This window comes from Streptomyces sp. CB02414 (assembly GCF_001905385.1).
GTDB lineage: Bacteria > Actinomycetota > Actinomycetes > Streptomycetales > Streptomycetaceae > Streptomyces.
On the sequence record NZ_LIPF01000002.1, the window covers coordinates 901,581 to 956,423 of the forward strand.

Annotated in this window: 61 protein-coding genes and 1 pseudogene (2 of these 62 running past the window's edge); 25 read left to right on the forward strand and 37 right to left on the reverse strand. The window is 70.1% G+C overall.

What is annotated here, in order from left to right; translation table 11 throughout:
• On the reverse strand, positions 1–413 hold the beginning of the coding sequence (locus AMK11_RS10315) for an acetyl-CoA C-acetyltransferase (RefSeq protein WP_073725408.1). The gene continues 880 nt to the left of window position 1, outside the view; only the first 413 of its 1,293 coding nucleotides appear in the window; it begins with the start codon at positions 411–413; the stop codon falls past the left edge of the window.
• 105 nt (positions 414–518) lie between these two features.
• Here AMK11_RS10315 and AMK11_RS10320 point away from each other — a divergent pair, with 105 nt between their 5' ends.
• The gene (locus AMK11_RS10320; RefSeq protein ID WP_073725410.1) at positions 519–1,817 is read left to right on the forward strand and encodes a 3-oxoacyl-ACP reductase; all 1,299 of its coding nucleotides are present in this window, start codon (positions 519–521) and stop codon (positions 1,815–1,817) included.
• Positions 1,817–2,707 carry a MaoC/PaaZ C-terminal domain-containing protein gene (locus tag AMK11_RS10325; protein WP_073725745.1) on the forward strand — a complete coding sequence of 297 codons (891 nt, stop codon included), beginning with the start codon at positions 1,817–1,819 and terminating at the stop codon, positions 2,705–2,707. Before AMK11_RS10320 ends, AMK11_RS10325 begins: the two co-directional genes overlap by 1 nt.
• Here the strand turns inward: AMK11_RS10325 and AMK11_RS10330 are convergent.
• Positions 2,695–3,396, reverse strand: coding sequence for a TetR/AcrR family transcriptional regulator (locus tag AMK11_RS10330; RefSeq protein ID WP_073725412.1), 702 nt, complete (start codon positions 3,394–3,396; stop codon positions 2,695–2,697). The genes AMK11_RS10325 and AMK11_RS10330 overlap by 13 nt on opposite strands.
• Before the next feature lie 31 nt (positions 3,397–3,427).
• Complete coding sequence (locus tag AMK11_RS10335; RefSeq protein WP_073725414.1) at positions 3,428–4,012, reverse strand: TetR/AcrR family transcriptional regulator; 585 nt, start codon at positions 4,010–4,012, stop codon at positions 3,428–3,430.
• A 70-nt stretch (positions 4,013–4,082) separates the two neighbouring features.
• Here AMK11_RS10335 and AMK11_RS10340 point away from each other — a divergent pair, with 70 nt between their 5' ends.
• Positions 4,083–4,976: an NADP-dependent oxidoreductase gene (locus AMK11_RS10340; protein WP_073725416.1), complete on the forward strand. Its 894-nt coding sequence runs from the start codon at positions 4,083–4,085 to the stop codon at positions 4,974–4,976.
• A 121-nt stretch (positions 4,977–5,097) separates the two neighbouring features.
• Here AMK11_RS10340 and AMK11_RS10345 read toward each other — a convergent pair whose 3' ends face one another.
• The 8 genes from AMK11_RS10345 to AMK11_RS10375 all read right to left on the reverse strand — a co-directional run bounded on the left by AMK11_RS10345 (position 5,098) and on the right by AMK11_RS10375 (position 10,848).
• Positions 5,098–6,384: a dicarboxylate/amino acid:cation symporter gene (locus AMK11_RS10345; protein ID WP_107429670.1), complete on the reverse strand. Its 1,287-nt coding sequence runs from the start codon at positions 6,382–6,384 to the stop codon at positions 5,098–5,100.
• A gap of 154 nt (positions 6,385–6,538) precedes the next feature.
• The gene (locus AMK11_RS39105; RefSeq protein ID WP_328287003.1) at positions 6,539–6,640 is read right to left on the reverse strand and encodes a putative leader peptide; all 102 of its coding nucleotides are present in this window, start codon (positions 6,638–6,640) and stop codon (positions 6,539–6,541) included.
• Positions 6,641–6,783: 143 nt separating this feature from the next.
• Positions 6,784–7,083 carry a DUF4229 domain-containing protein gene (locus AMK11_RS10350; protein ID WP_073725420.1) on the reverse strand — a complete coding sequence of 100 codons (300 nt, stop codon included), beginning with the start codon at positions 7,081–7,083 and terminating at the stop codon, positions 6,784–6,786.
• Positions 7,084–7,166: 83 nt separating this feature from the next.
• Positions 7,167–7,691 carry a GNAT family N-acetyltransferase gene (locus AMK11_RS10355; RefSeq protein WP_073725422.1) on the reverse strand — a complete coding sequence of 175 codons (525 nt, stop codon included), beginning with the start codon at positions 7,689–7,691 and terminating at the stop codon, positions 7,167–7,169.
• Positions 7,692–7,707: 16 nt separating this feature from the next.
• Positions 7,708–8,352, reverse strand: coding sequence for a UdgX family uracil-DNA binding protein (locus AMK11_RS10360; RefSeq protein ID WP_073725424.1), 645 nt, complete (start codon positions 8,350–8,352; stop codon positions 7,708–7,710).
• Positions 8,353–8,432: 80 nt separating this feature from the next.
• Positions 8,433–9,596 (reverse strand): aminofutalosine synthase MqnE, encoded by a 1,164-nt coding sequence (gene mqnE / locus AMK11_RS10365; RefSeq protein ID WP_073725426.1) that lies wholly within the window; start codon positions 9,594–9,596, stop codon positions 8,433–8,435.
• A gap of 48 nt (positions 9,597–9,644) precedes the next feature.
• Positions 9,645–10,100 (reverse strand): Lrp/AsnC family transcriptional regulator, encoded by a 456-nt coding sequence (locus AMK11_RS10370; RefSeq protein ID WP_073725428.1) that lies wholly within the window; start codon positions 10,098–10,100, stop codon positions 9,645–9,647.
• Positions 10,101–10,167: 67 nt separating this feature from the next.
• Positions 10,168–10,848, reverse strand: coding sequence for a UbiX family flavin prenyltransferase (locus AMK11_RS10375; RefSeq protein ID WP_073725430.1), 681 nt, complete (start codon positions 10,846–10,848; stop codon positions 10,168–10,170).
• Between the two features lie 272 nt (positions 10,849–11,120).
• Between AMK11_RS10375 and AMK11_RS10380 the strand changes: the two genes are divergently transcribed.
• Positions 11,121–11,975, forward strand: a complete 855-nt coding sequence (locus AMK11_RS10380; RefSeq protein WP_073725432.1) for a helix-turn-helix domain-containing protein — start codon at positions 11,121–11,123, stop codon at positions 11,973–11,975.
• Positions 11,976–12,016: 41 nt separating this feature from the next.
• On the forward strand, positions 12,017–12,475 hold the full coding sequence (locus tag AMK11_RS37775) for a hypothetical protein (protein WP_143194569.1): 459 nt from the start codon (positions 12,017–12,019) through the stop codon (positions 12,473–12,475).
• Positions 12,476–12,702: 227 nt separating this feature from the next.
• On the opposite strand, the gene AMK11_RS38435 is transcribed toward AMK11_RS37775, so the two are convergent.
• The 3 genes from AMK11_RS38435 to AMK11_RS10400 form a co-directional block, all read right to left on the reverse strand.
• Complete coding sequence (locus AMK11_RS38435) at positions 12,703–13,041, reverse strand: DUF397 domain-containing protein (RefSeq protein WP_241846931.1); 339 nt, start codon at positions 13,039–13,041, stop codon at positions 12,703–12,705.
• Between the two features lie 85 nt (positions 13,042–13,126).
• Positions 13,127–14,032 carry a menaquinone biosynthesis prenyltransferase MqnP gene (gene mqnP, locus AMK11_RS10395; protein ID WP_073725438.1) on the reverse strand — a complete coding sequence of 302 codons (906 nt, stop codon included), beginning with the start codon at positions 14,030–14,032 and terminating at the stop codon, positions 13,127–13,129.
• Positions 14,029–15,486: a menaquinone biosynthesis decarboxylase gene (locus AMK11_RS10400; protein ID WP_073725440.1), complete on the reverse strand. Its 1,458-nt coding sequence runs from the start codon at positions 15,484–15,486 to the stop codon at positions 14,029–14,031. Before AMK11_RS10400 ends, mqnP begins: the two co-directional genes overlap by 4 nt.
• Before the next feature lie 76 nt (positions 15,487–15,562).
• Here AMK11_RS10400 and AMK11_RS10405 point away from each other — a divergent pair, with 76 nt between their 5' ends.
• Positions 15,563–15,868 carry a PLD nuclease N-terminal domain-containing protein gene (locus tag AMK11_RS10405; RefSeq protein WP_073725442.1) on the forward strand — a complete coding sequence of 102 codons (306 nt, stop codon included), beginning with the start codon at positions 15,563–15,565 and terminating at the stop codon, positions 15,866–15,868.
• Positions 15,869–15,893: 25 nt separating this feature from the next.
• On the opposite strand, the gene AMK11_RS10410 is transcribed toward AMK11_RS10405, so the two are convergent.
• The 5 genes from AMK11_RS10410 to AMK11_RS10430 form a co-directional block, all read right to left on the reverse strand.
• The gene (locus AMK11_RS10410) at positions 15,894–16,220 is read right to left on the reverse strand and encodes a hypothetical protein (RefSeq protein WP_073725444.1); all 327 of its coding nucleotides are present in this window, start codon (positions 16,218–16,220) and stop codon (positions 15,894–15,896) included.
• Positions 16,217–16,708: a DUF6232 family protein gene (locus AMK11_RS10415; protein WP_143194570.1), complete on the reverse strand. Its 492-nt coding sequence runs from the start codon at positions 16,706–16,708 to the stop codon at positions 16,217–16,219. Before AMK11_RS10415 ends, AMK11_RS10410 begins: the two co-directional genes overlap by 4 nt.
• A 149-nt stretch (positions 16,709–16,857) precedes the next feature.
• Positions 16,858–18,666, reverse strand: a complete 1,809-nt coding sequence (locus AMK11_RS10420) for a serine/threonine-protein kinase (protein ID WP_073725448.1) — start codon at positions 18,664–18,666, stop codon at positions 16,858–16,860.
• Positions 18,667–18,879: 213 nt separating this feature from the next.
• Positions 18,880–19,242, reverse strand: a complete 363-nt coding sequence (locus AMK11_RS10425) for a DoxX family protein (RefSeq protein WP_073725450.1) — start codon at positions 19,240–19,242, stop codon at positions 18,880–18,882.
• The gene (locus AMK11_RS10430) at positions 19,239–19,775 is read right to left on the reverse strand and encodes a cupin domain-containing protein (RefSeq protein WP_079187338.1); all 537 of its coding nucleotides are present in this window, start codon (positions 19,773–19,775) and stop codon (positions 19,239–19,241) included. The genes AMK11_RS10425 and AMK11_RS10430 overlap by 4 nt, the downstream gene beginning before the upstream one ends.
• Before the next feature lie 80 nt (positions 19,776–19,855).
• On the opposite strand from AMK11_RS10430, the gene AMK11_RS10435 reads away from it, so the two are divergent.
• Positions 19,856–20,719: a LysR family transcriptional regulator gene (locus tag AMK11_RS10435; protein ID WP_073725454.1), complete on the forward strand. Its 864-nt coding sequence runs from the start codon at positions 19,856–19,858 to the stop codon at positions 20,717–20,719.
• Here the strand turns inward: AMK11_RS10435 and AMK11_RS10440 are convergent.
• Entirely contained in the window at positions 20,716–20,913 is a 198-nt protein-coding gene (locus AMK11_RS10440; RefSeq protein WP_073725456.1) for a hypothetical protein, read from the reverse strand. The two genes, AMK11_RS10435 and AMK11_RS10440, sit on opposite strands and share 4 nt — an antisense overlap.
• Positions 20,914–21,017: 104 nt before the next feature.
• On the opposite strand from AMK11_RS10440, the gene AMK11_RS10445 reads away from it, so the two are divergent.
• From AMK11_RS10445 to AMK11_RS10460, 4 genes are all read left to right on the forward strand, one after another.
• Complete coding sequence (locus tag AMK11_RS10445) at positions 21,018–21,752, forward strand: MerR family transcriptional regulator (RefSeq protein WP_073725458.1); 735 nt, start codon at positions 21,018–21,020, stop codon at positions 21,750–21,752.
• A gap of 177 nt (positions 21,753–21,929) precedes the next feature.
• Positions 21,930–22,484, forward strand: a complete 555-nt coding sequence (locus AMK11_RS10450; RefSeq protein ID WP_241846932.1) for a DUF6232 family protein — start codon at positions 21,930–21,932, stop codon at positions 22,482–22,484.
• The gene (locus AMK11_RS10455; protein WP_073725460.1) at positions 22,481–22,834 is read left to right on the forward strand and encodes a hypothetical protein; all 354 of its coding nucleotides are present in this window, start codon (positions 22,481–22,483) and stop codon (positions 22,832–22,834) included. The genes AMK11_RS10450 and AMK11_RS10455 overlap by 4 nt, the downstream gene beginning before the upstream one ends.
• Before the next feature lie 130 nt (positions 22,835–22,964).
• On the forward strand, positions 22,965–24,365 hold the full coding sequence (locus tag AMK11_RS10460; protein ID WP_073725462.1) for a condensation domain-containing protein: 1,401 nt from the start codon (positions 22,965–22,967) through the stop codon (positions 24,363–24,365).
• A 30-nt stretch (positions 24,366–24,395) separates the two neighbouring features.
• Here AMK11_RS10460 and ccsB read toward each other — a convergent pair whose 3' ends face one another.
• From ccsB to hemL, 7 genes are all read right to left on the reverse strand, one after another.
• The gene (ccsB, locus tag AMK11_RS10465) at positions 24,396–25,523 is read right to left on the reverse strand and encodes a c-type cytochrome biogenesis protein CcsB (protein WP_073725464.1); all 1,128 of its coding nucleotides are present in this window, start codon (positions 25,521–25,523) and stop codon (positions 24,396–24,398) included.
• Positions 25,520–27,235: a cytochrome c biogenesis protein ResB gene (gene resB, locus AMK11_RS10470; RefSeq protein ID WP_073725466.1), complete on the reverse strand. Its 1,716-nt coding sequence runs from the start codon at positions 27,233–27,235 to the stop codon at positions 25,520–25,522. The genes ccsB and resB overlap by 4 nt, the downstream gene beginning before the upstream one ends.
• A 4-nt stretch (positions 27,236–27,239) precedes the next feature.
• On the reverse strand, positions 27,240–28,010 hold the full coding sequence (locus AMK11_RS10475; protein ID WP_073725468.1) for a cytochrome c biogenesis CcdA family protein: 771 nt from the start codon (positions 28,008–28,010) through the stop codon (positions 27,240–27,242).
• Between the two features lies 1 nt (position 28,011).
• Entirely contained in the window at positions 28,012–28,671 is a 660-nt protein-coding gene (locus AMK11_RS10480; protein WP_073725470.1) for a TlpA family protein disulfide reductase, read from the reverse strand.
• Positions 28,672–28,737: 66 nt separating this feature from the next.
• On the reverse strand, positions 28,738–30,039 hold the full coding sequence (locus AMK11_RS10485) for a hypothetical protein (protein WP_079187339.1): 1,302 nt from the start codon (positions 30,037–30,039) through the stop codon (positions 28,738–28,740).
• Positions 30,040–30,159: 120 nt separating this feature from the next.
• Positions 30,160–30,810, reverse strand: coding sequence for a histidine phosphatase family protein (locus tag AMK11_RS10490; protein WP_073725751.1), 651 nt, complete (start codon positions 30,808–30,810; stop codon positions 30,160–30,162).
• Between the two features lie 41 nt (positions 30,811–30,851).
• Positions 30,852–32,168: a glutamate-1-semialdehyde 2,1-aminomutase gene (hemL, locus tag AMK11_RS10495; protein ID WP_073725472.1), complete on the reverse strand. Its 1,317-nt coding sequence runs from the start codon at positions 32,166–32,168 to the stop codon at positions 30,852–30,854.
• A 342-nt stretch (positions 32,169–32,510) separates the two neighbouring features.
• Here hemL and AMK11_RS10505 point away from each other — a divergent pair, with 342 nt between their 5' ends.
• Entirely contained in the window at positions 32,511–33,137 is a 627-nt protein-coding gene (locus AMK11_RS10505) for a hypothetical protein (protein ID WP_198941328.1), read from the forward strand.
• Positions 33,138–33,204: 67 nt separating this feature from the next.
• Here AMK11_RS10505 and AMK11_RS10510 read toward each other — a convergent pair whose 3' ends face one another.
• Entirely contained in the window at positions 33,205–34,527 is a 1,323-nt protein-coding gene (locus tag AMK11_RS10510; RefSeq protein WP_073725474.1) for a tyrosine-type recombinase/integrase, read from the reverse strand.
• 1 nt (position 34,528) lies between these two features.
• The gene (locus AMK11_RS10515; protein ID WP_073725476.1) at positions 34,529–34,783 is read right to left on the reverse strand and encodes a helix-turn-helix domain-containing protein; all 255 of its coding nucleotides are present in this window, start codon (positions 34,781–34,783) and stop codon (positions 34,529–34,531) included.
• Positions 34,784–35,232: 449 nt separating this feature from the next.
• Between AMK11_RS10515 and AMK11_RS10520 the strand changes: the two genes are divergently transcribed.
• From AMK11_RS10520 to AMK11_RS10540, 5 genes are all read left to right on the forward strand, one after another.
• Entirely contained in the window at positions 35,233–35,469 is a 237-nt protein-coding gene (locus AMK11_RS10520) for a helix-turn-helix transcriptional regulator (RefSeq protein ID WP_073725478.1), read from the forward strand.
• Positions 35,470–35,614: 145 nt separating this feature from the next.
• Positions 35,615–36,871 (forward strand): DUF3631 domain-containing protein, encoded by a 1,257-nt coding sequence (locus tag AMK11_RS10525; RefSeq protein WP_073725480.1) that lies wholly within the window; start codon positions 35,615–35,617, stop codon positions 36,869–36,871.
• A gap of 207 nt (positions 36,872–37,078) precedes the next feature.
• Positions 37,079–37,888, forward strand: a complete 810-nt coding sequence (locus tag AMK11_RS10530; protein ID WP_079187377.1) for a DUF2637 domain-containing protein — start codon at positions 37,079–37,081, stop codon at positions 37,886–37,888.
• A 170-nt stretch (positions 37,889–38,058) separates the two neighbouring features.
• Positions 38,059–38,577, forward strand: a complete 519-nt coding sequence (mobC, locus tag AMK11_RS10535) for a plasmid mobilization relaxosome protein MobC (RefSeq protein ID WP_043381443.1) — start codon at positions 38,059–38,061, stop codon at positions 38,575–38,577.
• Complete coding sequence (locus AMK11_RS10540; protein WP_073725484.1) at positions 38,574–40,289, forward strand: relaxase/mobilization nuclease domain-containing protein; 1,716 nt, start codon at positions 38,574–38,576, stop codon at positions 40,287–40,289. Before mobC ends, AMK11_RS10540 begins: the two co-directional genes overlap by 4 nt.
• On the opposite strand, the gene AMK11_RS10545 is transcribed toward AMK11_RS10540, so the two are convergent.
• The gene (locus AMK11_RS10545) at positions 40,290–40,835 is read right to left on the reverse strand and encodes a flavoprotein (RefSeq protein WP_073725486.1); all 546 of its coding nucleotides are present in this window, start codon (positions 40,833–40,835) and stop codon (positions 40,290–40,292) included.
• A complete protein-coding gene (locus AMK11_RS10550; protein ID WP_198941329.1) occupies positions 40,832–42,103 on the reverse strand; it encodes a helix-turn-helix domain-containing protein in 1,272 nt (423 codons plus the stop codon). The genes AMK11_RS10545 and AMK11_RS10550 overlap by 4 nt, the downstream gene beginning before the upstream one ends.
• A 176-nt stretch (positions 42,104–42,279) precedes the next feature.
• Between AMK11_RS10550 and AMK11_RS10555 the strand changes: the two genes are divergently transcribed.
• The 7 genes from AMK11_RS10555 to AMK11_RS10585 all read left to right on the forward strand — a co-directional run bounded on the left by AMK11_RS10555 (position 42,280) and on the right by AMK11_RS10585 (position 48,590).
• Positions 42,280–42,720, forward strand: coding sequence for an ATP-binding protein (locus AMK11_RS10555; RefSeq protein ID WP_073725488.1), 441 nt, complete (start codon positions 42,280–42,282; stop codon positions 42,718–42,720).
• Positions 42,720–44,036, forward strand: coding sequence for a UDP-N-acetylglucosamine 1-carboxyvinyltransferase (locus tag AMK11_RS10560; protein ID WP_198941330.1), 1,317 nt, complete (start codon positions 42,720–42,722; stop codon positions 44,034–44,036). The genes AMK11_RS10555 and AMK11_RS10560 overlap by 1 nt, the downstream gene beginning before the upstream one ends.
• The gene (locus AMK11_RS10565; protein ID WP_073725490.1) at positions 44,033–45,271 is read left to right on the forward strand and encodes a metallophosphoesterase; all 1,239 of its coding nucleotides are present in this window, start codon (positions 44,033–44,035) and stop codon (positions 45,269–45,271) included. Before AMK11_RS10560 ends, AMK11_RS10565 begins: the two co-directional genes overlap by 4 nt.
• Positions 45,268–45,807, forward strand: a complete 540-nt coding sequence (dcd, locus tag AMK11_RS10570; protein ID WP_073725492.1) for a dCTP deaminase — start codon at positions 45,268–45,270, stop codon at positions 45,805–45,807. Before AMK11_RS10565 ends, dcd begins: the two co-directional genes overlap by 4 nt.
• The gene (locus AMK11_RS10575) at positions 45,804–46,340 is read left to right on the forward strand and encodes a dCTP deaminase (protein WP_043381459.1); all 537 of its coding nucleotides are present in this window, start codon (positions 45,804–45,806) and stop codon (positions 46,338–46,340) included. Before dcd ends, AMK11_RS10575 begins: the two co-directional genes overlap by 4 nt.
• A gap of 23 nt (positions 46,341–46,363) precedes the next feature.
• Positions 46,364–47,452: a glycosyltransferase family 4 protein gene (locus AMK11_RS10580; protein WP_073725761.1), complete on the forward strand. Its 1,089-nt coding sequence runs from the start codon at positions 46,364–46,366 to the stop codon at positions 47,450–47,452.
• A gap of 94 nt (positions 47,453–47,546) precedes the next feature.
• Positions 47,547–48,590, forward strand: a complete 1,044-nt coding sequence (locus AMK11_RS10585; protein WP_073725494.1) for a serine hydrolase domain-containing protein — start codon at positions 47,547–47,549, stop codon at positions 48,588–48,590.
• 33 nt (positions 48,591–48,623) lie between these two features.
• Here AMK11_RS10585 and AMK11_RS10590 read toward each other — a convergent pair whose 3' ends face one another.
• The 4 genes and pseudogenes from AMK11_RS10590 to AMK11_RS10610 all read right to left on the reverse strand — a co-directional run.
• Positions 48,624–50,348: an ADP-ribosylglycohydrolase family protein gene (locus AMK11_RS10590; RefSeq protein ID WP_073725496.1), complete on the reverse strand. Its 1,725-nt coding sequence runs from the start codon at positions 50,346–50,348 to the stop codon at positions 48,624–48,626.
• A gap of 46 nt (positions 50,349–50,394) precedes the next feature.
• Positions 50,395–51,093, reverse strand: coding sequence for a DarT ssDNA thymidine ADP-ribosyltransferase family protein (locus AMK11_RS10595; RefSeq protein WP_073725498.1), 699 nt, complete (start codon positions 51,091–51,093; stop codon positions 50,395–50,397).
• Positions 51,090–52,490: a UvrD-helicase domain-containing protein gene (locus AMK11_RS10600; protein WP_073725500.1), complete on the reverse strand. Its 1,401-nt coding sequence runs from the start codon at positions 52,488–52,490 to the stop codon at positions 51,090–51,092. Before AMK11_RS10600 ends, AMK11_RS10595 begins: the two co-directional genes overlap by 4 nt.
• Positions 52,491–52,971: 481 nt before the next feature.
• Positions 52,972–53,109, reverse strand: a pseudogene (locus AMK11_RS10610) (flavoprotein); the annotation flags it as partial.
• A 38-nt stretch (positions 53,110–53,147) separates the two neighbouring features.
• Here AMK11_RS10610 and AMK11_RS10615 point away from each other — a divergent pair.
• A complete protein-coding gene (locus tag AMK11_RS10615; protein ID WP_073725504.1) occupies positions 53,148–54,041 on the forward strand; it encodes a phosphorothioated DNA-binding restriction endonuclease in 894 nt (297 codons plus the stop codon).
• Between the two features lie 39 nt (positions 54,042–54,080).
• Here the strand turns inward: AMK11_RS10615 and AMK11_RS10620 are convergent, their stop codons facing one another.
• Both AMK11_RS10620 and kdpB read right to left on the reverse strand, forming a co-directional pair.
• Complete coding sequence (locus AMK11_RS10620) at positions 54,081–54,749, reverse strand: potassium-transporting ATPase subunit C (RefSeq protein WP_073725506.1); 669 nt, start codon at positions 54,747–54,749, stop codon at positions 54,081–54,083.
• A 5-nt stretch (positions 54,750–54,754) separates the two neighbouring features.
• On the reverse strand, positions 54,755–54,843 hold the end of the coding sequence (kdpB, locus tag AMK11_RS10625; protein WP_073725508.1) for a potassium-transporting ATPase subunit KdpB. The gene runs 2,104 nt beyond the window's last position; only the last 89 of its 2,193 coding nucleotides appear in the window; its start codon lies off the right edge, out of view; it ends in the stop codon at positions 54,755–54,757.

Consider the following 54,843-nt stretch of genomic DNA (forward strand, 5'->3'; position numbering starts at 1 on the left):
TCGTTGACGCCGAGCGGCGCGTCGCTGGCGGTGTCGGCGCCGCCCGCGACCGCCGACTCGGTCTGGCCGAGGGCGATCTTGTTGGCGGCGGCGATGACGGCCTGGAGTCCGGTGCCGCAGGCCTGCTGGACGTCGTAGGCGGGGGTGCGGGGGTCGAGGGCCGAGCCGAGGACCGTCTCGCGGGCGAGGTTGTAGTCGCGGCTGTGCTTGAGGACCGCGCCGGCCACGAACTCGCCGACCGCGCCCGGCTCCGTCAGGCCGTGGCGCTCGGCCAGTCCGTCGAGGGCCGCGGTGAGCATCTCCTGGTTGGAGGCGGTGGCGTACGGCCCGTCGGAGCGGGCGAAGGGGACGCGTGCGCCGCCGACGACCGCGACGCGGCGCGCCTGTGGCGGCTGCGGCTTCAGGGGGCTCATCTCGACCTTCTCCTCACCCGTGACATAGGCTTACCTCCGGTAACCTTACTCCAGAGTAAGGACAATGCACCTACTCAGCCGTTGGACTCGTTGGGGAGACAGGACATGGCCGACCGCTATCTCAGCTTCACCGGCACCGCACCCGGCCGCTTCCTCACCCGGCGCCTCGGCCTGCCGCAGCCAGCGGAGCTGCGGCGCGACGCGCTCACCGGCGGCCTGCTGCACCTCACGGCCGGCAAGACGGACCTCGACCTCGCGTCCGTACTGGACCGCACGGGCCTCGCCCCGGACACGGACGGGCACCCGGCCGCCGTCGTCCTCGACGCCACCGGCGTCCGCGACGTCGACGCGCTCGCCGAGGTGCACGCCGCCCTGCACCCCGTCGTACGGTCCGTCGCCACCAGCGGCCGGGTCGTGGTGCTCGGCGCCCCGCTCAACCCCGCCGACCACCACCAGGCCTCCGTGCAGCAGGCGTTGGAGGGCTTCACCCGCTCGCTCGGCAAGGAGATCGGACGCGGCAGGACGGTCAACCTGGTCCGCCTCACCGACGCGCCCGCCGCCGAGTCCACCCTGCGCTTCCTCCTCTCCCCCGCCTCCGCCTACGTCAGCGGCCAGGTGATCGAGGTCGGCCCCGCGGCCGGCTCCCCCACCGCCGTACCCGACGACGCCGAACTGCCCCTCGCCGGGCGCACGGCGCTGGTCACCGGCGCCGCGCGCGGCATCGGCGCCGCCGTCGCCGGGACCCTGGCCGGGCGGGGCGCCCGGGTCGTCGTCCTCGACGTGCCGCAGGCCGGGCAGGAGGCGCGCCGGCTCGCCGAACGCCTCGGCGGCACCGCCCTCGCCCTCGACATCACGGCCGCCGACGCGGGCGAGCGCATCGCCGCCGCCGTGCCCGGCGGGCTGGACGTCCTGATCCACAACGCGGGCATCACCCGCGACCGGCGCCTGGCCAACATGCCCGCCGAACGCTGGAGTTCCGTCCTCGACGTCAACCTCGCGAGCGTCCTGCGCACCACGGACGCGCTGCTCGCGGCGGGGGCGGTCAACCGGGGCGGCCGGATCGTGGCGACGGCCTCGATCGCGGGACTCGCGGGCAACGCGGGGCAGACCAACTACGGCGCGAGCAAGGCGGGGATCGCCGGCCTGGTCCGCTCCCTCGCGCCGCGCGCGCTCGCCGGGCACGGGGTGACGGTGAACGCGGTGGCGCCGGGCTTCATCGAGACGAAGATGACGGCGGCGGTCCCGCTGTTCATCCGCGAGGCCGGCCGCCGCATGAACTCCCTGGGCCAGGGCGGCCTGCCGGTCGACGTCGCCGAGACCACCGCCTGGCTCGCGCACCCCGCCTCGGGCGCGGTCAACGGCCAGGTCGTACGGGTCTGCGGCCAGAGCCTGCTGGGGGCGTGATGACACACACGGCAGGCCCGCCCGCCCTCGCGCCGCTCCTCCTGCGCGGCGCCCTGCTCTCGCCCCTCAAACGCCCCCGCCCGGACGCGGACTTCCCCCGCACCCGGCTGGTACTGCCCGGCCTGCGGGTGGACCTCGCGCGGCTGGCGGCGTACGAGAGGGTGTGCGGCTTCCCGACCGGCGCGGACGCGCTGCCCGTGACGTACCCGCACGTACTGGGCTTTCCGTTGGCCATGCGCCTGATGAGCGGGCGGGACTTCCCGCTGCCGCTGCTCGGGCTCGTCCACACGTCGATCGGCATCACCCGGCGGGCCGCCATGCCCGCGACCGCCGAGTACGGACTCACCGTCCACGTCGAGGGCCTGGCCCCGCACCGGCGCGGCACCGAGGCCGCGGTGGTGACGGAGCTGCGGACCGACGGCGGGAGCGAGCCGGTGTGGGAGTCGCGCAGTACGTACCTGGCGCGGCACCGGGTGGACGGGAGCGCGGCGCCGCAGGACCTCGAACCGGCCACCACGAACCCGCAGGACCACGACCCGGCCACCCCGGGCACCGAGCCGCTGCCCGTCCGCGCCGAGTGGCGCCTCGCCGGTGACCTCGGGCGGCGTTACGGTGCCGCCTCCGGCGACCGCAACCCGATCCACCTGCACCCGCTCACCGCCCGCCTGTTCGGCTTCCCTCGGGCCATCGCGCACGGCATGTGGACCGTGGCCCGCTGCCTCGCCGAGCACGGCACGCCGGACGCGACCGTGGTGCGGGCCCGGTTCCGGGCGCCGGTGCTGCTGCCGGGGACGGTGGCGTACGGGGCCGGGGGCGGGCGGTTCGAGCTGCGCGGCGGGGACGGGCGGCGGCTGCACCTGTCCGGGGAGGCCAGGCCCTACCCGGCCTGAACCGGGACCGCCGGGGCTCCCGACTCGGGACCGGTCTCCGGATCGGTCTCCTCGGGCGGTACCCAGGGCCGGCCCGCCATCAGGTCGCCCAGCCCCGCCCAGGCGAAGTTCATCAGGGTCGCCGCCGCCTGCTTGGCGGTGACGCCCTCGGTGGCGCCGGCCCAGTCGGCGAGCGACTCGGCCGCGCCGACCAGCGCCTCGGCCAGTCCCGCGACCTCCCCCTCGGGCAGGTGCGGGCGGCCGTGCGCCTCCCGTGCGGCGGCCGCGATCAGCTGGGTCACGAAGGCGACGATGTCCTCGCGCATCGCCGCGACCTCGGCGGCGAACCGCTCGCCGTGGGTGCGGGCGTGGAGGTGCAGCACCCGCCAGGCGTCCGGGTTGCGCGCGGTGTGGGTGAAGAACGCCCGCAGCCCCGACCAGAGTTGTCCGTCGGCGGGCAGTCCCGGCCGTACACCGGCGCGCACGGCCTCGGTGAGGGCCCGGGCCTCGCGGCGGACGCAGGCGCTGAAGAGGTCGTCCTTCGAGTTCAGGTACAGGTACACCAGCGGCTTGGAGACACCGGCCAGTTCGGCGATCTCGTCCATCGACGCCGCCATGTACCCGCGTTGCCCGAAGATCCGCACGGCGGCGTCCAGCATCTGCTGCTCACGGACCGCCCGGGGCATCCGCTTGGTCTTCCCTGCACCCATACGCATCAGCGTACGGTCCGCGCGGCGGTGATCAGGCCGTCCGCGCTCCGGCGGCCTCCCAGGCCGCCTCGATCATCCGGAATATCTCGTCCACCGCCGCCCGGGGATCGTCCGCCTCACGGGCCAGCGCGTGGGCGTCGACGACGAACCTCGCGATCGCCCGGCAGGCCGTCGTGGTCCCCTGGAGGCCGAGATCGGCGGCGACGGCCGCCGCCAGGGACTCCGCGTGGCGCAGCCTCATCGACTCCTCGTACTGCCGCAGCGCGGGCGACGCGTCGATCATGCGCCAGACCGGGGCGGCCTCGGGCGCCGCGCAGTGCGCCACGAGAGCGTGCACCTCGCGGCGGAGCGCGGGCATGAGCGGCTCGTCCGGTGCCCGGCCGGTGACGGCCTCGGTGAGGCGCCGCTCGAAGTCCGGGTCCCGCTCGAACACCAGGGCCTCTTTGGCGGCGAAGTGGGAGAAGAGCGTGGTGACGGCCACGTCGGCCTCGGCGGCCACCTCCCGGATGCCCACCGCGTCGTAACCGCGCTCCAGGAAGAGCCGCAGGGCGGTGTCGGCGATCTTCTGCCGGGTCGCGGCCTTCTTGCGCTCACGGCGTCCGGTCGGCACGGTCATGCGCCAAAGCTACCAGGTGCGAAATCGCAACAGTTCCGAAACACTAACCGTTAGTGTTACGGTCGGCCGCATGAGGAAAGTGAGCTTCGCCGAGTTCGGCGGTCCGGAAGTCCTCGAACTCCTGGATGCCGAGGAGCCCCACGCGGGCCCCGGTCAGATACGCGTCGCCGTGCGGGCGGCGGGCGTGAATCCCGTCGACTGGAGGCTCCGCGAGGGCCAGGTCCTGGGGGCCCATCCGATCGAGCTGCCCGCCGGTGTCGGGCTGGACGCCGCCGGGGTGGTGGACGAGGTCGGCGAGGGCGTCGACGGTGTGGAGCCCGGTGATCCGGTGTTCGGCGAGGGCGTCGACACCTACGCCGAGTTCGCCGTGCTGTCGGCCTGGGCCCGGATGCCCGAGGGCCTGACGTTCGAGGAGGCGGCCGGGTACCCGTCCGTCGTGGAGACCGCGCTGCGCGTCATCCGCGAGGTGGGGGTGCGGCCCGGACAGACGCTGCTGGTCAGCGGCGCGTCCGGCGGAGTCGGATCGGCGGTGCTGCAGATCGCCCGCGACCGCGGCATCGCGGTGATCGGCACGGCCGGTGCCGCCAACCAGGACTACCTGCGGGAGCTGGGCGCCGTACCGACGACGTACGGCGAGGGATGGGTCGAGCGGGTGCGCGGGCTCGGCCACGTGGACGCGGCGCTCGATCTGGCCGGCTCCGGGGTGATCGGCGAGCTCGTCGAGCTGACCGGGGACCCGCGGCGGGTGGTCTCCATCGCCGACCTCGGCGCGCCGGAGTTCGGCGTCCGGTTCTCCGGTACGGCCGGGAGCGTGCCGGACGCGCTCGCCGAGGCGGTCGGCCTGATCGCGCGGGGCCGGCTCCACATCCCGGTCGAGAAGGCGTACCCGCTCGCCGATGCCGCGGCGGCGCACACCGACAGCCGGGCGGGGCACACGCGCGGGCGCCGGGTCCTGGTGGTCTGACGGCGGCCGTGGCGGCGCCGGGGACGGCGCGGTGGGCGGGGAAGCGAGAACGGGCCGGTCCCCCTTCCCGTGCGTATCGCGCGGGAAGGGGGACCGGCCCGTTCGCCTGCCGGAACGACGGTCAGGCAGCGGCCGGAACCGGCTCCGACACCTGCTTCTCCTGCTCCCGCTCCGGCTCGTCGATCGGCGAGCTGTGCGCCTCGTCGTACGCCTTGCGGTCGAGCAGTCCCTCGCGGGCCGAGACGATGACCGGGACGAGAGCCTGGCCGGCGACGTTCGTCGCCGTGCGCATCATGTCCAGGATCGGGTCGATGGCGAGGAGGAGGCCGACGCCCTCCATGGGCAGGCCCAGCGTGGACAGGGTCAGGGTCAGCATCACCGTGGCGCCGGTGAGGCCGGCCGTGGCGGCGGAGCCGACGACCGAGACGAAGGCGATCAGGAGGTAGTCGCCGACGCCGAGGTCGATGCCGAAGATCTGCGCGACGAAGATCGCGGCGATCGCCGGATAGACCGCGGCGCAGCCGTCCATCTTGGTCGTCGCGCCGAACGGCACGGCGAAGGACGCGTACTCCTTCGGGACGCCGAGACGCTCGGTGACCTTCTGGGTCAGCGGCATGGTGCCGACGGACGAGCGGGAGACGAAGGCGAGCTGGATCGCGGGCCAGGCGCCCTTGAAGAACTGCAGCGGGTTGAGCTTGGCGACGGTGGCGAGCAGCGCCGGGTAGACCACGAACAGCACGATGGCGCAGCCGACGTAGATGTCGGCGGTGAAGGTGGCGTACTTGCCGATGAGGTCCCAGCCGTAGGTGGCGATGGCCTTGCCGATGAGGCCGACCGTGCCGATCGGGGCGAGGCGGATGACCCACCACAGGGCCTTCTGGAGGAGTTCGAGGACGGACTCGCTCAGGTTGAGGATCGGCTGGGCCTTCTCGCCGAGCTGGAGGGCGGCGATGCCGGCGACGGCGGCCATGAAGACGATCTGCAGCACGTTCAGGTCGGTGAACGGCGTGATGACGTCGGTCGGCACGATGCCGGTCAGGAAGTCGATCCAGGACCCGGTGTTCTCGGGCTTGGCGCCGTCGGCCGGGGTGAGGCCGGTGCCGGCACCGGGGTTGGTGACCAGGCCGATGACGAGGCCGATGGCCACCGCGATCAGCGACGTGATCATGAACCAGAGGAGGGTGCGGGACGCCAGGCGGGCCGCGTTGTTGACCTTCCGCAGGTTGGTGATCGACACCAGGATCGCGAAGAAGACGAGGGGTGCGACGGCCAGCTTCAGCAGGCCGATGAAGAGGTCACCGACCTTCTCCAAGGTGGTGACGAGCCAGGATATGTCCTGGCTGCGGGCCAGCCAGCCCAGCAGGACACCGAGGACGAGACCGGCGAGTATCTGGGCCCAGAAGGGCACCTTGAAGGACTTCTTGGCCGGGGACCCGGCGGAAGGCTTCGCGGGCGACGAGTTCGCGGGCGAGGAAGAGGACACGGACAGACTCCGTTGGGGACGGGACGCGGGGGACGGACGCGCAGGGCTGACGTGGAGAACGACGGGATGAGGGGGAACGTCAGGGGCGACAGTTCGCGGACGCGCACCGACAGAGGTCCACGTGCAGGCGCGCCACGAGCGCGAGGCTCGGGGGTGTGTGGGGCGCGGCTGCGTGCTTCATGCACACGACTTTAACACCAGCGCTTTGGGACCCTCAAAGCCTAACTTTGAGAGGCTGGAGGCGACTCCTGCCCGTAAAACGCAGATCGCCCCGGTTTTCCGCAGAATGCGGCAACCGGGGCGTACGCGTGTGTGTGACGGACGTTACGAGGTCTGACCCTGCGCCCGTGCGGAGTCGTCGGCGACGTCCTCCTGGCCGCGGTTGGCCTCCAGGTTGGTCTTGAAGCGGTCCACCCGGTTCACGACCTGCACCGAGGCCCGGTCCCGCTCCTTGCGCAGCGCGACGTAGCTGATGGGGGCGGAGACCAGCAGGGCGAGCAGGATGATCCACATGCCGTTGGAGTCGCCGAGTCCGCGCGGGAACACGCCGACGTAGACGAGTCCCCAGACGGCCACGAGGCAGCCGACGAAGACCCCGAGGCGCATCAGCGTGTAGCGGAGCATCTCAATCCACTCTTCCGTTTCTGGCACAAAGAGGCACTGTCCAGTGAAGCATGCCGGGCCGCCGGTCCCGCACGGGGGTCGGCTCAGGCCAGCGGCAGCAGCATGAAGATGTCGTCGCGGTCGTCGCCGGGAGCGACCCGGATCGCGCCGGGCACCCGGCCGACCTCCTTGTAGCCGCAGGACTCGTAGAACCGCTCCAGGCCGAGGCCGCCCCGGCAGGTGAGCCGGATCGCCTCGACACCGTCGAGGGTGCGGGCCGCGTCCGCGGCGGCGGCCATCAGGTCCCGGCCGTAGCCCCGGCCCTGGTGGCGCGGGTGGACCATCACCGTGTAGAGCCACAGCCAGTGGGTCATCAGCCGGTGGGTGTTCAGGGTGAGGAACGCGGTGGCGGCCACCCGGCCGGTTTCGTCGTGTCCGACGAGGAGGCGGGTGCGGCCCTCGGCCATGGCGACCATGTGCTTGACCAGCTCGGGGCGGATGTGCTCCCGGGTCGTCGGCGGGACGAAGCCGACGGAGCCGCCCGCGTCGGTGACGTCGGTCCACAGGTCGAGTACGCCGTCGCGCAGGTCCGGGGTGAGGGCGGGATCGAGGGTGAAAGTAAGGGACACGATCCCATCGTAACCATTACGCGACGAGTGCCCGGGTCGCCACCTCCAGATCGGAGACCAGACCCCGGTAGGCCCCGTCCCGGTCCTCGGCCCGCAGCACCGCCGACGGGTGCACGGTCGGCACCAGCCGTTCCGTACGCCCGTGGATCTCCTCCTCCAGCACCGTGCCGCGCACCTGAGTGACCCGGAACGAGGAGCCGAGCAGCGCCTTGCCGGCCGTCGCGCCGAGCACCACGATCAGTTCGGGCTCCACCCGGTCCAGCTCGGCGGCCAGCCAGGGCCCGCAGGCGGTCATCTCACGCAGGGTGGGCGCCTTGTGGATGCGGCGCTTGCGGGGTTCGGCCCGCGTGAACTTGAAGTGCTTGACGGCGTTCGTGACGTAGGCGTCCGCCGGGTCGAGGCCGGCCTCCGCCAGCGCCCGGTCGAGGAGCCTGCCGGCGGGGCCGACGAAGGGTTCGCCCGCCCGGTCCTCCTGGTCGCCGGGCTGCTCACCGACGAGCATGAGGCGGGCGGTCGCCTTGCCGGCGCCGAAGACGGTCTGGGTGGCGTCCCTGTGCAGGGGACAGCCGCGGCAGTCGGCGGCCGCCCGGCGCAGGGCGGGGAGGCCGCCGCGCTTCGGAACGAAGGGTGCGGCGGTGTAGGCGTCCTCGGTACCGGCCATGCGGTCCGACTACCCGCCATGGGCATTCGGACCCGTGTCGGCTGCGGGTGAGTGGGGGCTGGTCGCGAACCGCCCCTTGGTCACACCCGCATCGGCTGCGGAGACTCCCGGCGCCCCGCGTCGGGACCGTCGTACTCCCGGAGGACCTCGTACCGCGTGTTCCGCTCCACCGGGCGGAACCCGGCGTCGCGGATCAGGTCGAGCAGGTCCTCGCGCGTCAGCTTGTTCGGCGTGCCGAAGTCGTCCGCGTCGTGCGTGATCTTGTACTCGACGACCGAGCCGTCCATGTCGTCGGCGCCGTGCTGCAGGGCCAGCTGCGCGGTCTGGACGCCGTGCATGACCCAGAAGACCTTGACGTGCGGGACGTTGTCGAAGAGCAGCCGCGACACCGCGAAGGTCTTCAGTGCCTCGGCGCCGGTCGCCATCTGCGTCCGCGCCTGGAGCCGGTTCCTGACCTTGCCGTCCTTCAGGTCCACGAAGTCGTGCTGGTAGCGCAGCGGGATGAAGACCTGGAAGCCGTTCGTCTCGTCCTGGAGCTCACGCAGGCGCAGTACGTGGTCCACGCGGTGGCGCGGCTCCTCGATGTGGCCGTAGAGCATGGTGCACGGGGTCTTCAGCCCCTTCTCGTGCGCCAGGCGGTGGATGCGCGACCAGTCCTCCCAGTGGGTGCGGTGGTCGACGATGTGCTCCCGCACCTCCCAGTCGAAGATCTCGGCGCCGCCGCCGGTCAGGGACTCCAGACCGGCGTCGATCAGCTCGTCGAGGATGTCGGAGGCGGACATCCCGGAGATCGTCTCGAAGTGGTGGATCTCGGTGGCGGTGAACGCCTTGAGCGACACGTCGGGCAGCGCGGCCTTCAGTTCCCTGAGCGAGCGCGGGTAGTAGCGCCACGGCAGGTTCGGGTGCAGGCCGTTGACGATGTGCAGCTCGGTGAGGTTCTCGCCCTCCATCTCCTTGGCGAGCTTCACCGCCTCCTCGATGCGCATCGTGTACGCGTCCTTCTCCCCCGGCTTGCGCTGGAAGGAGCAGTACGCGCAGGACGCGGTGCACACGTTGGTCATGTTGAGGTGACGGTTGACGTTGAAGTGGACGACGTCGCCGTTCTTGCGCGTCCGCACCTCGTGCGCGAGGCCACCGAGCCAGGCCAGGTCGTCCGACTCGTACAGCGCGATGCCGTCCTCGCGGGTCAGCCGCTCCCCGGAGCGGACCTTCTGCTCCAGCTCCCGCTTGAGCCCGGCGTCCATGCGATACCTCTTTCTGAGACAGACTCCGTAAACCGTACGCCCCGCTCGCTACACCTCTTCGGGCAGCTCGCCCACGCGGTTCTCCCACTTCGTGGAGAGCACGATGGTGGTACGGGTCCGGGAGACGCCCTTCGTCCCCGACAGGCGCCGGATGATGCTCTCCAGGCCGTCCACGTCGGCCGCGCGCACCTTGAGCATGTAGGAGTCGTCGCCGGCGATGAACCAGCAGTCCTCGATCTCCCGCAGCTCCCGCAGCCGCTGCGCCACGTCCTCGTGGTCGGCCGCGTCGGAGAGCGAGACGCCGATGAGGGCGGTGACGCCGAGGCCGAGCGAGGCGGCGTCCACGGTGGCCCGGTAACCGGTGATGACGCCGGCCGCCTCCAGCCGGTTGATGCGGTCGGTGACGCTGGGTCCCGACAGTCCGACGAGGCGCCCCAGCTCCGCGTACGAGGCCCGGCCGTTCTCCCTCAGGGCCTGGATGAGCTGCCTGTCCACCGCGTCCATGCGATCGAAGCCTTCCACTGAAGAGTTCTGAAGATGTGGGTAACAAACGTGTGGGGGGAGGTGGTGCTCAGGTGGTGGGGCGGGCCCCTCCGAGGTCGCCGCTCCAGCGGCGGTAGAGGCCGTGCCCGACGCCCGCCGCGTCGAGGACGCGTCCGGCGACGAAGTCGACCAGGTCCTGGATGTGCGTCGCCCCCGCGTAGAAGGCCGGCGAGGCGGGCACCACGGTCGCGCCCGCGTCGTCCAGTGTCACCAGGTGCCTGAGGGTCCGGCCGTCCAGCGGGGTCTCCCGGACGGCCACGACCAGCTTGCGGCGCTCCTTCAGGGTCACGCTCGCCGACCGCTGCAACAGGTCCTTCGACAGCCCGAGGGCGACACCCGCCACACAGGCCGTCGACGCGGGCACGATCAGCATGCCCTTGACGGGGTACGACCCGGAGGACGGCCCGGCCGCGAGGTCACCCGCGCTCCAGTGCCGCACCCGGTCGCCGAAGACGTCCACGTCGAACGTGTCCGGCTTGCCGTCGGCCCCGCGCGCGAGCCAGGTGTGCAGGTCGTCGCGCCAGTGGGCGTCACGGAAGGAGATGCCGGTCTCGTCGAGCAGGGTGAGCCGCGAGGCCCGGCTGACCACCAGGTCGACGCTCTCGCCGGCGGCGAGCAGCGCGCGCAGCACGGCGGCGGCGTATGGAGTGCCGGAAGCTCCGGAGACCCCCACGATCCAAGGCGTACGCTGCGCTTCTCCTGGGTTCACATCTTGAGCCTACCGGCGCGCACGGCAGACCTCAGGACCGGTCCACCCCCACGGGAGGCGAGGCCGAGTTGTGACCTGCGCCACTCTCAGGTCTATGCCAGACCACGTCGATTAGCCACCTGTCTTTTGGGTAGAAGCCAGTCGACGGCGTCTACCGGCATGCGGCCGAATGGCCCCTAGCGGAGTGCAAGCGGCCGAACGAGGCCTCTAGGATGGGCAGGTTTCGGCACGCCAAGTGTCGGGTGCCGCCGTCACCTAGTCGAAGGAGCGCCATGCCCACGGCCGTCGACCCCAGCCTCAATCGCCGCAAGTTGCGTCTGGCCCTCAAAGCAGCCCGTGACAAGAGGGGGCTCACCCAGCGGGACGCGGCGGAAGCTCTGGAATGGTCGCTGTCAAAAGTGATCCGCATCGAGGCCGGAACCGTCAGCCTGTCCGTCACCGACCTGCGGGCCATGCTCCACGAGTACGGCGTCGAGGACGCGGATGTCGTCGCCGAGCTGGAAGAGGCGGCTCGGGGCAGCAAGGGACAGTCGTGGTGGACGCCGTACAACGACGTCATCTCCCCGCCGTTCAGCCAGTACCTGGGCTATGAGAGCGCCGCGAGCGACATCCGCGGCTACCACCCGAGCCTGGTCCCGGGTCACCTGCAGACCGCGGACTACATCGACGCCCTCTTCGCGGTCGGCCGGCCCACACCCGACGCCCAGCAGCGCGTCGATCTCCGTCTGGCCCGGCAGGAGCGGGTGCTCCAGGACGACGGCCCCGCGGTGGAGATGATCCTGGACGAGGCGGCGCTGCGCCGCCAGGTGGGCGGGCCCGCCGTCATGCGCCGCCAGCTCGCCTTCCTCAAGGAACTGGTCGTCCAGCAGAAGGCCAACCTGCGGGTGCTGCCCCTCACCGCGGGAGCCCACGACAGCCTGGACAGCAGTTTCTTCCTCCTCGGCTTCCGGGACGACGAGGACGTGCTGTACGTGGCCGGACCGGGCGGCGTGTCCACGATCCGGGACGACCGGGAGGCGGTCGCCCGCTACCAGGAGTGCTTCGAGGACCTGCGGAACAAGGCCCTTTCCGAGGAGGACACCGTGACGCTGCTCGACGGTCTCGTCGTCGGATACCACACCGACTGAGACCCGATCAGCGTGCCACCGGGGCCGGGGGGAGGGAAACCATGACAACGGACAAGGGCCGCGGCAAACGCCGCGAGCAGGGGTCGAACCCCCCAGCGGCCGACGCGGACGCCGCACGTCCCGCCACCGTCCCCGGGCCCCGGCAACGGCCGGCGAGCTCCGCACTCGTCGAACTGGTGCTCAGCAGCCGAGAGGCCTGCGGGCGTTTACTCCGGTGGAAGACGACGGAGGCCGACACCCGCATCCGGCGCCGCCGGGCCCATGTGAACGACGTACTGCGCGTCGCCCGCAACCTGGCGGCGCTGGTGGTCTTCTTCTCCGGCATATCGGTCCTGGTGGCCTACGCCGGAATACGGATGGGGGTGCCACCGGAGATCTGCTGGGTCGGTTCCGTCACCGGAGGTCCGATGCTCGTCAGAACGTTCATCAAGCTCTTCGAGACGCTGCGTTCCGCGCTGCCGGCCGCACCAGAAGATCCACCGTCCAGTGACGCGCTGTAGCCGGGGACTTCGCCCACCACCAGCCCGCGGCGGCGGCCACCGCTGCCAGTACCGTCACCCAGAGGACCGCCCGTGCCCACGTACTCGCACCCAGCAGGGAGACTCCCGCTCCGGCGCCGGACGCGATCACACCGGTCACCAGGCAGTAACTCACGATGCCGGTGTCCCTGCCCGTCGAACCCGCCCGCTGTTCGCTGCTCATAGCCCGTCCCGTTGTGAGGTCCGAGTCAATCATCGCTGCCCGTGCGGCTCCGGACCGACAACCACGCGAGCGCGGCCGTCCACACACCGGGCGCGAAGCTCAGCACCGAGGTGTCCGGAGACTTTGAGTCCCTTATGCGTATCTCGTCCGGAAGGGCGGCTACCTCGCAACAGTTATTGTCCGTGTCGGCACCGCTGTAGCTGCTCTTCCGCCAGACAACCGCGCCCTGTTCCTCGGCCAAAGCCGCCCCCTCTGCGTCGCTCCGGGCTGCCGCGTCCCATCGGCGACCTGCCCTTCGCCGGACCTGCGCCGCCTGACAGCCCCCGTCCCCGTGAACGCCAGGCGCGACCGAAGAACGCCGCACGTCAACGAAGACCTACCCGCCTCCGAACCCCTTCAACAGTCGTTCCTCGGCCATGGACGGGGCGCACCGCGGCGCACGGGAGCACTCAGACCGTCAGTCCCCGCACCAGCAGATCCAGCAGCGCGCACACGAACAGCGCGATGCCGATGAAGCCGTTGACGCTGAAGAACGCCCGGTTGAGGCGGGACAGGTCGGTGGGGCGGACGATGGTGTGCTCGTAGAGGAACGCGCCCGCGACGATCAGCAGGCCGAGCCAGAAGAAGGCACCCGCGTCGGTGGCGACGGCGTACCAGGCGAACAGGGCCGTGGTGATCGTGTGGCAGGCGCGGGCGCCCCAGATGGCGGCGGGGATGCCGAAGCGGGCCGGGACCGACTTCACGCCGACCTGCCGGTCGGTCTCGACGTCCTGGCAGGCGTAGATCAGGTCGAAGCCGCCGATCCAGATGCCGACCGCGAGGCCGAGGATCACGGCGTCCCAGGACCACTCACCGCTGATCGCCAGCCAGCCGCCGATCGGGCCCATGGCCTGCGCGAGACCGAGGATGGCCTGCGGGAAGTTCGTGAACCGCTTGCCGTACGGGTAGACCACCATCGGGATCACCGCGACGGGGGCCAGGGCGAGGCAGAGCGGGTTGAGCAGGGCCGCCGCACCCAGGAAGACGACCAGGGCGATCAGCGCGCCGGTCCAGGCGTGCTTGACCGACATGGCGCCGGTGACCAGTTCGCGGTGGGCGGTGCGCGGGTTGCGGGCGTCGATCTCGCGGTCGATGATCCGGTTGACCGCCATCGCGAAGGTGCGCAGGCCCACCATGGCGACGGTGACCAGGAGCAGCCGGCCCCAGTGGATGTTCTCGTCCCACATGTACATCGCGGTCAGCGCGGCGATGTACGCGAAGGGCAGGGCGAAGACCGAGTGCTCGATCATCACCAGGCGCAGGAACGCCTTGGTGCGCCCCGGCTGCTGCGGCAGCGCGGCGGAAGCCGACGTCACAGTCCGTACTCCTTCCAGCGGCGGTCGACCTTCGCCGCCGTCTCCGGGTCGGACAGCACCATGTCCGGCCACCCCCCGTCCCGCGTGTACCCCTCCTCGGGCAGCTTCTTCGTGGCGTCGATGCCCGCCTTGCCGCCCCAGAACTGCTGGTAGGAGGCGTGGTCGAGGTGGTCGACCGGGCCTTCGACGACGGTGAGGTCACGGGCGTAGTCGGTGTTGCCGAGCGCCCGCCAGGCGACCTCGTGCAGGTCGTGGACGTCGCAGTCGGAGTCGACGACCACGATCAGCTTGGTCAGGGACATCATGTGGGCGCCCCAGATGGCGTGCATGACCTTCTGGGCGTGCTTGGGGTACTTCTTGTCGATCGAGACGATCGCGCAGTTGTGGAAGCCGCCGGCCTCGGGCAGGTGGTAGTCCACGATGTCCGGGACGATGATCTTCAGCAGGGGCAGGAAGAACCGCTCCGTGGCCCGGCCGAGCGGGCCGTCCTCCGTCGGGGGCCGCCCGACCACGATCGACTGGAGCAGCGGACGCTTCCGCATCGTCACGCAGTCGATCTTCAGCGCGGGGAAGGGCTCCTGCGGGGTGTAGAAGCCGGTGTGGTCGCCGAAAGGGCCCTCGGGGAGCATCTCGCCGGGCTCCAGCCAGCCCTCGATGACGACCTCGGCCTGCGCCGGGACCTGGAGGGGGACGGTCTTGCAGTCGACCATCTCGATCCGCTTGCCCTGGAGGAACCCGGCGAACAGGTACTCGTCGATGTCGCCGGGGAGCGGGGCGGTGGAGGCGTACGTCACGGCGGGCGGGCAGCCGAAGGCGATGGCGACCGGCAGCCGCTCGCCCCTCCGGGCCGCGACCTGGTAGTGGTTGCGGCTGTCCTTGTGGATCTGCCAGTGCATGCCGATGGTGCGCTTGTCGTGGCGCTGGAGCCGGTACAGGCCCAGGTTGCGGATGCCCGTCTCCGGGTCCTTGGTGTGGGTGAGCCCGAGGTTGAAGAAGGAGCCGCCGTCGTCGGGCCAGGTGAAGAGTGCGGGGAGCCGGTCGAGGTCCACGTCGTCGCCGCGCAGGACGACCTCCTGCACCGGCGCGCTGTCGCCCTTGACCTTCTTCGGCGGGACGTGCGTCATCGAGCCGAGCTTCCCGAAGGCCTCGCGCATGCCGACGAAGCCCTGCGGCAGTTCGGGCTTCAGCAGCCCGCCGATCTTGTCGGAGATGTCGGAGTACGACTTCAGGCCGAGGGCCTTGAGCAGGCGCCGGTCGGTGCCGAAGACGTTCATCGCGAGGGGCGTGTCGGAGCCCTTCACGTTCTCGAAGAGCAGGGCGGGGCCGCCGGCCTTGTTCACCCGGTCGACGATCTCCCCGACCTCCAGGTACGGGTCCACCTCGGCCTTGATGCGCTTGAGGTCGCCCTCGCGCTCCAGAGCCCTGAGCAGGGAGCGAAGATCGTCGTAAGCCATGCGGTCCAGTATCCCCGAGCGGCTACCCTGGGCCTGTACCGACCCTGTACCCCATCGCTTTCGCTGGAGAGGCTCCATGCTTCGGGTGCTGATGTTCCTGATCCCACTGGCGTTGAGCGTCTACGCGTTCATCGACTGCATCAGCACGAAGGACGGCGACATCCGGCACATGCCCAAGCCGCTGTGGGCGATCCTCGTGCTGCTCTTCCCGCTGGTCGGATCGATCTCCTGGCTCATCGCGGGCAAGAAGCGGCAGTCGGCCGGCTCGTCGCCGTGGGGCGGCGGCGGACGCCGCCAGTGGGTGGCGCCGGACGACAACCCCGACTTCCTGAAGTCCCTGGACAAGGACGACGAGAAGGACGAAGACCCCCGGGCCGACTGAACGCCGTCCGGGCGGACGGCGCGCTCTATGCGCCGAGGGCGTTCAGGAAGTTCCGGACGGCCTCGACGACGGGCGCCCCCACGTCCCCCACCAGCACCGCGATCCCCGTCACCGCCGCGAGCACGCTCCGCAGACGCGTGGGGTCGCTGCCGTCGGCCGCCTCCAGCTCCGGCAGGCACTGGTCGACAACCTGGCGGTCGGTGTCCGAGAGGTGCGTGCGCAGGTCCTGGACGGCCTCGATCATCCGGGCGCGGGCGACTGCGGGGTCCGCGGGTCCGTAGTTGTGGACGATGCCCGTGTTGTTGTTGCCGTACTGGCTCACCCGGTCACCGAAGTGCATGTCCCCGCTCATCGCCTCACCCCTGTGTTGCCGTTGCCGATCTGCTGGATCCTGTCGCCGACGTGGAAGTTCTCCACCGAGACCTGGAACTCCGCGCCGGGGTCGTCGATCGCGTCCATGATCTTGACGACGAGGTTGTCGACGACCGCGCGGTCCTCGCTCGCCACCAGGGTGGCCGGGTTTCCGGACGTCTCGATCACCAACGCGTACAGCAGCTTGCGGGTCAGGATCTCGTACAGGGCGAAGGCCAGGAGCAGGTAGAAGATGATTCCGCAGATGCGCACCGCGTAGCCGAGGAAGGTGACGAGGCCCCACGAGGGCAGTGCGTCGAGGATCGCGATGAGGATGATGCCGAACAGGGTCATCCCCACGCCACCGGCGAGGAACTTCAGCGTTTCGCCGGTTCGTCGGGTCGGTATCTCGACGGTCTTCGCCCGAGCGATGTTCTGCAGCGGGTAGGCGTCGTCGCGCAGCCACAGCACGCGACGGCTGACACGCACGTCGACGGTTTCTCTTCCTGGCACCAAGCCCCCAGCCCCCGTTTTTACCACTCCTTGACACACTAGGGTGACCAAATCCCCACAGCAACAAGGAGATCCGGCCATCTACGGCTCGAAAGTGCCGGAGAACGGCCGGCCACGCCCGGATATCAGGAGCGGGCCCAGCGCTGCGCGGCGGAGCCGTCGCACCTCTGCATCATGATCATGCTGCTCGCCGTGGCCTCTGCCAGACACTTGCCGTCCTTGGGGGCGACGATGGTGCCGCCCGAGCCGAGGCGCCATTCCTGACCGCTCTGATTGCTGCAGGGCTGGCTGTGGATCGCGCCGTAGCTGCTCAGGCATTTGCCGCTCGCCTTGTGGACGAGCCGGTACGTGCCGGAGGAGGCGGCCTGGATGTTCCAGGCGGCCGCCTCGGTGGCGCAGGAGCCGGGGCGGACGCCGCCATAGCTGGAGGCGGTGGCGCAGTGTCCGGTGGAGCCGTTGCGCAGGACGGTGCCGCCCGCCGACGGGGCGTCGGGCTCGGGGTCCCCGCCGCTGCCGCTGCCACCGCTACTGCTGCCGCCACTGCCCGACCCGGCTCCGGTCCCTGAACCGCTGTCCTCCTTGCCGTCCGCGCCGGCCGTGCCGTCCCCACCGTCCGGGTCCGTGCCCGCGCCGGGCGCCCCGGACTCCTTCGCCGGCTCCTCGCCCTCGGGCTCCGGCTTCTTCGAGGAGGACGCGCTGTCGGAGGGCGCCGGCTTCGTGGATCGGTCCGGCTTCCCCGAGGGGGTCACCGGGGCAGCGACCGTGACGGACGCCGAGGGGGCGGGACCCGCCGCGCCGTCGGAGTCGGTGACGTGAGGCAGCAGTTGGAAGGCCAGCGTGCCGCCCGTCACGACGACCACGATCGGGACGAAGACGGGCAGGATCCGGCGCCGGCGCTCTTTGCGGGGCCCCGCGGGCCGACGCGTCACCTCCGGCTCGTTCTCCGGCTTTTCCGTCGGCTTGTGCTCCGGCTCCGGTCCCGCTGTGGGGAGTTCGTCCGGGTCCGGGGTGCGTGCGGCGAAGGCGGCGCGTGCGGAGAGCGGTTCGCTGATGGCCCCGGGCCACGACGGCGCGGCCGACAGGCCGCGTCCCGAGGCCAGCTCTGCCAGCTCGGCGGCGGTCGGCCGGCCCTCGTGGTCCTTGTCGAGGCAGGACGCGACCACGTCGGCCAGCTCGGCGTCCAGGTCCCGCAGCGGCTGGAGGTCGGGCTCCTCGTGCACGATGCGGTACAGCACGGCGTGCCCGGACTCGTCGCCGAAGGGAGGGCGGCCGGACGCCGCGTACGCGATCACCGAGCCCAGCGCGAAGACATCGACGACGCCGCTGGACGCCCGCTTCCCGGAGGCCTGCTCGGGCGACATGTAGGCGGGCGTGCCCACCACCATGCCGGTCCTGGTCAGCTGGCTCTGCTCGGCGGCGCGGGCGACGCCGAAGTCGATGAGGGTGAGGCCGTCCAGGGTCAGCATGACGTTGGACGGTTTGAGGTCGCGGTGGACCATGTCCAGGGCGTGCACCGCCGCCAGTGCGGTGGCGGCCTCGCGCAGGATCAGCCACAGCGCCTCGGCGGGCAGCGGCCCGTGCAGGTCGACGGCCTCGCGCAGGGTGATGCCGGGCACGTAGGCGGTGGCGAACCACGGCGGCCGGGCGTCCCGGTCACCCGCGAGCAGCGGCGCGGTGGCCCCGTCGGGCAGCCGGGAGAGGTTGTCCAGCTCGTGTCCGAAGCGGCGCAGGAAGTCCGCGTCCTCGCCGGCGACCGAGGGCAGCACCTGCTTGACGGCCGCGTACCGGCCCTCGTGGACGCCGAGGTAGACGCGGCCCATGCCGCCGGCCCCGAGCCGGCCCAGCAGCGGGATCGGTCCGATCCGGCGCGGGTCGTCGTCCTCCAACGGCTCGGCACCACTGCCCGTGAGGCCGGATACGGCTTCCTCACTCAACTTTCTCCCCGTTTCGCCTGATGCCGTGAGCGCCCGTGGGACCGTCGGTCACAGCACTCACGGGAAGCTACATCTTTAGCATGGCGCCCCCAAGTGCAGTGCCGTATACGTCTGATGAGTCGGCGTCACCTCGTTCCTTGGTGACCGCACGCCAGGGACGATGCAGTGTCACCGACCGGCCGCCTCCCGCCTTTCCGGCGCGGTGGCGGCGGCTCACAGCCAGGTCGTGGCGAGCGGGACGGTGGCCGCGGCAACGGTGAGGAGGGTGAGGTTGAGGGCGATCCGCCGGTCCCCCAGGCGCAGGTGCACGCCGGTCGCGCCGATCTGCAGGACCACGAACCCGACGGCCGCGGCCGGGGCCAGCCCGGGCGCGACACCGGTCAGCGGCGGGAGGACCAGCCCGGCGGCGCCCAGCACCTCGACCACCCCGACGGCGCGGACGGCGGGCATCGGCATGCTGTCCACCCAGGCCATCATCGGCCGCAGCCGCTCACGGCTGCGGACCGCCTTCAGTACACCGCCGTAGAGGTAGAAGGCGGCGAGGAGAGCGGCGACGATCCAGTAGGCGACAGTCACGACCGCGCCCTCCCCGCGAAGTCGGTGGCGGGTTCGGTCGCGTAACGGCGCATGGTGCGGACGCTGTCCTGCGGGGTCGGCGCCCGGCCGTCCGCGTACTGGTCCCCCAGGTCGCGGAAGTACCGCACGTACAGGTCCGGGGTGAAGGTGCTGAGCAGGACGGCCGGTTCACCGGTCACGTTGGCGAAGGTGTGCGGGGCGCCGGGCGGGACGAGCACGAACGTGCCCGCCGTCGCGTCGTGGTCCGTGTCCCCGATGGTGAACCGGACCGTGCCGGATACGACGTAGAAGCCCTCGTCGTGCTCGGCGTGGCGGTGCTGCGGCGGTCCCGGGGTGTGCGGGGCGAGGACGGACTCGGCCACCCCGAGGCGGTGCCCGGTGTTGCGGCCGTCCTCCAGTACGCGCATCCGCGTGCCGCCCAGGAGGATCACCTCCCCGTCCCCCGGCCCGACCACCGACACGGCGGGATCACCGGTCGTGGTCATGGCCGTGGCCGTGGCCGTCTCACTGGTTCGCGCTTCTTGGTCGGTCATGCTCCGATTGCACCGCCGGGGCGGCACGACCGTCCAAGACCTCTTCCACGAAGGCGATACCGCACGGGTATCGTCGCTGCATGGAGCTACGTACGCTGCGCTACTTCGTGGCGGTCGCCGAGGAACTCCACTTCGGCCGGGCGGCCGCCCGGCTCCACATGAGCCAGCCCCCGCTGAGCCGGGCGATCAGACGGCTGGAGACGGAGGTCGGCGCTCCGCTGTTCGACCGGAACCCGGCCGGGGTCACGCTCACCGAGGTCGGCACAGTCTTCCTCGACGAGGCGCGCGACCTGCTCGACCGGAGTGACCGGATGCGGGTACGGGTGGCCGCCGCAGCCGGCACCGCGACGCTCACCGTCGGCATCCTCGGCGACAGCACCGACCCGGACGTCCTCCGGCTGGCCGCCGCCTACCGTCGACGCCACCCCCAGGTCGAGGTCACCGTCCGCGAGACCGACCTGACCGACCCCACCTGCGGACTGCCCGCCGGGCTGGTGGACGTGGCCCTGACCCGCGCGCCGTTCGACACCACCGGCCTGACCGTGCGCGAGTTGCGCGCCGATCCGGTGGGGGCACTGCTGCGCGCCGACGATCCACTGGCCCGCCACGACGGCCTGACGCCGGCCGACCTGGCCGACCGCCGCTGGTTCCGGTTCCCGGAGGGCACCGACCCGCTCTGGAGCGCCTACTGGAGCGCCGGGCGGCTCCGTGAGGGCCCGGTGGTCCGCACCGTGCAGGAGTGCCGGCAGGCCGTGCTCTGGAACGGCACGGTCGGCATGACCCTCGTCGGTCACGAGCCCACGGAGGGGCTGACCGTGGTCCCGCTGACCGGCATGCCGGCGAGCCGTGCGGTGGTGGCCTGGCCCGACGGCGACCCGAACCCGCTGGTCCGCGCGTTCGTCCGGAGCGCCGTCGCGGCGTTTTGGGGACCGGGCGGGTCTTAGGACCTGCCCGTGCGCCTGCCCGCACCGGAGACCTGCGCCGCCGGGGCGGGGACGTCGTCGGAGACAGCGAGGCCGCGCTGCTCCAGGACCAGCAGAACGTCCTGGGCGCCCTGTTGGACGCGGCCTTGCTCGCGGCCTTCGTCCCGGATCTCCTCGGAGATGTACGACTTGTAGAAGGAGGGGTCCACGGCCACCAAGTGCCATCAGTACGGGGCCGTCGGCCTCCGGCGCTGCTTCGCCGATCACGCGGTGCTGGAGCGCCGACTCCGAGCGCGGACCGCGCATAGGCTGCGGGCCGATGAACACCGACGACCGTCGCCGCCGTCTGCGCACCGTCGACCTGGCCCGCACGGCCGGGCTGTCGACGCAGCAGATCCGCAACTACGAGGACGCCGGCGTCCTGCCGCCGGCCGGGCGGACCGAGTCCGGGTACCGGGTCTTCGGCGAACGGCACCGGCAGGCGCTGCTGACGTACCGGGGGCTGCGGGAGGGGTACGGACCGGTGACGGCGACGCGGGTCATGCGGACCGTGCACGAGGGGGACGTCCCCGGCGCGCTGGCCCTCGTGGACGCCGCGCACGCCGCCCTGCACGAGGAGCGGGTCTCGCTGCGGGCCGCGCGGGAGGCGCTGGAGGTGCTGGCCGGGCGAAGGACGGAAGCGGTGGCGGGCACCGGCGGTCTGCGCATCGGCGAGGTGGCCGCGCTGGTCGGCGTACGGACGTCCGCGCTGCGGGTGTGGGAGACGGCGGGGCTGCTCGCGCCCGCGCGGGAGCGGGACACGAAGTACCGCGTGTACGGGCCCGCCGACGTGCGCGACGCGCGGGTGGTGCACACGCTGCGCCGCAGCCACTACCTGTTCGACCAGATCCGGCCCGTCCTGGACGGCCTGCGCCGGGAGGGCGGCGGCGAGGCGCTGCGGACGGCGATCGCCGCACGGGAGCAGGCGCTGACGGCCCGTACGCGGGCCACCCTGGAGGGTGCGGGCCGGCTGCACACATATCTGACTTGCACGGAGGACACCCTGCGTGGTTAATGGGTCACTCACTGACGGCCCATCAGCCGACGGAGGGTCAGGAGAGCGATGGAGAGCACCCCGCACCAGGAATACCAGCCACCGGGCCAAGGATTCCAGCCACCCGGCCAGAGAACCCAGCCACCGGGTCAGCCGGCCCAGCCACCGGGTCAGTACGACATCCCGCCACCGCCCGCCGTGCCACCGCGGTCCGTACGGGCCATCGACCTGCGGGTCGGCAAGCGGCTGCTGTGGGTCGGGGCGGCGGCGTACCCCCTCCAGAACATCACCCGGGTCTACACCTTCACCATGACGCCCCGGCGCAAGGAAGCCACGCTGCTGTTCCTGAAGCGCACGGCGCTGATCCTGTCGGTGGCCTTCGGACTGACGATCGTCGCCGGGCTGGCGGCGTTCGCGGACACGTCGACGGCGGGCGGCATCCTCACCTTCGTCTGGCTGGGGGCCATCGCGGCGCTGGTGTTCAGCATCGTGGAGCTGTTCTCCGTACTGACGGCACCGGCCCAGTACGTCCTGGCGATGGAGACGTCCGGACCGTCCATCGCGATGGTGACCAGCGCCGACCCGCACCAACTCGACCGGCTCGTCGCGCCCATCGTGCAGGCCATCGAGAACCCCGAGGCGGAGTTTCAGGTCAAGGTGGAGCAGCTCCTGGTCAACCCCAGGAACTACTACTTCGGCGACAACGTCAACATGTACGGCGGATCGGGCAACGTAGGGGTGGGGAACTCATGAGCGGCGACAACTACTACTTCGGCGACAGCGTCTCGATGCACGGCGGTCTCGGCAACACCGGCATCGTCAAGAACCACGCGGCTCCCGCCGGGACCGAGGCGTCGCCCGCCCTGGAGGCGGCGATCCAGCAGCTCGTGGAGCTGGTGCGGGAGCTGCGCGCCCAGGTGCCGCCGGCCAGCGCGCAGTCCATCGACGACTGCCTGCCGGACCTCACCGCGCCCACCGGTGTCGAGCCGCAGCAGCGGCACCGCGCGCTGATGGCGGTCGCGGGGATCGCCGCCACGGTGGGAGCGGTCGGCCAGCCCGTCGTCGAGGCCGTGAACAGCGTCCTCGCGCTGCTCGGCGGCTGACCGCGCGGCCCCCGTACCGCCGTTCGAGGGGCCATCCGTTCCGTTGAACCCTGCCGACACACCATGTGCGCGGTCGCGGGCACGGCATTCCCTTGGTCGGGTCTGTTACATCTGCGAACGGAGACCCCTCGTGCGACTGACCGACATCCACCGCTGCGAGATCCGGCCCGGGCGCCTCGTCGAGTGGACGCTCAGTCCGGCGACCGTCGAGGTCGCGGCGGGGCTGCCCGAGGACACGCGGCCACCGGCGTACATCCAGGAGTCACACATCCGGACGGCCCGGTCGGTGCGCGACGACGGTCTGTTCGTGCCGACCTGGCTGGGCGCGGCCTTCGACATCCCGGGACCGGTCGACCTCGACGTGCTCCAGGAGGCGCTGCGCGCCTGGACCCTGCGGCACGAGACGCTGCGCAGCGGCTTCCGGTGGGGCGACGCCCCCGGCGCCCCCATGCGGCGGTTCACCCTCGACGCGGACGCCGTGTCCCTGCACCGCGAGGACGTCGGCGACTTCCCGGACGCGACGGAACTCTCCCGCCACCTCCAGGACCGCTTCGACCGGGTCGCGGACGCGCTGCGCTGGCCCAACCTCATCTACACGGCGGTCGTCCGCGACGACGGCGTCAGCGTCTACATGGCCTTCGACCACAGCAACGTCGACGCCTACTCCATCTACCGCATCCCCGCCGAGGTCGAGGAGCTGTACGCGGCCGGTGTCGCGGGCCGGACGGTGCCCCGGCCCCGGGTGGGCAGCTACGTCGACTTCTGCGAGGCCGAGCGGGCGGACGCGGACCGGATCGACGGCGGCCACGACACCGTCGCCCGCTGGCGGGAGTTCATCCGGCGCTGCGACGGACGGCTGCCCTCCTTCCCCGTCGACCTCGGGCTGGAGCCGGGCGGCCCGCTGCCCGAGCAGAAGCTGGTGCGCGAGCCGCTGGTGGGCGCGGCCGACGCCGCCGCCTTCGAGGCGTACTGCCGTCCCTACGGCGGCAGCCTGGTCGGTGTCCTGGCCGCCACCGCGCTGGCCGTCCACGAGATCGGCGGCGAGCCCGTCTACCGCACCGTCGTGCCGTTCCACACCAGGTCGCGGTCCCAGTGGTCGGAGTCGGTGGGCTGGTACGTGGGCGGCGCGCCGATCGAGGTCCCGGTGGCGGGGGCCGGCGACTTCACGGGCGCCCTGCGCACCGTGCGCGCCCAGCTCCAGGCCAACCGGCGGATGTCCCGCATGCCCATCGACCGGGTGCTGCGCCTGCTCGGCACGGACTTCAAGCCGACCTCGCCCGACCTGTACTCGATCGTGTCGTACGTCGACGCCCGCGACGTCCCCGGTTCCGGCAACTGGCCGGACCGCACGGCGTACGCGCTGCTGCGGGTCTCGTACGGCGACCAGGTGTGCGCCTGGGTCACCCGGCTCCCCGAGGGCCTGTGGTTCGCCGCCCGCTACCCGGACACCGACGTGGCGCACAAGAACCTGCGGCTGTACGTGGAGCGGCTGCGGGACATCGTCGCGGGTGTCGCCCGCCGGCACCCCTAGGGGAACCGGCGGGTCCTCCCGTCCGGCGGGTCAGAACCCGACGGACTGGAGGGCGCCCAGGCCCACGTCGGCGTAGGAGTGCTTGCCGGAGACGAAGATGTTCACGCCGTAGTAGTTGAACAGCCAGCAGGCGAACGCGGCCAGCGCCAGGTAGGCGGCCTTGCGGCCCTTCCAGCCGGCGGTGGCGCGGGCGTGCAGGTAGCAGGCGTAGGCGACCCAGGTGATGAAGGACCAGGTCTCCTTGGGGTCCCAGCCCCAGTAGCGGCCCCAGGCGTCGCCCGCCCAGATCGCGCCCGCGATGATCGTGAACGTCCACAGCGGGAAGACGGCGGCGTTGACGCGGTAGGCGAACTTGTCGAGGGACGCGGCCGAGGGCAGGCGGTCCAGGACGGAGTCGGCGAAGCGGCCGGGGGTGCCTCCGGAGGCCAGCTTGTTCTCGTAACCGTCCTTGAACAGGTACAGGATCGTGGCGACGGCACCGACGTAGAAGACCGCGCCGCAGAAGATCGCCGTGGAGACGTGGATGTACAGCCAGTACGAGTGCAGCGCGGGGACGAGCTGGTCGCTGGCGGTGTAGAGGACCGTGACGGCGAGACCGAGGTCGAGCAGGACCGTGGTGATCAGCGGGAGGCCGAGCCAGCGGACGTTCTTCTTCAGGGCGAGCAGTACGAGGTACACGCCGACGGCGGTCGTCGTGAACGTGATGTTGAACTCGTACATGTTGCCCCACGGTGCCCGCTTCACGGACAGCGCGCGGGCGATCACTCCGCCTGCCTCGATGGCGAAGGCCAGCACGGTGAGGGAGATGGCGATCCGCCCGTAGAGGTCGCCCTTCTCGGTGCCGCCGTGGGCGCCGGGGCCGTCGGGCACGTCGCGGGAGCCGGTGGCGGCACGCACGACGACCTTCGGCCGCTCCAGTACGGCGGTGCCGCCGGCCTTCTTGACGGTGACGGCCGGGGCCGCCTTGGCCTTGCCCTCGGCCTTGTCCTCGCCGGACGCGGTGAGTGCGGCGGCGGTGCGGCCGACCTTGCTGCGGCTGCCGAAGAGCCACTCGGCGATGTAGGCGAAGAACGCCAGCGTGTAGACGGCCATCGCGGAGTAGATCAGCGTGTTGCTGATGTTGGCGAGGTTCTCGTTGGTTGCGGCGGCGAGAGTCACTTCTCAGGCCCTTCGGCAGGTACGACGTGGGTGTCGGGGGAATCGGGGGTGTCGTCGTCGTTCTTCGGCTCGTACAGGACCGCGGCGAGGTCGCCGAGTTCTTCGGGCACCTTCGCGGACTCGCTGCGCCCCAGGCCGGCCATCTCGACGACCGTGACGCCGTCGTCGCCCTTGACGGCCCGCACCCAGACGCGGCGGCGCTGGATGAACAGGGAACCGGCGAGACCGAGGATGGCGGCGACGGAGCCGGCGAGCGCCCAGCCGCTGGCGGGCTGCCGGGTGACCTGGAAGTTGGCCCATTCCTGTACGCCGTTGAAGGTGACGGTGCCGGCGCCGTTCGGGAGGGTCATGGTCTCGCCGGGCTTCAGCAGCTTCTTGAACAGCTCGCCGTCGGAGTCCTTGAACTCCTTCAGTTTGGTCTTGTCGAGCTGGTAGATGCTCTTCGGGATGCCCGCGTCCACACCGAGGTCGCCGTGGTAGGCCGAGAGCGCGAGCGTCGGGTTGAGCAGCGCCGGGAAGGTCGAGTACATCGCGCTGCCCTCGCCGCCGTAGGTCGGCACGAAGAACGCGTTGAAGCCGAGCTGCTCCTTCTTGCCGTCGGCGTTGCGGTAGCCGTCGCGGACCATCACGGCGCCGGAGGAGGTGACGTTGGAGTCCAGCGGCAGCAGGGCCGTGGCCTCCTTGTCCATGACGACGTTGCCCTCGGCGTCCTTGATGGTGAGGATCGGCGCGTAGCCGTGGGCGGTGAGGTAGACCTTGGAGCCGTCGAGCTCCAGCGGCTCGTTGACCTCGATGACCTTCGACTTCTGCTCGCCGTAGGCGCCCTCGGTGTAGGTGACGTCGGCCTCGTAGACGCGGGGGGTGCCGCGGTTGGGGCCGGTGGCCTCGTAGGTGCCGTGGAAGTCCTTCAGGCTGAAGCTGAAGGGGACCAGGTCGTGGTCCGGGTCGAAGAGGTTGCCGGACTTGAAGTCGTCGTACTGGGTGAGCGTGTTGGAGAAGCCGTCGCCCTCCAGGATCAGCTTGTTGCCCTCGTACTTGAAGAGCTGGCCCCAGGCGAAGGCGATCAGCATCACGATCAGCGCGACGTGGAAGACGAGGTTGCCGGCCTCGCGCAGGTAGCCCTTCTCGGCGGCGACGGCGTCACCGACGACGTGGGAGCGGAAGCGGCGCTTCTTCAGCAGCTTCAGCGCGGCCTCGCGCACCTCGTCGGGCTCGGCCGCGGTGCGCCAGGTGGTGTACGCGGGCAGCCGGGTCAGGCGCCGGGGGGCACCCGGCGGACGGCCGCGCAGCTGGCCCACGAACTGCCAGGTGCGCGGGACGATGCAGCCGATGAGGGAGACGAACAGCAGGATGTAGATCGCGGAGAACCACACCGAGCTGTAGACGTGGAAGAGGCCGAGCTTGTCGTAGAGGGGCCCGAGGAAGTCGTGGTTCCCGCGGAACTCCTCGACCTTCATGGCGTCGACGCCCTCCTGCGGGATCAGCGACCCCGGGATGGCGCCCAGCGACAGCAGCAGGAGCAGCAGCAGCGCCACCCGCATCGAGGTGAGCTGCCGCCAGAACCAGCGGAACCAGCCGATGACGCCGAGGGTGGGGAGGTTCGGGGCCTCCTCCTTGGGGGCGGTGGTCAGCTGGGAGCCGGCGGTGCCGAGGTCCTGGTCCTCGGGGGCTGCCGGGGTCTTGCCGGTCGCCGTTTTCGAAGTGCCGCTCATCGGTTCAGATCCCTACAGTGAAGCCGTTGGACCAGGTCTGCATGTCCTGGACGATGCTGTCCCAGGCGCCGGTCAGCAGCAGCAGGCCGGTCGCGATCATCATGCCGCCGCCGATCCGCAGCACCCACACATAGTGGCGCTTGATCCAGCCGAAGGCGCCGAGCGCCTTGCGGAAGGCGATCGCGGCGAGCACGAAGGGCAGGCCGAGGCCCAGGCAGTAGGCGACGGTCAGTATCGCGCCGCGGCCCGCCGTGCCCTGCTGGGAGGAGAGGATCAGCACCGAGGAGAGGGTCGGGCCGATGCAGGGTGTCCAGCCGATGCCGAACAGGGCGCCGAGCACCGGGGCGCCGATCAGGCCGCTGACCGGCTTGCGATGGAAGCGGAACTCGCGCTGGGTGAGCCAGGGCATCAGGCCCATGAAGAAGACGCCCATGAGGATCATGAAGACGCCGAGCACCTTGTTCAGGACGCTCCGGTTGTCCTGGAGGGTCTCACCGAAGTAGCCGAACAGCGCGCCGCTGGAGACGAAGACGGCGGTGAAACCGAGGACGAAGAGGGAGGCGCCGGCGACCATCCGCCCGCGCCGGGCCTCCTGGAGGTCGGTGCCGGTGACGCCGGTCACGTAGGAGAGGTAGCCGGGGACGAGCGGCAGGACGCAGGGCGAGAAGAAGGAGACGAGGCCGCCGAGCAGCGCGATGGGCAGGGCCACCAGCAGGGCGCCGTTGAGCACCGTGCCGTTGCTGCCCGCCACGGCGAGCGTGGACAGAGCGTTCACGTCACTTCTCCGACCCGCCGGAGGAGTCCTTCAGGTACGGCTCCAGCATCTTGCGGAGCTTCTCCTCGCTGAGCGCCTGGAGGGTGCGCGCGGCGACCTTGCCCTCCCGGTCGACGATCAGCGTCGAGGGGATGGCCTGCGGGTTGAGGGTGCCCTTCTCGAAGCGGAGCAGGAGCTTGCCGGCCGGGTCGTACAGGCTCGGGTAGCTGACCCCGAACTCCTCCTCGAAGGCCCGCGCGGGGCCGACGGAGGTGTCGCGGGTGTTGATGCCGAGGAACTGGACGCCCTGGTCCTTGACGTCCTGGTAGACCGTCTCGAAGTTCTTGGCCTCGGCCCGGCAGGGCGGGCACCAGGAGCCCCACACGTTGAGGACGACGACCTTGCCCTTGTAGTCGTCGATGTCGGCCTGCCCGCCGTCGACCGTCTCGCCGGACAGGTCGGGGGCGTCGGCCCGCTCACCCTCCTTGACGGTGGAGATGCCGTCCGAGCCGGTGACGAAGCCGGTCTGGCCGCCGCCGCCCGAGGTGCCGCCGGAGCCGCACGCGGTCACGAGCAGTGCCGAGACCGCCGCTGCGGCGGCGAGCGCGGCGCGACGGCGGACGCGGACGGCGGTGCGGTTCGAGCGGTTCGAGCGCAGGGGGGCGCGGCTGGCGGCACTCATGTGAAAAGTTTCGCATGTCCGTTCCGGGGATCTTGCGCACCCCCCTCACGGGCGGAAACCCGCATTTCAGGCGGCGTTTCCCGAGGGGGTCGAGGTACCTGTGGCGGTCCCCTTGAGGAAGGCGTTCCAGCCGCCGGCCGGCCGCTGCCCCACCTCGACGGTCCGGAGCTTGGCGAGCACCTCGGGCTTCTGCACGTCCAGCCAGTCGGTGAACTGGCGGAAGGAGACGAGCCGGATGTCCTCGCCCTTCTCCCTTTCCCTGGCGATGTGCTTGAGGACGTTCTCTACGGCGTCCATGTAGATGCCGCCGTTCCACTCCTCGAAGTGGTTGCCGATGAAGAAAGGCGCCCGATTCGTCTCGTATGCCCGCTTGAAGCCGGATATGTAGGCGTTCGTGGCCTGTTCGCGCCAGCCGGGGTAGTTGTGGGCGGGCGCCTTGGTGGAGTTGACGGACTGGTTGGCGAGGATGTTGTAGTCCATCGAGAGCACCTCGAAGGAGTGCCCGGGGAAAGGTATCTGCTGCAACGGCAGGTCCCAGATACCGTCCTTCTTCGCCGGCCACACCTGACGGCCGCCGGGCGAGGAGGCGTCGTAGCGCCAGCCCAGCTCGCGGGCGGTGGGCAGCAGGTTGTCCTGGCCGAGGAGGCAGGGCGTGCGGCCGCCGACCAGTTCCTTGTCGTAGTCGAAGGGCAGGGCGGGCAGGTCGGTCCAGCCGCTGTTGGTCTTCCACTCCTTGACGAAGGACTTCGCCTGGTCGATCTCGCTGCGCCACTGCGCCGGCGTCCAGTTGCCGACGCTGCCGCCGCCCGCGCAGAAGTGCCCGTTGAAGTGGGTGCCGATCTCGTGGCCGTCCAGCCAGGCCCGGCGCACGCCTGCGAGGGTGTCCTTGATGTGGGCGTCGGTGAGGTAGCCGATGTCCGAGGCGCCGCGCGGGTTGTTCGGCGGGTCGTAGAGGCGCTTCTTCGACTCGGGCAGCAGGTACAGCCCGGAGAGGAAGAAGGTCATGTGCGCGCCGTGCTCCCGGGCGAGGTCGAGGAAGCGCGGGAAGAGCCCGTTGCCGACCTCCCCCGCCCCGTCCCAGGAGAAGACGACGAACTGCGGCGGCGTCTGCCCCGGCTCCAGCGGCACGGGCGCGTCCGGCTGGTGGGGCTGCTTGCCGGTGTACGACGTCGAACCGTCCCCGATGGGCTTGGCGGGGGCCTTCTCGCTGCCGGAAGGCGACGGCTTCCCGGAACCGCCGGCCGAGTGCGAGCCGTCCGACGACGGGTGGGAGCCGGTACCGCAGCCCGCGAGCCCGACGGCGGCCGCGGCCCCCGCGCCGAGTCCGAGCATCCCCCTGCGGGTGAGAGTGCGGGTGGAAGTGCGCATCGCAACCTCGTTCGTCACGTCCTCTGGTGGTCACTAGGTGAGAGGACGTGACGAACGTGCGGGTTCCGGAAATTTGTGCGGATTGCGTGACGGGAAGTCAGGCGGGGGGCAGGCGGGGGGTCAGGCCCCGTACGCCTTGCCCTGCTGCCCCTTGACCGGCTTGGCGCCGGCGAGGAGGTGGGCGGGAACGAGGTCGCGGGCCGGCTCGGTGTAGCCGACGGAGACGATGCGGTCGCCCCGGTACGTGAACGTCGTCAGGGACGCCAGCGTGCACTGCCGCTTGCGCGGGTCGTGCCACAGGCGCCGCCGCTCGACGTACGAGCGCAGGATCCAGATCGGCAGCTGGTGGCTGACGACCACGGCCTCGTGCCCGCGCGCCCGCTCCTTGGCCGCGTCCACCGCGCCCATCATCCGCACCACCTGGTCGACGTACGGCTCGCCCCAGGACGGCTTGAAGGGGTTGACCACGTGCCGCCAGTTGCCGGGCCGGCGCAGGGCGCCGTCGCCGATGCCGAAGGTCTTGCCCTGGAAGACGTTGTCGGCCTCGATGAGCCGCGCGTCGGTGGCGAGGTCGAGTCCGTGCGCCTTGGCGATCGGCGTCGCCGTCTCCTGCGCCCGCTCCAGCGGGGAGGCCACGACGTACGTCACGTCGCGGGGGGCGAGGTGCTCGGCGACCCGGTCGGCCATGCGCCGGCCCAGGTCGGAGAGGTGGTAGCCGGGCAGGCGGCCGTACAGGACACCCGTGGGGTTCTCCACCTCGCCGTGCCGCATGACGTGGACGACGGTCAGCCTCTGGTCGTCGGTGCCGTGGCTCACGCCGTCGCCTCCGCAGCCGCGCGGGCCGCCGCCGGGAGGGCGTCGGCGATGCGCTGGACGGCCCGCTCGTCGTGGGCGGTGGACACGAACCAGGACTCGAAGGACGACGGCGGCAGGTAGACGCCCTGGGAGAGGAGCGAGTGGAAGAAGGCGGTGTAGCGGAAGGACTCCTGCGCCTTGGCGTCCTCGTAGTTCCGCACCGGACCGTCCGTGAAGAACACGGAGAACATGTTGGAGGCGGTCTGCAGGGTGTGCGCGACGCCCTCCTTGCCGAGCGCCTCGGTGACGAGGCTCTGGATGCGGCGAGAGGTGGCGTTGATCCTGTCGTACGCCGCCTCGTCGAGGAGCCGCAGCTGGGCGAGACCGGCGGCGGTGGCGACCGGGTTCCCGGAGAGGGTGCCGGCCTGGTAGACGGGCCCGGCCGGGGCGAGGTGCGCCATGACGTCGGCGCGCCCCCCGAACGCGGCGGCGGGGAACCCACCGCCCATGACCTTCCCGAAGGTCATGAGGTCGGGAACGACGCCCTCCACCCCGTACCACCCGGCACGGCTGGTACGGAAGCCGGTCATGACCTCGTCGGAGACGAACAGCGCACCGTGGGCCGCGCACGCGTCCTTCAGCCCCTGGTTGAACCCGGGCAGCGGCGGCACGACGCCCATGTTGCCGGGCGAGGCCTCGGTGATCACACAGGCGATCTCACCGGGGTGGGCGGCGAAGGCGGCGTGCACGGCGTCGAGGTCGTTGTACGGCAGCACGATCGTGTCGCTCGCCTGGGCGCCCGTGACGCCCGGGGTGTCGGGCAGCGCGAAGGTCGCGAGGCCGGAGCCGGCGGCGGCCAGCAGCGAGTCGACGTGACCGTGGTAACACCCGGCGAACTTGATCACCTTGGTGCGCTGAGTGAACCCGCGGGCGAGCCTGATGGCCGACATGGTGGCCTCGGTCCCGCTCGACACGAGCCGGACCTCCTCCAGCGGCGCGACCCGCTCCACCATCGCCTCGGCGAGGGCGACCTCCCCCTCGGCGGGCGTGCCGAAGGACGTCCCGCGCGCGACCGCCTCCTGCACGGCGGCGACCACCTCGGGGTGCGCGTGCCCGAGGATCATCGGGCCCCAGGAGCACACGAGGTCGACGTACTCGCGCCCGTCGGCGTCCGTCAGATACGGGCCGGTGCCGGACACCATGAACCGGGGCGTGCCGCCGACGGCGCGGAAGGCCCGCACCGGGGAGTTCACGCCGCCGGGCGTCACGGCCGCCGCGCGGTCGAACAGAGCCTGCGAGGCCGGTGCTTCGTATGGGTATGCCAGTTCGCTCATGACCTGCGACTTCTCCGACCTTCTCGACCTTCTCCGACTTCTCGGACCCTGCTCGGCCCCTGGTTGCCCTGGGTGACCTCATTCAGGGTAGACAACCCACCCGACCGCCGTGCCGTCTGCCAGACTGGAGGCCGTCCACGCAGCTCACACGGGCGGCGCGGAGAGGGGCCGCCGGCCGTCCCGCAGACGGGGATACGGACATGCGACGGACGTACGACGGACGTACGCCGGGCATATGTCCGACCGCACGTTTCGGCGAGCGGCCGTGGGGGAGGTCACTGACACGATGATCGGGTTGCGCGGCGGGGGCCACGCGTCCTAGAAAAGCAGTCGGGTGGAGATATGCATCGCGGTGGCGGACTGGGCGAGGGGACCGACGACCTGGGTCCTCGACGTGCCCGGCGGGGAAGGCACCGACGCGAGGCGGCGGAATCGACCGAAGCACGTCAGGCACACGGCACCCCGGACGAGCCGGACCGGCTCGACGGACAGGCCGACCGGCTGGGGGCGGGGAGCAGGAATGGTGGTCGGGTGGGGGTGACCTACAAGTACTTCGGCGCGCCCGACGGCGCGACCGCGGCCCGCGTCCCGATCTCCATGCGCCCCGAGGAACTGGGCGGCGACGAGCTCGGGATGAACGGCATGTTCACCAAGATCAAGCCGGAGACCATGGCCGCGATGGTCCTCACCGGCATCGAGGGCGTGCCCCTGCACAGAGTGCCCCCGCTGGAACTGGTCGTCCTCCACCCCGACTACGCGGTCGTGAAACTCCCGATGACCGTCGTCGACCCCCTGCGCGGCATCGGCGAGGAGGCGGTCGGCGCGGCGGCCTTCATCTGGTCGACGGTCCCGGACCGCGGCGGGCCGCGGGACGCGTTCAACGTGTACCAGTTGCTGCACGAGTGGCAGGACTTCAGCCATCGGTTGCATGAGGCGGGGCATCAGCCGTACTGCTTGGTGTGGCCCTGAGCTGGGGTTTTGTAGCGGTCGGGCGGGGTCTTCGGGCCTCGCCCTTTTTCGTGCCGGGGAGGGGCCGTCAGGCGGCCAGGGCACATTGAGGGCACATTGGTTTTGCTGGGGATGGTGATGTGCCCTGGGGCTCTCCGGTTTCCGGCGGCTCCCCGCCGGTGAAGGCGTCGTCGATCGCCTTGCGGGTCCGGCTCTCGCTGGACGGCAGCAGGTGCGTGTACGTCTGGAGCGTGAAGCCCGGGTCTGAGTGGCCGAGGTACTCGGACAGTGCCTTGATGCTCTCCCCCGCGTCCAGGAGCACGGAGGCATACGCGTGACGGAGGGCGTGCATGCCGTCCTCAGGAGCCGCCTGGAGGTACCTCGCCCCGCGCTCGCGGGGAGGGATCACGCCGGCGGCGACCAGGGCTCGCTTCCAGGCGCCCATGTTGAAGACGCTGCGGTTGTACGCTCGGCCCTTCTCGTCGACGAAAAGCAGCCGGAAGGTCTTGGGCTCGCCGTCGGGCTTCGCCCAGGGCAGCGTGACCGCCGTGGGCGGGAATCGCCTCATGTGACCCTTGAGGGCAGTGGCCAGCTGCGCCGACAGCGGCACTGACCGGATCCGGTTGCCCTTGGGCAGAGCGAAAACCGGCTTCGTGCCGACGAGCCGCACCTGGCGGTTGACGTGGATCCAGCCGCCCCTGAAGTCGATGTCCTCGACGGCGCATCCGAAGACCTCCCCCTGGCGCAGGCCGCACCCGAAGGCGAGCTTGCCGCCTGCCTGGAAGCGCTCGGGCAGCCCGGCGATGACGGCACGCACACGCTCCAGGGACCAAGGGACGATCTTCTTCTTGGTCGCGGTCGGCAGCTTGACCGACTTCGACTTGCACGGGTTCTTCGGCAGCAGCCCGTCCTCCACGGCCATGCCCAGGATGCTGGAGAGGATGTCGAAGATGCCCTGGATCGTCGACACCTCGAAGCCGCCGTCCTGCAGCGCGCGAATCCAGCCCTGAATGACCGACGGCCTGTTCAAAGACCGCAGCTCGCGCCGGCCGAGGTGGGCGACGATGTGGTTGCGGACGGTGGCCTCGTAGCGGAGGGCCGTCGTCGGGCCTACCGAGTTCCCGTCGAGCCACTTCTGGGCGTAGGCGCCGAGCGTCTGCTTCGTCTCGGCGGGAACGACGTAGCTGCCGCTCCGGATCTCGACGTCGACCTCGGCCGCCCGCTTGTCGGCTTCGGCCCTCGTGTGGAAGTTCTCCTTGCGCTGGTGGTTGTCCAGGTCCCGGTACCGGACCTGCCAGCGCTTACCGATCCCGTGGTCAGAGGTCGGGACCATCCGCCGGGTGCGGCTCTTGTGCTCGCTGCACTGGGCCTCGTCCGGCTTGGGATGGGACTTGTGCCAGCGGTCGTACACGTCAGCCAAGGAGGGCCCCCTGGGCACCGCAGCAGAGGTCTGCTTCGGAGTGGCGAGGGTGGGCGGGGCAGCCCCCGACAGGCAGCAGAGCCGTCGCACGAACACCGAGGGCTTCGGCGATCACGACGAGGTCGTCGATGTCGCAACGTCGATGGGCGCGCTCGGTGCGGCTGAGCGCGGTGTTGGTCATCGGGCGGCCCATCGCGGTGCAGTGAGCAGCCAGTTGATGCTGGGTGAGGCCGAGCGCCAGCCGCATGCGCTCGATAGCGCGGGCGGTATGCAAGCCGGCGGGGCCTATTTCGAGAGGTCGAGTTGCCATAACAGGTAGCTGTAACTTGCAGCCGAAGCCTTTGGCAAGAGTTGGTTCTTAAACCCTACAGAAGTCGCACCCGGCCGGATCAACAATTGCGTCGGCTAATGCACGACACGCGGCACCGGGGAGGCTGCGCCGCCGATTCCGCCCACCGAAAAGCGAGCGCAGTGTAGCTGACCGCACCTCTCGACGATGGGCCACCACCTGGCCTTACGAACAGCACATCACCCTGGTGCCGACTTTTTGGCCAACCGCCAATTCGCCCTTACGGTATTGCCTCCCGCGCTCACCAACGGGAACTTCTGGAGCCTTCTAGAACCAACTCTGGACTTCTCCGCCCAGGGTGTGGCTGTGTTGTCCACGCAGTTGTCCGAAACCGAAAAGGGAGCCCTATGCCGAGCCTTTCCCCTCGCCCTGACCACACCACTGCCGACGCCAACCGACGCGGCCCCCTCGCCACCCCGGCGGAAGTCGCCGAGTACCTCGGGGTGCCGGTCAAGACGCTCTACCAGTGGAAGTACCGGGGCATCGGCCCGAACGTGCACAAGGTCGGTCGCCACCTGCGCTACCGCTGGGCCGAGGTGGACGCCTGGCTCAACGCCCAGGCCGCGTACGACCTCGCCGTCTGAGGCCACCACACGGGAAAGCGAAGCGGCTCCCGGCGAGCCACCGCCGGGAGCCGCGCGGCCCCTTCCCACATCGCCCCTTGCCAGAAAACGATCTGTCTCGGTGAGTCCGGACCTTGCCCGTCCGAACTCACCCGGAGGAACGCCTGTGGACAAATCTACGACCTCTCCAGCCCCCACCGCACCCGCCGTCACCCCGTCTTGGCCACCCGTGGCCATCCCCGGCCAGGGCCCGGCGTCCGATCCCTCATCCAGCGAGCGTGATCGGACGGATAGCTCCAACGAAGGCGCCGGCCTGCTGGACGAGCTGCGCGCAGCGATCGCCCGGTACGTGATCCTGCCAAGTGGCGAGGCGCTGACCGCCGTCACGCTGTGGGTGGCGGCCACGCACATCCAGCCCGCACTGCAGCACGCTCCGCGCCTGGCTGTGGTCGGGCCGGCGAAGCGGTGCGGCAAGTCCCGCCTGCTGGACGTGATCACGGAGACGGCGCACGACCCGCTGATCACCGTGAACACCAGCCCTGCTGTCGTCTTCCGCGCCATCGGTGACGACCCGCCCACTCTGCTGGTGGACGAGGCCGACACCATCTTCGGCAGCGTCAAGGCCGCCGAGAAGAACGAGGAACTGCGCGGCCTGCTCAACGCCGGCCATCAGCGCAACCGGCCCGCCCTGCGGATCTCCGGTCCCGAGCACAAGACGCGGAAGTTCCCCACCTTCGCGATGGCCGCGCTTGCCGGAATCGGCGCCCTGCCGGACACGGTCATGGACCGGGCGGTGGTGATTCGCATGCAGCGCCGCAAGGACGGAGAGCGGGTCGAACAGTTCCGCTCCCGCCGCGACATCCCAGCCTTGCACGCTCTGCGAGACCGCTTGGAGGCGTGGCTCCGTCCGCTCCTGGACACCGCCGAGGACCTGGTACCGCGGATGCCGGTGCAGGACCGCGCGGCGGACACCTGGGAACCGCTCGTGATCGTCGCGGAGCTGGCCGGCGGCACCTGGCCCGAGGACGCGCGCGCTGCATGCGCGGCCATGTGCGCCGCCGAGGTGGACAAGGACGACGAGTCCAACCTCAAGACCCGCCTGCTGCAGGACATCCGGCGCGCCTTCGCCCGCTGCGGCGACCCGGACATCATGCGCACCCGAGACCTGCTGGAGGAACTCCTCAAGGACCAGGAGGCTCCGTGGGCCGAGTACGGCACTACCGGCCTCAGCCCACGCCATCTTGGGCTCCTCTTGAAGGACTTCGACATCAAGGCCGCCACCCTCCGCTTCGAGGGCGGCAGGCAGGCCAAGGGCTTCGCGCGCCTCCGCTTCACCGACGCCTGGGCGCGGTACTGCCCGGAGGAGTCCGCCTCCGGGAACGGTGACGAGAGCGCCCCGATCGGCCCGGACCCGCACCCGTAAAGACTCGTCGCACCCGTCGCATCGCAGGTCAACCCCGTGACGGGTGTCGTCGCTGCGACGAGTCGTCTCGTACCACGACGATCACCCGTACCTGCTCTGACCAGCCGTGCGACGGGTGCGACGGGTCCGCTACCTCTTTGCCCACCATCCCTCCCCGCTTGGAGCACCCGCTTGCCCGTACGCACCACCGCGACCCCAGTACCGATGATGACCGTCGCGATCCGTCTGGGAGTCGCTCTGGTCGGCACGATCGGCTTCGCCCTCTCGTACGACGCCCTGCGGCAGATGGCAGTGGCCATCCACATCCGCGGAGTGCTGACGTACGCCTTCCCGCTCGTGATCGACGGGTTCATCGCCATCGGCGTCGCGGCCCTGCTCATCCTGCGCGCCGCCCCCTGGCGCTCTCGCCTCTACGTCTGGGCCCTCGTCGGCATCGCCACCCTTACGAGCATCTGGGCGAACGCCCTGCACGCCGTCCGTCTCAACCAGGAGAGCGACGCCGCCGGGCTCCACCTGGACGACGTCACGGTCGGCGCCCTGTCGGCCATCGCCCCGCTCGCGCTCGCCGGAGCCGTCCACCTGGATCTCGTCATACGCCGCCACCCCACTGGACGGCACTCGACTGAACCGGTCAGTGCTCAGCGCCACGCTCACGTCGAGGACTTGCTGCGGCCCGCTCCGGACAGCGGCACGGCCGATGCCTCGAAGGGCGCGGCACAAGCACGGCATGAAGTTGTGGCGGAGGACATCGCGGACGTGGCGGACCCTCCGGCCGAAGTGGCGGAGGCGCGTCAGCCCCACAGCCCAATCAAGGGTCGGCAGCCCAGCGCTTCCACGGAAACGCTCCTGGCTCTCGGCCGCGCCACGCCCCTGGGCCGCCAAGGACGTATCTCCCGCCGCCACGTCGAAGCGGCGATCCGAGCCCAGGGCCACCCCGTCGGCAAAGACCGCCTCACCGAGATCACGCGCCGCCTGCAGGCCGAACTCGACCGCACGCGTGAGCACGCCTCTTCATGAAGGTCCAGCCAAATTCCACCCACCTCAACCTCGAGAAGGGCCGACCGATGCGCGCATCGCGGAGTGAGCCGCTGTCCGGACAGCTGGAGATGACCACGGGCCTCACCCAGCCAGCAAGGTATGCCGTTGGACCGTCCAAGGGCCGGTCCAACGGGAGTTCCGCCCCGGGGGTGGCGGAGACTCTCGGGAGCCAGGGGGCACCCGAGGAGGGACAACGCGTCCAGGCCACGCCCGTCGTCCTGCCGCGTGCCGCCGAAGCCGCCGCCCTGCACCGCATCGCCCGCCGCCGCAAGCGCAAAGACACCCAGCGCAAGGAACGCGTCGATGTGCGCTACAGCGTCGAAGAGAAGAGCACCATCCTCGCCAAGGCCCGGTCCCTCAACATCGCCGGCGCCCACTACGTCGGCGCCGTCGTCATGGCCCACATCCACGGCGACCTCACCCTTCCGGGCCAGCGCACCCCGCTGGACGACTACATCGACGAGCTGACCGCCCTGCGCGAACAGGTCGCCAAGATCGGCAACAACGCCAACCAGATCGCCCGGAAGCTCAACTCCGGCGGTCATCCACATCCCGGGGATACCTCCGTCCTCGCTCAGGCCGAACGCACCCTGGGCGCGGTTCGAGCGGCCATCAGCGAGATCGCCGTGGCTGCAAACCAGGCCGTCATCAACAAGGCCGCCCGGTGATCGCCAAGATCAGCAGCGGAAAGGACACGGCCGGCCTGATCCGCTACCTGTTCGACACTATGAAGGCCAAAGACCACACCGATCCCCACCTCGTCGCCTCCTGGGACGGCTTCGCCCCCGACCCCGGCCGCACAAATGACTTCACCGCCACAAAGCGGCTTCTCGTGGCTGACCTCGACCTCCGCGTCAAGCAAGCCCGCCGACTTGGCCGCGCACCCGAGCGGCACGTCTGGCACTGTTCCCTCCGCGCCGCCACAACCGACCGGCACCTCAGCGACGAGGAGTGGGCCGACATAGCCCGCCGCGTCGTGGCCGCCACCGGCATAGCGCCACAAGACGACCCGGACGGCTGCCGCTGGGTCGCCGTCCGTCACGCCCCCGACCACATCCACATCGCCGCAACCAAGGTCCGCGGCGACCTCCGCCCCGCCCGCCACTGGAACGACTACCTCACCGCGGACCGCGAACTCGCCACCATCGAAAAGGAGTACGGACTCCTTCAAGTCGTCCGGGGAGACCGCACCGCCGCCAGACGCTCCACTCGCGCCGAGCAGGAAAAGGCACACCGCCAAGGCCGGGACAAGTCGGCTCGTGAACGCCTGCGCACCATCGTCCGCACTGCCGTGGCCGCCTCCACCAGCACCGAGGAGTTCATCCGCCTGCTCAGCCGCACCGAAGGTGTGTTGGTCGAAGCCGTGTACTTCCCTTCCGGCGACGTACGCGGCTACAAGGTCGCCAGCGAAGACAACCTCACCGCCGGCAAGGAACCCATCTGGTACTCCGGCTCCACACTCGCCCCGGACCTGTCCCTCCCCAGGATCCGAGCACGCCTGGAGGCCACCGATCCGGAGCCCGCCAACCAGCCGAGCAGGCGCTCTCCTCGCTCTCCCAACCCTTGGCACCAGGCCACTGCCGCTACCGAGCGCATCCCGCACCACCTCAGCGGTCACGACGATGGAGCCTCCCAGGCCCACCTCGCCGCCTTCGGTGAAGCCCTCGACGTCCTGCCCCTCCTCGCTCCCGCACCCATCCGCGCCCAGCTCCGTGAAGCCTCTTCCGCCTTCGAGCGCGCCACGCGCTCCCGTATTCAGGCCGAACACCACCACGCCCGTGCCCTGCGAAGCGCCACACGTGCGATGCTCCGCGAGCCCGCACCAAGCGACGGTACAGCGCTGGCGATGCTCCTCGATGCCGCGATCCTGGTCACCATCGCAGTCTCCCGCTGGCACCAGCTCCGCCACCACGACCAGCAGGTCGCCGCAGCCCAGCAGACCCTGCTCCACCTACAAGCCGCCTACGACCAGGCAGCAACCGCGCCCCTGACCGCCCTCATCCGGCGCCGACCGCCACAACCGACTGGGGACCGGCACATCCACCACATCCGTCGGGCCGTACCCGAGCACTCGGAGCACGTCCTCGCAGATCCCTCGATTGCTGCCCTCACTGCCGCACTCGCCGAAGCGGAAGCGCTTGGGTACGACCCTGAGCGCCTCCTCAGGCAGGCCGCCGACCAACGTGCCCTGGATGACGCCCGCTCCCCCGCAGGGACGTTGGCATGGCGAGTTCAACGCTTCAGCGCACGGCCGACGCCCAACGCACGCGCCCGTGCAGTACAGGCCCACAGCGCAGCACGGCCCAATGGGACACCCGGCTCTCTGGCCCACGAGGCAACCACCGTCTCGCCCCCGCAGCCGCGAGCACATCGGCGCTGATCACGACCGCGCGGACAGCCTCGGGGCAAGCAGCTCCAGCACTTCCTCCCAGCGGTAGCGGTCGGCCCCGCCGCCCGCCTTCGGCCGGTGAGGCTCGTAGGAGCCGATCAGGACGCCCATCTCTCGCAGCAGGTCCAGACTCCGGCGGTACGCAGGATGGGCGGCTTGGGCGGAGTTCAGGTACGGCAGCACGGCAACCGGTACACCCATGGCGGGCGCCTCGCACAGGATGCCCAGCGCGAGATTGTCCGAGATCCCGGCGGCCCACTTGTTGACCGTGTTGAAGGTGGCCGGGGCGACCGCGATCGCATCCGCAGGCCGGCTCGGGCGTGGCTCGCCCGGTGACCGCCAGGCCGAGCGGATGGGGCGGCCGGTCCGGGCCTCGACCGCCTCGGCATCAAGGAAGCCGACTCCTTGCGGGGTGGCTACGACGCCGACGTCCCAGTGCCGTTCCTGTGCTGCCGTGATCAGCCGGCCGACGTCGGCGGCGACCCCGGCCGCGCAGACCACGATCTGGAGGAACGGCTTGTCGTGCTGGTCACTCACGCGGGCACTCCCAGTTGGCGGCTGAAGTGGTGGAGCTCGGGCAGCGCCCGGCGACGGTCACGGGCTGCCATGTCGGCGACCAGTTCGCGTACGGCCGGGCGGCGGACGTCCTGTGCCGCGCAGCTCTCGGCGATGCGCAGGGCCTGGTAGCCGTCGGCGAGTCTGCCCTGCTGACTGTAGGCGCGGGCGGCCTCCACCCAGAGCGCGGCTCGTCGCTCGGGGACGGGGATGTGCCGCCGCATGAGGGGGCGAGCGGTTTGGAGGGCGATTCCGGCGTCGCCGAATGAGACAGCCGCGCTGATCTCGTGCAGGGCTACGTTGGTCGGGCTGAAGTTCGCCCAGGCGTCCGGCCTGTCGAATGCGACGTAGCGGGCCACCTCTTTGGCCTCGGTGAGGAAGTCGTGGGTGGTTTCGCGGTCGCCGTTTCTGCTGGCGGCGGTTGCTCCGCGGAGCAGCAGCAGGCCGACCGCCGCCAGATATCGGGGCGAGCGTTGGTCGTAGGAGCCGCTGAGCTGGTCGACGGTGTGACGCACCATGTTCACGGCTTGGGCTGTGTGCTTCTCCCGTACGAGCACGTGAGCGTGAACGCGGACGCTGGCGGCGAGGACGACAGGGTCCCCGGACCTTTCCGCCTCGGCCATGGCGCGGCCGGCCGCGAGCCAGGCGTTGCCCTGGTCGGCTCGCTTCAGCAACAGGCTCACCGACGTCTGGTAGGCAGTCGCGAGCAACCCGGACGCCTCCGCCGAACCGGAGGAGCCGCCGGTGACCTGGCGCAGGTCAGCGATCAGGCCCGGCAGGGCCTGCTCCAGTTTCGCGTAGTCGCACGTGCAGAACAGCCGGCGCACGGTCCGCGCTCGCTCCCGCAGCTCGTCGATACCGGAGGAGTCACCGGTGGCGGCGGGGCTCGGTCCCGGCAGCAGGACCTGGATCAGGTCGTGGTGCGCCACGGTTGGCGTCGGCGTTGCCGCGAGCGCGGCGACGCTCGCGGCAAGGAAGGTGCGGCGGTGCATGTCCTCGGTTCCGGGGTCGCTGGGGCTGGCGTCGGGGGCAGCGGCGAGGCCGAGACGTTGCGGTGGGATGTCCAGTACCTTCGCGATCTCGCGCAGCACGCGCACGTCCTCCGTGCCCCTGCCGTTCTCCAGGCGGCTCACCTTCGACTGGTGGTAGCCCAGTGCGGTGGCAACGTCCTTCTGCGAGCGCCGCTGTAATACGCGTGCCTGACGGATGACTTCGCCGATCCGTCCGGCTTCACTCTGTGCGTCGGCCATCTGCGCCACGGCCCCTTCTGCCGTCGCCGATCCTGCCTGCTCAACCGAGCGTAACCGAGCATCGATTGGCCGCGATGCAGCTCCTGCATAAGTGATGCGGCCCCGGCACACGGCATGGTCCCGCTTGCCTCCGGAGCGGTTGCCTGGAGCAGCCGCACCGACCCTGGAGGCAGCTCGTGAAAGCGCACCCGTTCGCACTCTCCGTATCCGCCACACCGAGCGCGGTCACCGCCGCCCGGCACCGGGCCGTGGACGCGATAGAGGGCTGGGACACGGTGCTGGGCAACGAGGTAGTGCACACCGCCGAGCTCGTGATCAGTGAGTTCGTCACCAACGCGGTCCGGCATGCCGAAGCCGGCCCGGTCTCCCTGTCCGTCCGTCTCGACGAGCAGTCACTGCGGATCGAAGTCTGCGACGACTGCCCGGAGCTGCCCCGGCCGGGTCTCCCGGATCCGTGTAGCGAGAGCGGCCGAGGTCTGTTCCTCGTGGCCGCGCTCGCGGATCGATACGGCGTCGAGCCGACGGCGGTCGGGAAGTGCTGCTGGGCCGAGATCGCACTGCCCACCAATCCGGAACATCCGATCGCGTCCTCCCTTGTTGCACAGAGGAGTTGCTGATGACGACCACTCGCGTCCCCGGCGTGGCCGCCGAGGTGATCGCCGTTCGTCCGGGCCCACCACTCACCGGCACTGTGACTGTCGACGGCTCCAAGAACGCGGCGCTCCCGCTGGTGGCCGCCGCGGCTGCCCTCGGCTGTCCGGTGAGGCTGAACAACATCCCTGCCAACACGGACGTGCAGACCATGCTCGCGCTGCTCCAAGAGTCGGGCTGGCACGTAGTGCAGCCGGTCGGGAAGCCGACTGCGGCGGTGATTCTGCCGACTGAAAACCAGCCCGTGCGCCCCCACCTGCCCCAGGCCGCGCGTATCCGTGCCTCGTACTACCTGGTGCCGGCCCTGCTCGCCCGGCACGGAGAGGCACGGCTGCCGTGGCCGGGAGGCTGCCGGATCGGCGCACGCGGGATGGATCTGCACTTCAAGGTGTACGAGGCGTTCGGCGACCGGAGTGTCTTGGATGACTCCGGATATCGCGTCGAGGCCGCCAGACGTCGCTATGGCACGGTGTCCCTGGTGCTGCCGTTCCGCTCGCGCGGGGCGACCGTGGCCGCCCTGCTTCGAGCCGTCACCACCGGCCAGCCTCTGCGGCTGGGCGAGCCCAATCTCTCGCCGGAAGTGCTGTATGTGCTGGAGGCCCTGCAGGCGGCGGGCTGGGAAACCCGGGCCGGCGAGCGCCTGCTCGCCCTCTCGCCGCCCCTCTCGGCACCGAGCGACGCCGCATGGGTAGTGCCGGGAGACAAGGTGGAGGCAGGGACACTCGCCTGCGCAGTCGCCACCACCGGCGGAAGCGCGCGCATCCGAGGCGCGCGAGCCGACGACCTGGACCCCCTCGTGGCCGCCCTGCACCGACTGGGCATCTCCACCGTCAGCGAGGCGGACACTCTCACCGTGAACGCCCAGGACGGACGCTTGGCCAGCCGCCCCTTACGGGCCACTGCCTCGCTCAGCCCGGGCGGCTTGGACGCCGACTTCGAACCACCACTCATGGCACTGGCCCTCGGCCTACCAGGTACCCACCTGTTCGCCGACGCCATCAACCCAGGTCGCCACGGCAATCTTCTGCCGCAGTTGGCCCGCCTCGGGGCGGATATCGAGGAAATCTCCTCGACCGAGTGCCGCCTTACCGGTCCGCAACGGCTGACCGGAACGGGCGTGGAGGCCACCGACATCCGAACCGGATCCGCCCTCATGGTCGCCGGCCTCACCGCCCACGGCGTCACCACCCTCGGCGGCCTCGACCAACTCCGTCGCGGCCACGCTGACCTGCCCGGCAAGCTCCACAGCCTGGGCGCCGACATCTGCGAGGTCACCCCATGACCACCGACGGGCGCAACCTGCGCCAGATCGTTGCCACAACGGACGTCCACTCCGCCTTCGACAACGCCGCGCCGTTCCTGACCCACCTCCACTCGCTGCGGCCGACTTCCCTCATCGTGGACTGCGGCGACTTCTTCGAAGGCAGCGGGTACTACCGCCTCGCCCGCGGCACGATCGAGCGGGGGATCCTGCTCAGGCTGTACGACGTGCTGGCCCCCGGCAACCACGGCTGGCCCCACTACTTCGAACCCGACCTTCACCGGCGCACTGTCTGCGCCAATGCCGTGGATGCCAACACCGGCGACGCTCTGTTCCGCCGCCTGTACATCGCCGACATCGATGGACGGCGCGTCGGCGTAACCGCTGTGATCGGCCGGCAAGCCTTCCACTCGATCCCGGCTGCCCAGCGAGCCGGCCAATGCGTCACCGATCCCCTGCCGTCCCTGCGCGAGGTGATTCTCGCCCACCATCACGAGGTGGACAGCTGGATCCTGCTCAGTCATTCCGGCTTCGACGAGGACCGGAAACTCGCGGCAGCCTGTCCGTCCCTCGACGTGGTCTTCGCCGGGCACTGCCATAGCAATCAGTACGGACCGGTCCGAGTCGACGGCACCCTGGTCACCAAGGGTCGGGAACTCGCCGACGGCTATGCGATCGCGACACCCGTAGGCACGGGATGGGGTGCCGGCACTACATCCTTCCCAAATCGGGTCCCGAGCCGCTTTCCCATGGAGCTTGAGGATCTGCGCTCCCTCATCGAAAACGTCAAGCAGCAGCTGGCCGCCGTCCTCGGCCCGATCAGTCCGGCGTACCGCCACCAGCCCCTCGACCGGCGCAGCCTGCTCATGGAGCTCACCGCCCGCCTGCGTGCGGCACTCGGGTCAGACACGGTCATCCTCAACGAGACGGCACTACGTGCCGTCCCGCTCGGCGACACACTCACCCAGGGCGACCTGCTCTCCATCGAGCCGTTCGCCAACCAGCTGGTGCACGCCCACGTACCTGAGCCGGCACGCAGCGACCTCCGTGGCCTGCTGTCAGATCTGACCGCCCAGTCCGGTCCGCTCGTCACGGCCCCCTATCCCCTGCCGGACGCCATCACCACCGTGCTGACCACCGACTACCTCGCCGACACCTACCTCGGCGGACGCACACACGAGGCCGGCCTGCGCCTGGACCAGGCCGTCCAGCACGTCCTCACCGCTCCCGACACCGCGGAAGGAGACAGCGAATGATCCTCACCGGCCCGGAGATCACCGCTGCCGCTCACGACGGCCGCCTCCGCATCACCCCGTTCGCCGCCGACCAGGTCAACCCCAACAGCTACAACGTGCGTCTGGGCCCCACCCTGATCACCTACACGAGCACGGTCCTGGACCCACACCGGCCCAACCCCACAAACGCAACCAGCATCGGCTCGGACGGGCACATCCTCCAGCCAGGCGAGCTCTACCTCGGCCACACCCTCGAAGAGGTCGGCTCCGACACCTTCGTGCCACTGCTGTTCGGTCGTTCCTCCGTCGGACGCCTCGGCCTGTTCGTCGAGATCACCGCCCCCATCGGCGACATCGGCTTTCACGGCCAGTGGACGCTCATGCTCACCCCGATCCGACCGCTGCGCGTATACGAGGGCATGAAGATCGGGCAGATCATGTTCTTCGTCTCCACCGGCGCCATCGACCTCTACCGCGGCAAGTACCAGGCCGCCGCAGGACCGCAGCCCTCCGCCTACTGGCGAGACCTCGCCCGACTCCGGGCAGTGGCATCGTGATCCTCACCGGCCCTGCCATCGCCGCCGCCGTCCAGGCCGACGAGATCACCATCGACCCGTACGAACCCAGCCGCCTCTCCCCCAACGCCTACGACTGGCGGCTCGGGGACACGATCCGCGTCTGCGACGGCGACCTCGACGCCGCGACCCCCACCGCCTTCAGCGAGCAGCCCATCCCCGACACCGGCCTCGTACTGCGCCCTGACCTGCTCTACCTCGGCATTACGCTGGAGCGGACCGGTTCGGAGACGTACGCGCAGCTACTGAACGGCGACCGCGCCACCGGGTCCCTGGGCATCTGGGTTCACGTCTCGGCTCCGCTCGGACACCAGGGCCATGCGATCCGCTGGACGCTGGAGATCCGCGCCACGCGACCGGTGCGCGTGTATCCGGGCATGACCTTCGGCAAGCTCGTCTTCCTCACTGCCTTCGGCGCCCCGGCCAGCTACCAGCATCAGCCCGCCAAGTACGCGTCCACGGAAGGTATCGACGTCTCGCGCCTCTACGAGGAGATCGACGGAGGCACGCGGTGAACGCTCGCTCGGCCACCGGCCCGATGGCTGCCACCTTCCTGGACCTCCCCGTTGGAAGCCCCGGCGGCAGCGTCGAGCTCTTCCTCGACCTCTACACCGGCCGACAACCCCTCATCCCGGCCCGCGCCTTCATGCTCGCACCACCTGGTCACGCTCCTCGGCCACCCGCCGGACTCAGCGTGCTCCCCGTAGCAGGCAAATGTCTGGAAGGAACGGCCTTCAGCCGCTACGTCGCCACCCTGCGCAGAGCGCTCACAGCCATACTCGATCCCACGCAGATCGGCGTCCTCCACTTGCAGCACCTCGCATTCGGCGCCACTCCTGCCCTCATCCGCGCTCTGCCGACGCATCCTCGGATCGCCCTCGTCCACGGCACGGACCTGCTCTTCGCCGAGACCCACCGAGACCAGCTCCAAGTGCTGCGCGAAACAGCCAGGGCCGCCGACGCCATCGTGGTCCCGACCAACGCAATGGCCGACCGCCTCCTCAAGCTCGCCCCGCAGATCGAACGCCGCAAGATCACCCACATCCCCTGGGGCATCCCCGACCACCTGCTCACCGCCCCACCCGCCCGGCCGGCACGCACCTCCAGCAGCCACCTGCGGCTCCTGTACGCAGGACGCCTGACCGCCGAAAAGGGTGGTGAGGCCCTGATCAAGAGTCTGGCCCCGGTGCCCGGTGTCGAGCTGAGCGTCGCCGCGCCCAGAGCCCAGTTCCACGCACTGGCCCCGCTGCTGCAACGAGCCGGCGTACGAGTCCGCTACCTCGGCTGGCTACGCCGCCCACAGCTGTGGAAAGCCTTCACCGAACACGATGTGCTGGTCGTGCCGTCCACCACCCTGGAGGCCATGGGACTGGTCGCGCTGGAAGCCCAAGCGTGCGGGCTCCCCGTCCTTTACCAGCCTGTCCCCGGCCTCAGCGAGGCGCTCGCCGCTTCCGGTATGACCACCGACTTCACCCACTCCGCCGCCCTCGCACGGGATCTCGACCGGCTGATGAAGACCCCTGGGTTGCTGTCCGCCCTGCGCCAGGCGGGCTATGCCAATGCGGCCCGCTACCCCCTCTCGGCAACCGCACGATCCCTGACCGACCTCGGCCGACAGCTCACCTGAACCGACCGTCAGACGCCCCGACACGTCACTACCCGAACCGCTCCGCGAACGTCACTACGCTGACCGACGGGACACCCCGGCGAAGAGGGAGACCATGACGTACGACCGCGACCGCATCGAAGCCCTACTCGACGAGGGGGTCCGCGACAAGGTGTACCCGGGCGCCGTGTGGGCCCTCGGCGATGCCACCGGCATCCTCGACCAGGGTGCCACCGGCGTCCTCGACCCCGACGAGCCGGACGTGCCGATGCGCGCCGAAACCGTCTTCGACGCCGCCAGCCTCACCAAGATCCTGGCCGTCTGGTCCTCCGTCGGCGCTCTGTACGAGGACGGAACCCTCGACCTCGACCAGCCGCTCGGCAGCTTCTGGCAGGAGGTCACCGGGCACCCACTCGGAGCCGTCACCACCCGGCATCTGCTGACGCACACCGCCGGCGTCCCACTGCGAGCCCAGCTGAAGAACCTCTACGGCACCAACCCGGACGACATCCGCCGCGGAGTACTGCACGAGGCACTCCACCGGGCACCCGGCGAAGCCGTCGAGTACACCGACCGAGCCGCCCTCATCCTCGGCTACCTCGCCGAACACCTCTCCGGCAGCCCCTTGGACCAGCTGGCCACCGCCCGCACCTGGCACCCGCTGGGCATGACCGGCACCCGCTTCGGCCCCCTGCCCGCCGACCTCGCCGCCCGCTGCGCACCCACCGAACTCGACCAGGACACCGACACCCACCTCAAGGGAGTCGCCCACGACTTCTCTGCCCGCCTTCTGGGCGGCGTCTGCGGCATCGCCGGCGCCTTCACCGTCCTCGACGACCTCGCCGCCTTCCTCCGGTACATGCTCGCCCCTGCCGCTTCCCAGTTCCGGGCTGGTTTCGGGAGCGAATGGATCACCCGCTCCCTGACAATCCAGACGGGCCGGCTCCAACCTGCTCGCGGCCTGTTCTGGCACCCCGCTCCCGGCACGACCGCCGACGAAGACGTCTGGGTCCACTACGGCTTCACCGGCACAGGCATGTGGATTTCCCCCACCAAGTGCCGCTGGGCGGTACTCCTGACCAACAAGCTCTACTACACAAGGGAACGTGGCCCGTTGACCGAGGTTCGCAACACCTTCCGTGGGCTCGCCTTGAACTGACGTGGCAAAGCAACCCATCGCGTCCGGCCGGGTCTACTGCAGGGTTGGGCGAGCGGGCGGCTCGGCGTTGTTGACGGCGACGATCAGGTACGGGTCGATCTGTGCCCAGAGGGCGCCGCCCTCACGTTGCACTGCTCCGTCGAACCCCAGCCTGCGCAGACGCTCCCAAGCCGCTTGGACATCGTCGATGGCAACCCGAAGTTGGACGCCTGGAACGCCCGTAGCGACTTTGCTGGTGTGTGCCTGCCTGATCACGAGATTCTCATAAGAGACCCAGTCGCTTCCGCGGCGGTGCGCGCTCAAACCGAGGGCGGACATGGCCGCCGTCACGCGCCCGATGTCGGCGACGGGCAGATAGGCACCTTGGAGCCGGACCTGGTTCGGTGGCCAGACCGATCGATGCTCGTCAGCCGGCTCCGCATCGGTACGAGGGGCTTCCTCGACACCTTCCGATTCCGCATTCGCCCGCTGGATCCCGCGGATAAAGAAAAGATTCTGACCGTCCGTGGTGACGATATGTGTACGTCGCGCCGTCCACTTGCCGGACGTCAGCGTGCCAGCTGCGACCACGCGTGCTTGGCGCCGGTCCGGGAGCAGCAGATCAGCTCGGCTGTCGGCCTTGTCGAGCTTCTCGATGAACCGCGACCGAGCTTCGCCAGCCGCGGCGCGAGAAGGCAGGGACAGGATCGGAGAGACAGGAGTGAGCAGATTCTCGGCCAGCGTGACGAGCAGGGCCGCATCCTGAACAGTTCGCCCGAACGAGCCCAGCCATTCCTGGCCCAGACCTGCGCCGAGCAGGCTGGCGGCCATAGATGCCAGTGTGTCCGTGTCCGCGCCCTCCTGGCGCGCGGGGACACCGATGCCACGCTCCGGGCTGGCGGCCGAACGGGCCGCGAGGTAAATGGCTGCCACCGCGCACAACGTCCCCGACCCACGCGTCTTCGGCCGAGTGAGGCCGTGTTGCTCGAGAAAGGCGGAGGGCGCACTCAGCGCGCCGCTGTTCAGTGAGGACCGTGCGCTGGTGAGGAGATCCTCCACCTCCCGCACGGCGTCATCCCAGCCTTGTTCGTAGCCGCCGGGGAACGCCTTCGCAGCGGCATCCAACCAGTTTCTGTCCAGCCCCTGCCACACCGGTTCCCGCCAGTCCTTCAGACCGTCCAGTGTTGCTTCGACGAGCCAGCCGTAAGCCAATGGCGCAGGTTGCCGCAAACTGGTCCACAGGGCATAGGCATGCACCAAGGCACCCAGCAGGGCTCGCGGGTGCCCGTGTGTCGTCGCGGCGTCGCGGACCACGTCGTGCGCCAGGTCGCCGAAGGAACCCTCGTGGTGGACTATGACGTGCGGCGCGATGCGCATGGCCGCGCCGTTGGCCCCGCTACTGAAGTACTTTTCCTGGTCGTCGGCCCTCTTGCCCCAGGCCGATTCATGCTTCTCCCAGGCGCGGCAGGCACGCTTGACGCTGGCCCCGGCACCACGTTCGTAATCGAGGAGGAAGGGCCACTCGACTCGTTGCAACCAGGTAAGCCAGTCGTCTCCTGCAGTGAGGCGAGCACGAGCCACGGCGATGAGCATCTGTGTGTCGTCGCTGTACTCGCCTGGTCCGATGTCCTCAAGGATCGGGCGGAAACGGCTGCTTGCCGTTCGCTGCCAGGCGAAAAACCGACCCGCGACCTGGCTGAGTGGCGGAAGTGAGCGAGTCCGGTCCCGCCGCTCGTAGGGCCAGCCCATGGCGTCTCCGACGGCTGCTCCTAGCAGCATGCCGCAGGCTCTGTCGGTCCATGGGTGAAGCTCAGCGTTCACGTGTTCACTCTGCCAGAGTTGTTCGGGGGATGTACGGGCTCTCCGGTGGCCGATTGCCGGAGCGCACCGAGCGGCTCAGGACGTACTTGTCGAAGAGCATGGGAGCGACAACCAGAGGTGGCAGCAGAACCGCCATCCCGAACTGGGCATGTCTGAAGTGCTCCAGCTCTGCCTGCTTCTCGTCCCGGACGATGACAGAACGTACGGCGGACAGTGGGATGATCCCGGGTATCTGTATCTCTGCCTGGTCGTCCGTAGGCCACCAAGACGGGTGCCCACTTTCTCGCCGCAGAGTCACCTTGCCGGTCACCGTGGGCGCGAACATGGCATTGAAGCCGTCGGCACCCAGCCGGGCGCCGGCGCTCCTGTCTCGTGCGGAGTTGTAGGGACAGAAGCGTGCGCCGGAAGTGGCGAGCAGGTCGACGTCCAGCGTGAGAACCACCCAGTCCTGAAAATGGCGGTCCCGGCTCGCTGCCTGGGCCAGGTACCAGGTGTTCGGATACTCCACGCTCAGGAAGGTGAACTCCAGTGCGCCGTCCAGGCGCTGGGTATCGGCAGGCCGAAAGGCGTCCGCAGCTGTCTGCAGGGTGGCCACGGGACGTATCTGCCGGGTTTCGAGGATATGGGACAGGTTGGCCGACTTGGTGAGATGGCACAGACGGGTGATACCGCGGGCCCGGGCCTGCTCAAGGACGTCACTCACAAGCTCACCCGCACGTACAGGTCAGACATCTCCTGCGGCAGCAGACCGGTCAGCTTGCTTGAGTGCAGCATGATGAGGTCTGTACGAGCCCGGGTGATGGCTACGTACAACTGCCGGGCCTCGCGCGCCTTGGCCTCGTCGAGGCCGTGAGCCTCCACCTCACTCGGTTTCGGCAGCTCGTCCGCATCACAGAATGGGAGGATCACCGAGTCGAACTCGAAGCCCTTCGCCGCAGAGTAGGTCCCGTAAAACACCCCCGGCTCGTCCGTCCACCGCGCAAGCTCACGGTGCAGGCGGTGAATGGGGACACGACCTCGGTCGAGGAGAGATCTGAGTTTGTCCTCGTGGACCCGGGTGCGCATAAGAATGGCGACCTGGCGGTCCGCGCCCAGCGCCAGGGCGTTGCTCGCCGCCTGAACGAGCTGTTCTTCCTTGCCCGCGGTCTCCAGGATGGTGGGTTTCGGGCCGTCGGCCGCCGCACCGGTCGGCTGGACCAGATCGACGTCATCCTTGAAGTGCGGCATATCCGAAAGGGACTGGGCGAGTTGGGCGACCTGACGGCTGTTGCGATAGTTGTGGGCGAACTCCACGACATTTGACACATGAAGGCCCAGGGCACGCCAGGACATCCGGCTCCCGTAGATCTGCTGCGCGTAATCGCCGAAGAAAGTCAGTGATCCGTCGCTAGGAATGGCCGCTGCCAGGCTTCGAATCATCTCGGGTGTAAAATCCTGGCCCTCATCGACGACGACATGCCGGTAAAGCCGCTTGGTGGGATCAACCTTCAGGGCGCCCAGGACCGTCGACGCCATGTTGTCGAAGTCGTACTCGTACCCGGCTTCGGCACGCAACTGTACGTACCGTTGGTAGACCTCGAAGACGACTTCACGATCGGGTTGCTGAAGTGGCCTGCCCCGGCCAACCCGACGAGCACGGCCTTCCACATACGTCTGCTGGTCGACTATGCCGTGCCCGACCATCCAATGCAGCTCATCCAGGAAGAAATCGAGCGGACGGTGAATCACGGCCCGGGAGGGATGGCGCTCACGAGCCTCCCCCAGCGCCCGCTCAACCATTTGCTTCTTGGACTTGCATATGCGCACCGGCGCTTTGGTGCGATGCGCGAGATAGCCACGCGCGAAGGTGTGGTAGGTCTCGATCTGCAGGTTCGTAGACGCGGCGCTCATTCCCCTGAGGTAGGTTACGAGAGCCTTGTTGAAGGTGACCAACAGCGTGCGGCCTCCGATACCCGGGGCCGTGGCCAGATAATGAGCCCGATGGACCGCCATCGTCGTCTTGCCGCTGCCCGCCGTGCCCAGAACGACGCAGTGACCGCGTTCGTTCAGGAAGACGACGTCCCGCTGGTGACCCTTCGGGTCAGGTAACGAAAGCCCCATCGCGCCATTATGACGCGTCCATGGCCACTTGGTACAGATGATCCACGGACCGGTCCCTCAACTGGGCCTCCACCAACCGACGAAGCCGCAGCCCTCTCCGCTGGAGCTCGCGCCCTCGGCGATTAGGCAGCTTGGCCCGGGGGGTGGTGCATAGCTTCGTCCAGCCCTCGCGCGGGCTGCTGACGACCGCGGACTGCCGCCCCGCAAGCCACACCGCGGCACCTGCCCCGTGGACAGCCGATCACTTTCGAGGGCACATCCAGGGCACATGAGCCCAGGAAACGGCGTTAACCCGCGAGAACTACCGGGACGACTTTCCGCAGGTCAACGCGGATTTTATCGAAAATACCCAGGTCAACGCCCCGCCGCCTTCAATCGCTGCACGAGTGGCAGGACTTCAGCCATCGGCTGCATGAGGCGGGGCATCAGCCGTATTGCCTGGTGTGGCCCTGAGCGGGGGGTTCTTGCGGGGGGCTGATCGCTACCGCGCGGACAGCCCGGGGGCGAGCAGCTCCAGCACGTCCTCCCACCGGTAGCGGTCGGCCCCGCCGCCCGACTTCGGCCGGTGAGGCTTGTAGGAACTGACCAGGACGTCCATGGCGGGTGCTTCGCACAGGACGCGGGGAGGTTGGGCCGGTCCGTATACGATCAGCCGCCATGGACTGGCTGGAGCGGATCGCGAAGTTGCGGCAGTGGACCAGGAGCGGCACCCGCGCTCCGCACAAGCCGCTGCTGCTCCTGTACGCCCTCGGCCGGTTCCAGGACGATGCCGACGGCGGCCTGCGGTACACCGCGGTGGAGCGGGACTTGCAGGGTCTGCTGGTCGAGTACGGGCCGCCGAACAAGACCACACCCGCCTATCCCTTCCACCACCTGGTCAGCGACGGAGTATGGGAAGTCCGCACCGATCGCGGACCGGGCAGCCCCGGCAGCGGGGTGCGGGACCTCCGGGAGACGGGCGCCACCGGGCGGCTCGCGCCGGATCTGCGAGCGGCGCTGCGACGTGAGCCGGACCTGCTCGGCAGGATCACGCGACTGCTGCTCGACCTGCACTTCCCGCCCTCCCTGCACGGAGAACTGTGCGAAGCCGTCGGCCTGGAGCTGGAGCCGGGGGCGGGTGAACGGCTCTCGGCGGTACGCAGACAGCGGGACCCGCGGATGCGGGAGCTGGTCCTGACCGCCTACGAGTACCGGTGCGCCTTCTGCGGATACGACGGGAGGATCGGCGCGGTGCCGGTCGGGCTGGAGGCCGCCCACGTGCGGTGGTGGGCGTTCGGCGGACCCGACGAGACCGAGAACGGGCTGTGCCTGTGCTCGCTGCACCACAAGCTCTTCGACAAGGGCGTCCTCGGCGTGGGAGGCGACCGGCGCATCCTGGTCTCGCAGCGCTTCGTCGGCCACAGCCCCGCCGCCCGCGAGCACGTCATAGCCCTCGCGGGCCGCCCGCTCATCGGACCGCAGCCCGGCTCGCGTCCCGTCGCCGCGGCTCACCGCGACTGGCATGCGCGGCAGGTCTTCCACGGCGAACCGCGCCCTGCCGCCGCTGCCTGACCTCGGGAGTCATCCCGGAGAATCCCCTTCTGCCTGCTCTCACCTCTCGGCCATGAGTTCCTTCAGCGCGACGTTCAGTTCCAGCACGTTCACGCGGGGCTCGCCGATGAAGCCGAGCGTGCGGGGCTCGGTGTGCTCGTCGACCAGTTTCTGGACGCGTTCGGCGGGCAGTCCGTTGCGGTCGGCGACCCGGTGGACCTGGAGATCCGCGTACTCGGGAGAGATGTGCGGGTCCAGGCCGGAGCCGGAGGAGGTCACCGCGTCGGCCGGTACGTCGGAGGGGTTGACGGTGTAGCCGGCCACGGAGTTGTCCTCGATGACGGCGGCCTTGGCGTCCTTCACCCACTGCAGCAGCTCCGCGTTGTCGGCGGAGCGGTTGGTGGCTCCGGACAGGATGAGGTCGTACTGGGTGTTGACGCTGTTGGTGCCGAGGCCGTTGGCCGGACGGCCCTGGAACCACTTCAGGTCGGGTTCCGGGGTCTCCTGGCCGTCCTTCAGGGGGAGGTTGTACTGCTGGCCGATCAGGGAGGAGCCGACGACCTTTCCGTCGGCCTCGATCTCCGAGCCGTTCGCCCGGTCGGGGAAGAGGCCCTGGGCGATGCCGGTGATCAGCAGGGGGTAGGCGATTCCGGTGACGACGGTCAGGACGAGAAGGGCGCGCAGGCCCGCCACGAGCAGCCGGGCGGTGTTGGTTACGGACGTGTTCATGGCGGTCAACCGATTCCGGGAATGAGCGAGACGATCAGGTCGATGAGCTTGATGCCGATGAACGGGGCGATCAGCCCGCCGAGGCCGTAGACGG

Excerpts from the sequence above, each read along its gene's own strand:
- AMK11_RS10335 (WP_073725414.1), bottom strand. The coding sequence starts at position 4,012 with ATGACCGTGCCGACCGGACGCCGTGAGCGCAAGAAGGCCGCGACCCGG.
- AMK11_RS10585 (WP_073725494.1), top strand. The coding sequence starts at position 47,547 with ATGACGTACGACCGCGACCGCATCGAAGCCCTACTCGACGAGGGGGTC.
- AMK11_RS10380 (WP_073725432.1), top strand. The coding sequence starts at position 11,121 with ATGCCCACGGCCGTCGACCCCAGCCTCAATCGCCGCAAGTTGCGTCTG.
- AMK11_RS10405 (WP_073725442.1), top strand. The coding sequence starts at position 15,563 with ATGCTTCGGGTGCTGATGTTCCTGATCCCACTGGCGTTGAGCGTCTAC.
- AMK11_RS10505 (WP_198941328.1), top strand. The coding sequence starts at position 32,511 with ATGCATCGCGGTGGCGGACTGGGCGAGGGGACCGACGACCTGGGTCCT.
- resB (WP_073725466.1), bottom strand. The coding sequence starts at position 27,235 with ATGAGCGGCACTTCGAAAACGGCGACCGGCAAGACCCCGGCAGCCCCC.
- AMK11_RS10340 (WP_073725416.1), top strand. The coding sequence starts at position 4,083 with ATGAGGAAAGTGAGCTTCGCCGAGTTCGGCGGTCCGGAAGTCCTCGAA.
- mqnE (WP_073725426.1), bottom strand. The coding sequence starts at position 9,596 with ATGGACGCCGGGCTCAAGCGGGAGCTGGAGCAGAAGGTCCGCTCCGGG.
- AMK11_RS10370 (WP_073725428.1), bottom strand. The coding sequence starts at position 10,100 with ATGGACGCGGTGGACAGGCAGCTCATCCAGGCCCTGAGGGAGAACGGC.
- AMK11_RS10550 (WP_198941329.1), bottom strand. The coding sequence starts at position 42,103 with ATGGCCGACGCACAGAGTGAAGCCGGACGGATCGGCGAAGTCATCCGT.
- AMK11_RS10455 (WP_073725460.1), top strand. The coding sequence starts at position 22,481 with ATGAGCGGCGACAACTACTACTTCGGCGACAGCGTCTCGATGCACGGC.
- AMK11_RS10360 (WP_073725424.1), bottom strand. The coding sequence starts at position 8,352 with ATGGCCGGTACCGAGGACGCCTACACCGCCGCACCCTTCGTTCCGAAG.
- AMK11_RS10320 (WP_073725410.1), top strand. The coding sequence starts at position 519 with ATGGCCGACCGCTATCTCAGCTTCACCGGCACCGCACCCGGCCGCTTC.
- AMK11_RS10530 (WP_079187377.1), top strand. The coding sequence starts at position 37,079 with ATGACCGTCGCGATCCGTCTGGGAGTCGCTCTGGTCGGCACGATCGGC.
- AMK11_RS10580 (WP_073725761.1), top strand. The coding sequence starts at position 46,364 with ATGGCTGCCACCTTCCTGGACCTCCCCGTTGGAAGCCCCGGCGGCAGC.
- AMK11_RS10430 (WP_079187338.1), bottom strand. The coding sequence starts at position 19,775 with ATGACCGACCAAGAAGCGCGAACCAGTGAGACGGCCACGGCCACGGCC.
- AMK11_RS10445 (WP_073725458.1), top strand. The coding sequence starts at position 21,018 with ATGAACACCGACGACCGTCGCCGCCGTCTGCGCACCGTCGACCTGGCC.
- AMK11_RS10435 (WP_073725454.1), top strand. The coding sequence starts at position 19,856 with ATGGAGCTACGTACGCTGCGCTACTTCGTGGCGGTCGCCGAGGAACTC.
- AMK11_RS10480 (WP_073725470.1), bottom strand. The coding sequence starts at position 28,671 with ATGAGTGCCGCCAGCCGCGCCCCCCTGCGCTCGAACCGCTCGAACCGC.
- AMK11_RS10600 (WP_073725500.1), bottom strand. The coding sequence starts at position 52,490 with ATGGGGCTTTCGTTACCTGACCCGAAGGGTCACCAGCGGGACGTCGTC.
- AMK11_RS10590 (WP_073725496.1), bottom strand. The coding sequence starts at position 50,348 with ATGCTGCTAGGAGCAGCCGTCGGAGACGCCATGGGCTGGCCCTACGAG.
- AMK11_RS10490 (WP_073725751.1), bottom strand. The coding sequence starts at position 30,810 with ATGCGGCACGGCGAGGTGGAGAACCCCACGGGTGTCCTGTACGGCCGC.
- AMK11_RS10350 (WP_073725420.1), bottom strand. The coding sequence starts at position 7,083 with ATGCTCCGCTACACGCTGATGCGCCTCGGGGTCTTCGTCGGCTGCCTC.
- AMK11_RS10485 (WP_079187339.1), bottom strand. The coding sequence starts at position 30,039 with ATGCGCACTTCCACCCGCACTCTCACCCGCAGGGGGATGCTCGGACTC.
- AMK11_RS10620 (WP_073725506.1), bottom strand. The coding sequence starts at position 54,749 with ATGAACACGTCCGTAACCAACACCGCCCGGCTGCTCGTGGCGGGCCTG.
- dcd (WP_073725492.1), top strand. The coding sequence starts at position 45,268 with ATGATCCTCACCGGCCCGGAGATCACCGCTGCCGCTCACGACGGCCGC.
- AMK11_RS10565 (WP_073725490.1), top strand. The coding sequence starts at position 44,033 with ATGACCACCGACGGGCGCAACCTGCGCCAGATCGTTGCCACAACGGAC.
- AMK11_RS10615 (WP_073725504.1), top strand. The coding sequence starts at position 53,148 with ATGGACTGGCTGGAGCGGATCGCGAAGTTGCGGCAGTGGACCAGGAGC.
- AMK11_RS10515 (WP_073725476.1), bottom strand. The coding sequence starts at position 34,783 with ATGCGGCTGGCGCTCGGCCTCACCCAGCATCAACTGGCTGCTCACTGC.
- AMK11_RS10330 (WP_073725412.1), bottom strand. The coding sequence starts at position 3,396 with ATGGGTGCAGGGAAGACCAAGCGGATGCCCCGGGCGGTCCGTGAGCAG.
- AMK11_RS37775 (WP_143194569.1), top strand. The coding sequence starts at position 12,017 with ATGACAACGGACAAGGGCCGCGGCAAACGCCGCGAGCAGGGGTCGAAC.
- AMK11_RS10325 (WP_073725745.1), top strand. The coding sequence starts at position 1,817 with ATGACACACACGGCAGGCCCGCCCGCCCTCGCGCCGCTCCTCCTGCGC.
- hemL (WP_073725472.1), bottom strand. The coding sequence starts at position 32,168 with ATGAGCGAACTGGCATACCCATACGAAGCACCGGCCTCGCAGGCTCTG.
- AMK11_RS10560 (WP_198941330.1), top strand. The coding sequence starts at position 42,720 with ATGACGACCACTCGCGTCCCCGGCGTGGCCGCCGAGGTGATCGCCGTT.
- AMK11_RS10400 (WP_073725440.1), bottom strand. The coding sequence starts at position 15,486 with ATGGCTTACGACGATCTTCGCTCCCTGCTCAGGGCTCTGGAGCGCGAG.
- AMK11_RS39105 (WP_328287003.1), bottom strand. The coding sequence starts at position 6,640 with ATGAAGCACGCAGCCGCGCCCCACACACCCCCGAGCCTCGCGCTCGTG.
- AMK11_RS10520 (WP_073725478.1), top strand. The coding sequence starts at position 35,233 with ATGCCGAGCCTTTCCCCTCGCCCTGACCACACCACTGCCGACGCCAAC.
- AMK11_RS10410 (WP_073725444.1), bottom strand. The coding sequence starts at position 16,220 with ATGAGCGGGGACATGCACTTCGGTGACCGGGTGAGCCAGTACGGCAAC.